Annotated in this window: 46 protein-coding genes, 1 tRNA gene and 1 pseudogene (2 of these 48 running past the window's edge); 26 read left to right on the top strand and 22 right to left on the bottom strand. The window is 65.6% G+C overall.

Going from position 1 to position 57,671, the window contains the following annotated elements; all coding sequences use genetic code 11:
* A protein-coding gene (gene cysE, locus ACQR03_RS01785) for a serine O-acetyltransferase (RefSeq protein WP_315714689.1) crosses the window boundary here: on the bottom strand, positions 1–811 show its 5' portion. It extends 20 nt beyond the left edge of the window; only the first 811 of its 831 coding nucleotides appear in the window; its start codon is at positions 809–811; the stop codon falls past the left edge of the window.
* 448 nt (positions 812–1,259) lie between these two features.
* On the opposite strand from cysE, the gene ACQR03_RS01780 reads away from it, so the two are divergent.
* Positions 1,260–2,624 (top strand): hypothetical protein, encoded by a 1,365-nt coding sequence (locus ACQR03_RS01780; RefSeq protein WP_409977901.1) that lies wholly within the window; start codon positions 1,260–1,262, stop codon positions 2,622–2,624.
* A 121-nt stretch (positions 2,625–2,745) separates the two neighbouring features.
* Here ACQR03_RS01780 and ACQR03_RS01775 read toward each other — a convergent pair whose 3' ends face one another.
* The gene (locus ACQR03_RS01775; protein WP_315714691.1) at positions 2,746–3,495 is read right to left on the bottom strand and encodes an alpha/beta fold hydrolase; all 750 of its coding nucleotides are present in this window, start codon (positions 3,493–3,495) and stop codon (positions 2,746–2,748) included.
* A 147-nt stretch (positions 3,496–3,642) separates the two neighbouring features.
* Complete coding sequence (locus ACQR03_RS01770) at positions 3,643–4,794, bottom strand: hypothetical protein (RefSeq protein ID WP_434841513.1); 1,152 nt, start codon at positions 4,792–4,794, stop codon at positions 3,643–3,645.
* Between the two features lie 292 nt (positions 4,795–5,086).
* On the opposite strand from ACQR03_RS01770, the gene ACQR03_RS01765 reads away from it, so the two are divergent.
* Both ACQR03_RS01765 and ACQR03_RS01760 read left to right on the top strand, forming a co-directional pair.
* The gene (locus ACQR03_RS01765; protein ID WP_315714692.1) at positions 5,087–5,329 is read left to right on the top strand and encodes a zinc-finger domain-containing protein; all 243 of its coding nucleotides are present in this window, start codon (positions 5,087–5,089) and stop codon (positions 5,327–5,329) included.
* Positions 5,330–5,339: 10 nt separating this feature from the next.
* Positions 5,340–6,539 (top strand): FAD-dependent monooxygenase, encoded by a 1,200-nt coding sequence (locus ACQR03_RS01760; RefSeq protein ID WP_315714693.1) that lies wholly within the window; start codon positions 5,340–5,342, stop codon positions 6,537–6,539.
* Between the two features lie 16 nt (positions 6,540–6,555).
* On the opposite strand, the gene ACQR03_RS01755 is transcribed toward ACQR03_RS01760, so the two are convergent.
* The 4 genes from ACQR03_RS01755 to ACQR03_RS01740 form a co-directional block, all read right to left on the bottom strand.
* Positions 6,556–6,930 carry a hypothetical protein gene (locus tag ACQR03_RS01755; protein ID WP_409999229.1) on the bottom strand — a complete coding sequence of 125 codons (375 nt, stop codon included), beginning with the start codon at positions 6,928–6,930 and terminating at the stop codon, positions 6,556–6,558.
* A 651-nt stretch (positions 6,931–7,581) separates the two neighbouring features.
* A complete protein-coding gene (locus ACQR03_RS01750; RefSeq protein ID WP_316164483.1) occupies positions 7,582–8,148 on the bottom strand; it encodes a hypothetical protein in 567 nt (188 codons plus the stop codon).
* 40 nt (positions 8,149–8,188) lie between these two features.
* Positions 8,189–8,662 (bottom strand): hypothetical protein, encoded by a 474-nt coding sequence (locus ACQR03_RS01745; RefSeq protein WP_315729345.1) that lies wholly within the window; start codon positions 8,660–8,662, stop codon positions 8,189–8,191.
* A gap of 442 nt (positions 8,663–9,104) precedes the next feature.
* Positions 9,105–10,148: a SphA family protein gene (locus ACQR03_RS01740; RefSeq protein WP_315714978.1), complete on the bottom strand. Its 1,044-nt coding sequence runs from the start codon at positions 10,146–10,148 to the stop codon at positions 9,105–9,107.
* 912 nt (positions 10,149–11,060) lie between these two features.
* On the opposite strand from ACQR03_RS01740, the gene ACQR03_RS01735 reads away from it, so the two are divergent.
* From ACQR03_RS01735 to ACQR03_RS01715, 5 genes are all read left to right on the top strand, one after another.
* Complete coding sequence (locus ACQR03_RS01735) at positions 11,061–13,547, top strand: arylsulfatase (protein ID WP_315826229.1); 2,487 nt, start codon at positions 11,061–11,063, stop codon at positions 13,545–13,547.
* Positions 13,548–13,726: 179 nt separating this feature from the next.
* Positions 13,727–15,208: a DUF1254 domain-containing protein gene (locus ACQR03_RS01730; protein WP_434841514.1), complete on the top strand. Its 1,482-nt coding sequence runs from the start codon at positions 13,727–13,729 to the stop codon at positions 15,206–15,208.
* A 26-nt stretch (positions 15,209–15,234) separates the two neighbouring features.
* Positions 15,235–15,687 carry a DUF2721 domain-containing protein gene (locus ACQR03_RS01725; RefSeq protein ID WP_315826231.1) on the top strand — a complete coding sequence of 151 codons (453 nt, stop codon included), beginning with the start codon at positions 15,235–15,237 and terminating at the stop codon, positions 15,685–15,687.
* A 138-nt stretch (positions 15,688–15,825) separates the two neighbouring features.
* Complete coding sequence (locus tag ACQR03_RS01720; RefSeq protein WP_434841515.1) at positions 15,826–16,539, top strand: hypothetical protein; 714 nt, start codon at positions 15,826–15,828, stop codon at positions 16,537–16,539.
* 199 nt (positions 16,540–16,738) lie between these two features.
* Positions 16,739–16,825, top strand: a tRNA-Leu gene (locus ACQR03_RS01715).
* Between the two features lie 34 nt (positions 16,826–16,859).
* On the opposite strand, the gene ACQR03_RS01710 is transcribed toward ACQR03_RS01715, so the two are convergent.
* The 4 genes from ACQR03_RS01710 to ACQR03_RS01695 form a co-directional block, all read right to left on the bottom strand.
* Entirely contained in the window at positions 16,860–17,585 is a 726-nt protein-coding gene (locus tag ACQR03_RS01710; RefSeq protein WP_316164479.1) for a Crp/Fnr family transcriptional regulator, read from the bottom strand.
* Positions 17,586–17,846: 261 nt separating this feature from the next.
* A complete protein-coding gene (locus ACQR03_RS01705) occupies positions 17,847–18,506 on the bottom strand; it encodes a glutathione S-transferase family protein (RefSeq protein ID WP_316172943.1) in 660 nt (219 codons plus the stop codon).
* A 31-nt stretch (positions 18,507–18,537) separates the two neighbouring features.
* Positions 18,538–19,023 (bottom strand): SRPBCC family protein, encoded by a 486-nt coding sequence (locus ACQR03_RS01700; RefSeq protein WP_434841516.1) that lies wholly within the window; start codon positions 19,021–19,023, stop codon positions 18,538–18,540.
* Entirely contained in the window at positions 19,016–19,345 is a 330-nt protein-coding gene (locus ACQR03_RS01695) for an ArsR/SmtB family transcription factor (RefSeq protein ID WP_315714704.1), read from the bottom strand. The genes ACQR03_RS01700 and ACQR03_RS01695 overlap by 8 nt, the downstream gene beginning before the upstream one ends.
* Before the next feature lie 214 nt (positions 19,346–19,559).
* On the opposite strand from ACQR03_RS01695, the pseudogene ACQR03_RS01690 reads away from it, so the two are divergent.
* Positions 19,560–20,963: pseudogene (locus tag ACQR03_RS01690) on the top strand (methyl-accepting chemotaxis protein).
* Between the two features lie 328 nt (positions 20,964–21,291).
* Here the strand turns inward: ACQR03_RS01690 and ACQR03_RS01685 are convergent.
* Positions 21,292–22,905: an ABC transporter substrate-binding protein gene (locus ACQR03_RS01685; protein WP_315826241.1), complete on the bottom strand. Its 1,614-nt coding sequence runs from the start codon at positions 22,903–22,905 to the stop codon at positions 21,292–21,294.
* A gap of 264 nt (positions 22,906–23,169) precedes the next feature.
* On the opposite strand from ACQR03_RS01685, the gene ACQR03_RS01680 reads away from it, so the two are divergent.
* Entirely contained in the window at positions 23,170–23,310 is a 141-nt protein-coding gene (locus tag ACQR03_RS01680; protein WP_315714707.1) for a hypothetical protein, read from the top strand.
* Positions 23,311–23,408: 98 nt separating this feature from the next.
* Here the strand turns inward: ACQR03_RS01680 and ACQR03_RS01675 are convergent, their stop codons facing one another.
* The gene (locus ACQR03_RS01675; RefSeq protein ID WP_315749432.1) at positions 23,409–25,022 is read right to left on the bottom strand and encodes an ABC transporter substrate-binding protein; all 1,614 of its coding nucleotides are present in this window, start codon (positions 25,020–25,022) and stop codon (positions 23,409–23,411) included.
* Positions 25,023–25,291: 269 nt separating this feature from the next.
* Between ACQR03_RS01675 and ACQR03_RS01670 the strand changes: the two genes are divergently transcribed.
* The 8 genes from ACQR03_RS01670 to ACQR03_RS01635 all read left to right on the top strand — a co-directional run bounded on the left by ACQR03_RS01670 (position 25,292) and on the right by ACQR03_RS01635 (position 36,220).
* The gene (locus ACQR03_RS01670; protein WP_434841517.1) at positions 25,292–26,422 is read left to right on the top strand and encodes a M20/M25/M40 family metallo-hydrolase; all 1,131 of its coding nucleotides are present in this window, start codon (positions 25,292–25,294) and stop codon (positions 26,420–26,422) included.
* 407 nt (positions 26,423–26,829) lie between these two features.
* Positions 26,830–27,771 (top strand): ABC transporter permease, encoded by a 942-nt coding sequence (locus ACQR03_RS01665; protein ID WP_315749429.1) that lies wholly within the window; start codon positions 26,830–26,832, stop codon positions 27,769–27,771.
* An 11-nt stretch (positions 27,772–27,782) separates the two neighbouring features.
* Positions 27,783–28,673: an ABC transporter permease gene (locus tag ACQR03_RS01660; protein ID WP_315714711.1), complete on the top strand. Its 891-nt coding sequence runs from the start codon at positions 27,783–27,785 to the stop codon at positions 28,671–28,673.
* 133 nt (positions 28,674–28,806) lie between these two features.
* Positions 28,807–30,453, top strand: a complete 1,647-nt coding sequence (locus ACQR03_RS01655; protein ID WP_315749428.1) for an ABC transporter ATP-binding protein — start codon at positions 28,807–28,809, stop codon at positions 30,451–30,453.
* A gap of 295 nt (positions 30,454–30,748) precedes the next feature.
* On the top strand, positions 30,749–32,248 hold the full coding sequence (locus tag ACQR03_RS01650) for a M81 family metallopeptidase (RefSeq protein ID WP_315749427.1): 1,500 nt from the start codon (positions 30,749–30,751) through the stop codon (positions 32,246–32,248).
* A 20-nt stretch (positions 32,249–32,268) separates the two neighbouring features.
* Positions 32,269–33,432: a M20 aminoacylase family protein gene (locus ACQR03_RS01645; RefSeq protein ID WP_315749426.1), complete on the top strand. Its 1,164-nt coding sequence runs from the start codon at positions 32,269–32,271 to the stop codon at positions 33,430–33,432.
* Positions 33,433–33,497: 65 nt separating this feature from the next.
* The gene (locus ACQR03_RS01640; RefSeq protein ID WP_315749425.1) at positions 33,498–34,919 is read left to right on the top strand and encodes an amidase; all 1,422 of its coding nucleotides are present in this window, start codon (positions 33,498–33,500) and stop codon (positions 34,917–34,919) included.
* 410 nt (positions 34,920–35,329) lie between these two features.
* On the top strand, positions 35,330–36,220 hold the full coding sequence (locus ACQR03_RS01635) for a crotonase/enoyl-CoA hydratase family protein (RefSeq protein WP_315714716.1): 891 nt from the start codon (positions 35,330–35,332) through the stop codon (positions 36,218–36,220).
* 195 nt (positions 36,221–36,415) lie between these two features.
* Here ACQR03_RS01635 and ACQR03_RS01630 read toward each other — a convergent pair whose 3' ends face one another.
* The 4 genes from ACQR03_RS01630 to ACQR03_RS01615 form a co-directional block, all read right to left on the bottom strand.
* Positions 36,416–38,455 carry a methyl-accepting chemotaxis protein gene (locus ACQR03_RS01630; protein WP_315749424.1) on the bottom strand — a complete coding sequence of 680 codons (2,040 nt, stop codon included), beginning with the start codon at positions 38,453–38,455 and terminating at the stop codon, positions 36,416–36,418.
* 92 nt (positions 38,456–38,547) lie between these two features.
* Positions 38,548–39,525: an NADPH:quinone oxidoreductase family protein gene (locus tag ACQR03_RS01625; protein ID WP_315749423.1), complete on the bottom strand. Its 978-nt coding sequence runs from the start codon at positions 39,523–39,525 to the stop codon at positions 38,548–38,550.
* Entirely contained in the window at positions 39,525–40,130 is a 606-nt protein-coding gene (locus ACQR03_RS01620) for a 2-hydroxychromene-2-carboxylate isomerase (protein WP_315749422.1), read from the bottom strand. Before ACQR03_RS01620 ends, ACQR03_RS01625 begins: the two co-directional genes overlap by 1 nt.
* A 223-nt stretch (positions 40,131–40,353) precedes the next feature.
* Complete coding sequence (locus ACQR03_RS01615) at positions 40,354–41,058, bottom strand: glutathione binding-like protein (protein WP_315749420.1); 705 nt, start codon at positions 41,056–41,058, stop codon at positions 40,354–40,356.
* Between the two features lie 137 nt (positions 41,059–41,195).
* Here ACQR03_RS01615 and ACQR03_RS01610 point away from each other — a divergent pair, with 137 nt between their 5' ends.
* Positions 41,196–42,218, top strand: a complete 1,023-nt coding sequence (locus tag ACQR03_RS01610; RefSeq protein ID WP_315714721.1) for a methionine synthase — start codon at positions 41,196–41,198, stop codon at positions 42,216–42,218.
* 502 nt (positions 42,219–42,720) lie between these two features.
* Complete coding sequence (locus ACQR03_RS01605; protein ID WP_316202215.1) at positions 42,721–45,927, top strand: autotransporter domain-containing protein; 3,207 nt, start codon at positions 42,721–42,723, stop codon at positions 45,925–45,927.
* Between the two features lie 51 nt (positions 45,928–45,978).
* On the opposite strand, the gene ACQR03_RS01600 is transcribed toward ACQR03_RS01605, so the two are convergent.
* From ACQR03_RS01600 to ACQR03_RS01590, 3 genes are all read right to left on the bottom strand, one after another.
* A complete protein-coding gene (locus ACQR03_RS01600) occupies positions 45,979–46,596 on the bottom strand; it encodes a hypothetical protein (RefSeq protein WP_316185307.1) in 618 nt (205 codons plus the stop codon).
* A 104-nt stretch (positions 46,597–46,700) separates the two neighbouring features.
* Positions 46,701–47,222 carry a xanthine phosphoribosyltransferase gene (gene gpt, locus ACQR03_RS01595; protein WP_315714724.1) on the bottom strand — a complete coding sequence of 174 codons (522 nt, stop codon included), beginning with the start codon at positions 47,220–47,222 and terminating at the stop codon, positions 46,701–46,703.
* A gap of 38 nt (positions 47,223–47,260) precedes the next feature.
* A complete protein-coding gene (locus ACQR03_RS01590) occupies positions 47,261–47,998 on the bottom strand; it encodes a competence/damage-inducible protein A (RefSeq protein WP_315759531.1) in 738 nt (245 codons plus the stop codon).
* Between the two features lie 229 nt (positions 47,999–48,227).
* On the opposite strand from ACQR03_RS01590, the gene ACQR03_RS01585 reads away from it, so the two are divergent.
* From ACQR03_RS01585 to ACQR03_RS01565, 5 genes are all read left to right on the top strand, one after another.
* The gene (locus ACQR03_RS01585; RefSeq protein ID WP_315749414.1) at positions 48,228–49,646 is read left to right on the top strand and encodes a circularly permuted type 2 ATP-grasp protein; all 1,419 of its coding nucleotides are present in this window, start codon (positions 48,228–48,230) and stop codon (positions 49,644–49,646) included.
* Positions 49,647–49,735: 89 nt separating this feature from the next.
* Positions 49,736–50,680 (top strand): alpha-E domain-containing protein, encoded by a 945-nt coding sequence (locus tag ACQR03_RS01580; RefSeq protein ID WP_315714727.1) that lies wholly within the window; start codon positions 49,736–49,738, stop codon positions 50,678–50,680.
* A 171-nt stretch (positions 50,681–50,851) separates the two neighbouring features.
* Positions 50,852–51,700, top strand: coding sequence for a transglutaminase family protein (locus ACQR03_RS01575; protein ID WP_315826251.1), 849 nt, complete (start codon positions 50,852–50,854; stop codon positions 51,698–51,700).
* A gap of 234 nt (positions 51,701–51,934) precedes the next feature.
* Positions 51,935–52,693: a peptidase gene (locus tag ACQR03_RS01570; protein WP_315714729.1), complete on the top strand. Its 759-nt coding sequence runs from the start codon at positions 51,935–51,937 to the stop codon at positions 52,691–52,693.
* Between the two features lie 34 nt (positions 52,694–52,727).
* Positions 52,728–53,483 carry an SDR family oxidoreductase gene (locus tag ACQR03_RS01565; RefSeq protein WP_315714730.1) on the top strand — a complete coding sequence of 252 codons (756 nt, stop codon included), beginning with the start codon at positions 52,728–52,730 and terminating at the stop codon, positions 53,481–53,483.
* A gap of 210 nt (positions 53,484–53,693) precedes the next feature.
* Here ACQR03_RS01565 and ACQR03_RS01560 read toward each other — a convergent pair whose 3' ends face one another.
* The gene (locus tag ACQR03_RS01560) at positions 53,694–54,920 is read right to left on the bottom strand and encodes an MFS transporter (RefSeq protein ID WP_434841518.1); all 1,227 of its coding nucleotides are present in this window, start codon (positions 54,918–54,920) and stop codon (positions 53,694–53,696) included.
* A 117-nt stretch (positions 54,921–55,037) separates the two neighbouring features.
* Here ACQR03_RS01560 and ACQR03_RS01555 point away from each other — a divergent pair, with 117 nt between their 5' ends.
* On the top strand, positions 55,038–56,288 hold the full coding sequence (locus tag ACQR03_RS01555) for a NupC/NupG family nucleoside CNT transporter (protein ID WP_316202217.1): 1,251 nt from the start codon (positions 55,038–55,040) through the stop codon (positions 56,286–56,288).
* Here the strand turns inward: ACQR03_RS01555 and ACQR03_RS01550 are convergent.
* On the bottom strand, positions 56,226–57,671 hold the 3' portion of the coding sequence (locus ACQR03_RS01550; protein WP_434841519.1) for an acyltransferase family protein. It continues 576 nt past the right edge of the window; only the last 1,446 of its 2,022 coding nucleotides appear in the window; the start codon falls outside the window, past its right edge; it ends in the stop codon at positions 56,226–56,228. The two genes, ACQR03_RS01555 and ACQR03_RS01550, sit on opposite strands and share 63 nt — an antisense overlap.

Here is a 57,671-nt window from a genome sequence, read left to right as displayed (position 1 = left end):
TCATCTGATCCATGGTGCGCGACGGCTCCGCACAACCGGCCTCGCCGACGATCTTCGCCGGCACGCCTGCGACGGTGACGTTGTTCGGCACCGGCTTCACGACGACTGAGCCGGCGGCAATGCGCGCGCAATGACCGACTTCGATGTTGCCGAGCACCTTGGCGCCGGCACCGATCAGCACGCCGTGACGAATCTTGGGATGCCGATCCTCGTTCTCCTTGCCTGTGCCGCCGAGCGTCACGCCGTGCAGAATCGAGACGTTGTCCTCGATGATGGCCGTTTCGCCGCAGACGAAGCCGGTGGCGTGATCGAGGAAGATGCCGCGGCCGATGCGCGCCGCCGGATTGATGTCGGTCTGGAACACCGCCGAAGACCGGCTCTGCAGATAGAACGCGAAATCCTTGCGGCTCTTGCGGTACAGCCAATGCGCCAGCCGGTGCGTCTGCAGCGCGTGAAAGCCCTTGAAGTAGAGCAACGGATCGATGAAGCGCGTGGTGGCGGGATCGCGATCGTAGACGGCGACGAGATCGGCGCGAAACGCATGGCCGAGGTCCGGCTCGTCGCGCAGCGCGTCGTCGAAGGTCTGGCGGATCAGGTCGCCCGACAGCGCGGAATGATCGAGACGATCGGCAACCCGGTGCACGACCGAATCCTCGAGACGGCCGTGGTGCAGAACGGTTGAATAGATGAAGGTCGCAAGCTCGGGCTCGCGACGCACGATCTCTTCTGCCTCGTGGCGGATCCGATCCCATATCGGATCAAGCGTCGCCAGCTTGCTGCCCTGCTGCGGATTGGTCTGATGCATAGCCATGGCTGCTTCTCGCAGTTTCAGTGGGCGGGCCTTATAGCACGGCGCATGGAACGATGTCCTCAGCGGGCTGCGCGAGGCCGGGGATCCATTCCAGCCAGCCTGCCTCCCAGAGAACACGGGATTGAGACATTTCCGTTACGCCCCGCCGGTGACGTCCCGGTTGCGCCGCCATGCCATTCGGCACCGCGTCGGCTCAAGGTGGGCAGCAGGAACCCGAAATCAAGACGATCACCGGGGAAGCAATCGGTTCCCGCCCCTGGCGCACCCTGCGGGCGGATGGGGCGGATACCGGTGGCTGCGGCAAAAAGGAACCACCCGGAGGATCGAAGGCCGGCGGCCCCCCGTTCGATCACGGGATCGGCTTTACCATCCATCGCTCTGCGTCTACTAGTGAATATCGCCCTGACCATACTTCGGCCACGGTGCTCCTGATCGGGGGGACACGGGTATCAGTAACACTCAGATCCTGGACGAACGCGCGACCGAGGCCGGATTGGCCTGGCTCCCCGTCATCGTCATCCCGCTCTTCCTGGTCGCGCCGGCGCTGTGGAACGGCTACCCGCTGCTGCAGTGGGACACCGGGGGCTATCTCGCGCGCTGGTACGAAGGCTATCTGGTGCCGAGCCGCTCGACCGTGTTCGGGCTCTATCTGCATTGGGGCGAGGGCTCGAGCTTCTGGCTCAATCTCGGCCTGCAGGCGCTGGCGACGCTGTGGATCCTGCAGCTCACCTTGCGCCTGCTGGGACTGGCCCAACCGCTGCGACTGCTCTGGATCGGCCTGCTGCTGATCCTGACCACCGCCCTGCCCTGGCTCGCCAGCATGCTGCTGACCGACATCTTCGCTGGCCTGTCGGTGCTCGCGCTCTACATCATGGTCACTCAGGCGCGCCGGACCACCGTCCTGGAAAAGTGCGCGCTGTTCGGCTTCGTCGCCTTCGCCTCCGCCACCCACAGCGCTACGCTGGGCGTGCTGTTCGGCCTGTGCTGCGCCGGCTGGATCGCCTATCCCTGGCTGCGCCGGCAGATCGCGCTCTCCGGCCTGGTCCAGGCCAGCATGACGATCGTCGCGGGTGCGGCGATGCTGCTCGCGGCCAACTTTGCCCTGTCCGGCCAGCTCGCGTGGACGCCGGGCGGTACCGGCGTCGCCTTCGGCCGCATGCTCCAGGACGGCATCGTGGCGCAATATCTGAAGGACCATTGCGCCCGCGAGAAGCTGAAGCTCTGCCCCTATCGCAACGAGCTGCCGCCCACCGCCGACGACTTCCTGTGGGGCAACAGCATGTTCAACAAGCTCGGCCGCTTCGAGGGCATGAACGACGAGATGGGCTTCATCGTGAAGCGGTCGCTCGCGGCCTACCCGCTGTGGCAGGCCAGGGCCGCCGCGGTCGCCACCGCCGAGCAGCTGGTGCATGTGGCGACCGGCGAGGGCACCAACGGCTGGCTGCCGCACACCTATGGCATCATCGAGCGCTACGTCCCCTCGCAGGTCAAGAAGATGCGCGCCGCACACCAGCAGCACTGGGAGATCAGTTTCGCCGTCATCAACTGGCTGCACGTGCCGGTCGCGCTGGCCTCGATGCTGGCGGCGGCGGCGATCGCAGCGCACGCGATCTGGCGCCGGCGGCGCGACGACGTGGCCCTGCTCGCCATCACCGTGACCCTGGCGCTGCTCGGCAATGCCGTGATCTGCGGCGTCATCTCCGGCCCGCATGACCGCTACGGCGCCCGGATGGTGTGGATCGCCACCTTCACCGCGCTGATCGCGGCGGCGAGGTGGTTCAGCGGCGAGCGTGTGGACGGCTCCGCCGCATGACGCCCCCGTAGCCCGCATCAGCGACAGCCGGCGCCGCAAGGCGTCGGGATAGCGACATGCGGGGTCTCGCGCGCTGTGCCGGAGACCCCGGGGGGTCGCTGCGCTCGCCCGGGCTACGGCTTCAGCGCCGTGACAGAAAGTCGATCACCCCGGCCTTGTAGACCTTGTCGCCGACCGCGCGCATGTGATCGCGATTGGGGATATCGAGCACTTCGGCACCGGGGATGAGCGCGCCGAGCGCCGGACCGGAGCCCGACACTTCGTCGGCCGTGCCGACCGCGACCAGCACCGGCACGGCGATACGGCGGGCGTCGTCGCGCGAGATCAGGCCGCGCGAGCCGCGCATGCAGGCGGCCAGCGCCAGACGGTCCGAGCGGGTCTGGTCGGCGAAGGCGCGGAAGGTGCGGCCCACGGGATCGGTCACGTTATCGATCGAGGGCGCCTCGAGCGCGGCGGCGACGTTCTCGCCGGGACCGCCGCCTTCGATCATCGCCATGCCGATGCCGCCGAAGATCGCCGAACGCAGCCGCTCTGGCGCGGTCAGCGCGATATGCGCGGCGATGCGGCCGCCGAGCGAGTAGCCCATCACGTCGGCGCTGGCGAGGCCGAGATGATCCATCAGCGCCGTGACGTCGCTCGCCATCTCCGCGATCGAATACAGCGTGGGGTCGTACAGCTTGGCCGAATCGCCATGGCCGCGGTTGTCGAGCGCGATCACCCGGCGGCCATCCTTGCGCAATTCGGAGATCCAGGCCGGATAGACCCAGTTGACGTTCTTGCTCGAGGCAAAGCCATGGACGAGCACGATCGGATCGCCCTCCCCCTCGTCGATGAAGGCAATTTCAACGGCGCCGTTGTGAAAGCTCGGCATCGGTCGCGAATCCCGGAACGCTGGAGTGAAGCTGGTCGGACGAAGTCTAGATCATGATGCGATTCCACGGAATCGCATCATGATCTTATCCCTTTGTTTGAGCATGATCTTTTCGGAAAACCGGCTTCCACTTTTCCGGATCATGCTCTAGCCGCAGGACGCGGTTGCGGCCAGTTCGGGAGCGACGGCCGCGGCCTGCATCCGGCGCAGGCGGCGCCGCCGGCTCCGGTCGAGCCAGGCCTGGGTGGCCCGCTCGGTCATCGCCTTCAGCGATGCGACGAAGCTGAGCAGCGTCATCAGCGCGCCGAACAGCCAGAGCGCGAGATTGAATGCCCCCGCGGTCAGCAGCAGCGCGCCGCGGCCGAGCAGCTTCAGGATCGCCCGCGTCTGCCCGCCCTTGGCCTCCGCCAGGCGGGCCGCGCGGGCGATGTCCTTCGGTCCTTCGGCGAGCTTGAGCGAATCCAGTGCGCCGCGCGTGCCGGCCTTTTCGGTGATGCGGCCGACATCCTTGGCGAGCCGCACCAGCGCGCCGGCCTTCTCGGCGCGGAACGCCGCCCGGATCGCGGTCGCGGTCTGGCCCGGACGAAGCACCGAGCCCGAGGCCACCGCCTGCTGCAACAGCGGCGCATCGACCACCTCGCGCGCGGAGCGTCCCGCCCAGGCGGCGAGCCCCTCGCCGAGCCGGCCAACCTTTCGCGCATCCTTCACCAGCGTCAGCCCGGCCCGCACTGGCGCGGCGGTGCCGGCCGAGGCATAGGTTGCGGCGGTGACGGCAAGACCGGCCGTGGCCAGGCCCAGCACCAGGCGGTCGGTCTCCTCGCCCATCACCAGATGCTTGCCTTCGCGGACCGCGTCGCGGATGTCGCCGAACACGAAGAGATCGCCGGCTACCGTGCCGGACAGGCTCGCGACGTCGTCGACCTGGCCGGTGACGAGCCCGGTCGCGAACCGCTTGGCAACGCTGGCCGGCGCCTTCTCGGCGGCCACCGCATCGCTCACGCGCTGCACCAGCCCCTCGTCGAGCACCACCTGCTGATCCCGCGCGAGCGCGACGAAGCTCTCCGCGAGATCTGGATCGCCGGCGGCGAGCGCGTCCTCGATATTGCTGATGATCCGCGCCGGATCGTTCTGCAGAACGGACGCGATCTGAAGCTCCGACAGCCTCGCCGGATCGTCCTGCGCCACGACGATGGCTCCGGCCCCATAGGCGTGCGGCCATATCGCAGCGCCGACCGCGGCGCTCACGGCGAGCCCGGCCAGCGCCAGACCGAGTCCCAGCTTGATTCGCTTCGAGATCACGCCGCCTTCACGTTTTCGCGGGAACGATGCGGAGACACATAGTAATTCCCGTGCCTGACACAACGGCCCCGACGAAAGAAGGGCTTCTCGGCGGCCCTGAGTTTGTGTCGAATCCACAGGCCACAACATAACGGCGTGCGTTGCACCAAACGCGGGTTCCCAGCACTAGGAATTGGCCTTAAGGCTCAGTATGGTCGCGCCGTTTTCGACGCGCGCGGCCGTGCGACCTCAGTCCCGTCCTGCTCCGTCGTGCTGACCGCATACGCTCCCGTTGCCACGCGAGGTGATACCGATGGCCGATAACATCGTCCCGCATTTCAACAACGATGCCGGAGTCCCCGTCATCGAGATCGGCTCGCATGAGTTCATGTGCGTGGGCGCCAATCCGCCGTTCGATCATCCGCACGTGTTCCTCGATCTCGGCAACGACAAAGAGATCATCTGCCCGTACTGCTCGACGCTGTACCGCTATGCGCCGGACCTCGCCGCCGGCGAGGCGCGGCCGCCGGAATGCGTGCTGAAGGACGTCGCCTGATCGGCGTGTCGTGGCATCGCGTACCGTCTATGTGGCGGGGGCCGGAATTGGCGGCCTGACGGCTGCGCTCGCGCTCGCCACCAAGGGCTTCCGCGTCGTCGTGCTGGAGAAGGCCGAACGGCTCGAGGAGGTCGGCGCCGGCCTGCAGCTCTCGCCCAACGCCAGCCGTATCCTGCTCGATCTCGGCCTGGGGCCGCGGCTGACCGCGCGTGCCGTGGTGCCCGACGCCGTCAGCATCATGAGCGCGCGGGCCGGCGGCGAGATCGCCCGCCTGCCGCTCGGCGAGGCCGCGAGCCAGGCGGCTGGCGCGCCTTATTGGGTGATCCACCGCGCCGATCTGCAGGCGGCGCTGGCCGCGGAGGTGATGGCGCATCCGGACGTCGAACTGCGGCTCGGCTGCCAGTTCGAGGACGTCGCCGCCCACGCCAAGGGCCTGACCGTGGTGCATCGCCGCGGCAATGAGCGCCGCCAGGACGTGGCGCTGGCGCTGATCGGCGCCGACGGCGTGTGGTCGGCGGTCCGGCACCACCTGTTTCCGCAGGTCCGCGCCGAGTTCTCCGGCCTGATCGCCTGGCGTGGCACGCTCGACGCCCGGCAATTGCCACGCGAATTGACGGCAGCGCGGGTGCAGCTCTGGATGGGCCCCGAGGCCCATCTCGTCGCCTATCCGATTTCGGCCGGCCGCCAGGTCAACGTGGTCGCGGTGGTGCCGGGGACCTGGAACCGGCCGGGCTGGAGCACGGAAGGTGATCCGAGCGAGCTGAAGGCGGCGTTCGCGCCGCCGCGCTGGCCAGCGACGGCGCGGCTGCTGCTCAATGCGGTCGACGGCTGGCGCAAATGGGCGCTGTTCGGCGTCCCCGAAGGCATCGAATGGACCGAGGGCAGCGTCGCGCTGCTGGGCGACGCCGCGCACGCCATGCTGCCCTTTGCAGCGCAGGGCGCGGGAATGGCGATCGAGGACGCGGTGGTGCTCGCCAAGTGCCTGAGCGAGGCGCGCCCGGACGGTCCGGGCGCGATCCCGGCTGCGCTGAAACGCTACGCCAAGCTGCGCCGCCCGCGCGTCGGCCAGGTGCAGCGCACCGCACGCAATCAGGGCCGCCTCTATCACATGACCGGACCGCTGGCGCTGGCCCGCGACCTCAGCATCAAGGCGCTCGGCCCGCAGCGCCTGTCGGCGCGGCAGAGCTGGATCTACGACTGGCGGCCGTAGGCGAAGCGGCCCGGTCTCAGTAGACCGAGCCGTCCCGCGGCAGGGTCGACGGCGTGCCCGCACCGGAGGCCATCGGCCGCGCGGGACGCGCCGGCTTGACCGGCTTGCCGGATTTCGCAGCAGCCGGCTGCGGTGCCGGGGTCTCCTGGCACTTGTTGCGGCGCCAGGCCTCTTCGGCGAACTGGGTCTGGCCACGGATCGCGATATAGTCGTTGCGATAGGCGACCTCGGCCACCACCGCGCCGCCGGCTCCGGTCTCTGCCTTGGCCATCAGGCCCTGCAGCTCGGCTGCGCGCCCGGCCAGCGCCTTGCGCTCGGCCTCGAGCTGCTTGCAGTCATAGAGCTCATACTTGGCCGGATCCGCGAAGGCGGTCGACACGCTGTCGCTCATGCCGGCGCAGCCCGACAGCAACGATCCCAACCCCAGCAGTCCCGCGGCCAGCGCGACGCGAAGCCGATCGCTGGTCACGCAGCCTCGACCGTGCAGCGGCGTCGAGCCATTGGCTCGATCCTGGGCTCGATCATGGGCTGATCGGCCGCGGACATCGGCCCGAACGGCGGCAGCATTCGTCTCTGCGATGGTCCTCGGATTCGTCACGCTCACCTCGCCCAACGACCGGCCCGCAAGGGATGCGGATCCGAATCGGATTCTCGTGATGGGTCCGTGCCTTACAACGGCCGCTTCGTCCATGTCTTGCACCACGTGATCCCAGACTTGGCAAAGCGCTTCAACGCGAAGGCATCTCAAAGCAGCTGGTGACGGCCGGATTGAGGCTTTACCAAGGCGCTCGCGCTGGCTTGAGCAGGAGCTTCGTCAGGCACGCCATTGCCGGACGCTTACGGTTTTTCACCTTGATCCGGTCCCTTTCACGGTGCGGGCGGTCAATCGGTTTCGACACCATCCCCTCTTATCCCTTGCTGCGGGCGGCGGGGACCCGATCTCGCCGCGCCCAAGGGAGCGACGAGGAGGCCGCCCGAGCGAGAGAAACAAGCTTCGGGGCGGGACGGCGGCGCCGGCCACAGAGCGCCGCCGTTGGCGAGATCAGCGATCGGCATCACCGATGCGAATATAGATGCGCGATCCATTGCAGATCTGAGCGTACTGGTTGCCATCGGAACGGCTGACCAATTGGACGATCGGCGCGGGCTGGGCGAATGTGATGGTCCGCGCGCCCTCGCTGATCACCCCAGTCGCATCTGCAACGTCGGCGACTTGCGTCAGCCCGGCGATCGGGCCGGTCAGGATCGTGTGGCTGTACGTGCCCGGCACCGCCTTGAGCAACACCCTCTCATCGGAGGTGATCGTGTAGGTGAACTTGTATGAGGTAACGCCGGTCTCGCCTCCGCCGGTGTCCACCGAGAAGTCCTGGACATCCATCATCCCGGTGCCATCGGCGCGAAGCACCATGACGCCTTCGACGGTGAAGGAAAAGAGCTTCAGCGGGCCGACCTTTGGCGTGAAGTTCGAATTGAATCCGACAGCGGCCGGATTCCGGATGCACAACGATTTGCCAGCTAACGCATAGGTTCCGCGTAGACTTGCATGATCATTCGCAGACGCGGCCGTGCTTGCCGTCGCAGCGGCGGCCAAAATAAGAAGGCGGTGCATATGGTTTCCTCCCCGATCAGAACAATGGCTCGCCCTTACATCAGCGGTCGTCGTCGCTGAGGCGGGTCATGATGAGAGATCCATTGCAGATCCGGGCAAACTGGGTGCCATTGGAACGACTGACCGTCAGGACGGTCGGCGCGGGCGGAGCGAGGACGATGGCCCGTGCTTCTTCGCCGATGAATCCGCTGGTGTCGGGAACATCGACGACTTGCGTCAACCCGGCGTTCGGTCCGGTCAGGGTCGTGGAGCTGTACGTACCTGGCACCGCCTTGACCGACAGCTTGCCACCGGGGTCAATCGAGTAGGTGATTTGGTACGAGATATCGCTGGTCGTCCCTTCGCCGGCGTCGACCGTGAAGGACCGGTTGTTCACCGTGCCGGTGCCGTCGGCGCGAAACACCATGACGCCGTCGACGGTGGTGGCGAAGAACACGACCGGACCCTTCGGCAAGAAGTTCGAGTCGAATCCGATCGACGCCGAGTTCTGGATACAGTCCGATGCGCCCGTCATCGCATAGGTCCCGTGAAGCCGACTGGGGTGATCATGAGCAAACGCCGCCGCGCTTGCAGTGATACCGACGAGGACCAGAATAGAAGAGCGATGCAAAATAGCCTCCCTGATCGAATGATCGCCCTTGCGTGGGCTGGAGGTACCATATGCCGCAAAGATGACGATTAGTCGTTGTTAGTCACAAAGCTGCAAAATAGCGCTACACCCGCACGAGTTGAATGCTCTGCGGCAATTTCTCATGCGAACAGCTCGACTCTAGCAGGCGCAATCTTCACATCAGTCCCAGCTCCTCGTGCATCCACAACCAACCGTGCCGGATCCGAGGTCGTGTCCCCGGTGGTGGTGTAGCTAGCGGTGGGGCAGCGCGCTCGCCGGGGAGAGCCGGGCAGGTCAGCTGGCGATTGCCGGGGCGGGAGCTGGGCCGCCACGGCTCATCAAAGCCTTATTTCGTTATCATCCGCCTCGGTGGCGCGGTCGGTGTTGGTGCTGCCGGCGAGATGACAAACGTCACCCAGGCGTTCCAGCCGTCAGGCCGGTTTTCCGCGGCAAATTCCTTGTAGGCCTTGAAGTTGAGGTAGCCTTGCATGTCACCGACCGGGAAGATAAACCCGACCTGCGGGCCGACACCCGCGACCTGCGAGCGGAAGCAGCCGACGCGATCGCCGGAGCCGCTATCGCAGCCAAGTTGCTTGTAGACGTAGCCCACCAGCCCGATCTGGACCTGCTTGCTCAGGAATTGCGAAGCGCCCCAGTCGAAGTGCATGTCGACGCCGCTTTGATACTGCGTGTCAGGATTTGTGAAATTGTAGGTGAAGCCTAGCACGCCGGAGAGCTCATGTCCGCTCTGTGGATTGAAATAGGTGTAGCCGCCGCCCGCATCGATCGTCCCATGCCCGATCCCGATATTGGCGAGGCGCGTGGACTGGTAAGCGCCGACAGGGATGTCACCCATCACGTAGGTCATGTAGTTGTTGACGCCCGCGTTCCAGCGCAGTGCGAATTGGGGGATCAAATCGCCGAAGCCAGTGATGGAATCGCTGACGGAATCAAAGCGCGAGAACGGAATTGAGCCGCCCGGTGTTGAAAGCGAGCCCGTCACCAATCCATTGAGCGAGGTTGTATTTGCGCCGTAGATTCCGATCAGGCTTGCAGACGCCTGACCACCGAGAACCGGTGTCGCGAAGACGTAGGTCGCGTTCAGCAGGCCAAGATCGACGTTCGCATTGACGTTTGCGTTCAAGGTAGCTGTCAGATTCGCAGGAATACGGCCGATCTGGATCTCACGAGCGCGCGCCACGTCCCTGCCGGCAGACACTGAGGTATGATAGTAAATTGACGCAGCCGACCAACCGGGCTGCTGAGGCGTGGCGGCAAGGCTACCGAATGTGCCCGGAATCCAAAAGCTGATGCCGCTCTCATCTGCCGAGACAATCGTCGGTACTGATGCAATGGTCGCAAATGCAATAGCGCCAAGCGCCCTCGTCATTCTCATGGCAATCTCCTGCCGAACCACGACCCTCGCTCATAGTGAGTGACGAGCATGATGCTGACAGTATGACAGGCCGTACTGCGCCGGGCGATAGCCGTCACGATGACAGGGAACAATTTGCAACCGGATGTTGCAAGTGAAGCACAGTGTCGCGCTGGTCCGCCGCTTAGCAAAGAATTGCTTGTTTGTTCCTAGGGAAATTCACGCGGCGCTCTGAGAGACAGGACAGCCTCGCGCGTGATCATGCGAGAAACCAAGACAAACCTTGTCGCCGCTTGGGAAAGTGCCTTTTGGTTTCTCGTCTTTCAGGAGGCAGTTGCCAGCTACATCCATAGGGCCACGCTGTCTCCGCGCAGCCATCTCCCAGGTCAAGACGATTGCCCTACTCGAGACGATCGCTCTTGATCGCAAGCCGATGCTTCGCAGAAAGCTTCTGCCAAGAAACCAACGAAACTGCTGCCACCAAGGTGATCGCGAGCGCGGCGCCGACGACGGGATGATTGAGCTTGTAAGCGAGCATAGCGTATCGCTGTCGATCCAGGAAGACCAGGAAAGCTTGCCTTTGACGGTTTGAGACTCAGAAAATGTTCCCCATTGATTTCGCTCAAGGTCCGTTATTCGACTTGTTCGGTGCAGCACGATGCCGAACGTGTGCGCGTGTCCTGCTCTTCAATATTTCTTCGATATTTGATGGTTCTTTGCAGATGCCTGACCGGCGTGAGACATCGGCAGGTCCATACAATAATACAATAGATGAGCGTGCCCCGCTGGTTAGCACAGCCAGGCGATCGCATCTGCTCCTAGGCGCCTTCGCGCGTGGGTTGATCTGCGTCAACGTCGCTCCTTGCGCCGTCCTAGAGGATCACAAGTATCTGCGCGGTTGCGCGCACCTCTTGGGGAGGGCCTGCGATGAATTTTCGTGCGATTGCTTCCATATTGTTTTTGACGTCGGCGATATCCGCCCCCGCGTTTGCACAGCAAGCGCAACCGACTACGCCGCCGCTCGGCTCCCCGGCCGCGACCATCACCATTCCGGGTGACCAGCTTCCACCGCCACCGCCGAAATTCGGCGGCACGATCACGGAGGATGCGAAGACCTCGAAGCCGTGGTGGCCTCCGACGGTCGTGCCGCGTAAAGGTGCGCCGAACGTTCTGCTGATCATGACCGACGATTCCGGTTATGGCGTGCCGAGCACATTCGGCGGGGTGATCCCAACGCCAACGCTCGATCGCATCGCCAAGAATGGCCTGCGCTACACCCAATTCCACTCGACGGCGCTCTGCTCGCCGACGCGAGCGGCTCTGATCACCGGTCGCAACCATCACTCGGTCGGCTTCGGCCAGATCAGCGAACTGGCGACTGGATATCCGGGCTATGACTCGGTCATCGGTCCGGAGAACGCGACTATCGGCCGGATTCTGAGCGACAACGGATATGCCACATCGTGGTTCGGCAAGAACCACAACACGCCGTCCTTCCAATACAGCGCGGCCGGTCCGTTCGACCAATGGCCGAGCGGGATGGGCTTCCAGTACTTCTACGGCTTCATGGGTGGCGAGACCGACCAGTGGACGCCGTACCTGTTCCGCGACCACACCCCCGTTTACCCGTGGGTCGGGAAGAAGGGCTACAACCTGATCACCGACATGGCGGACGACGCGATCCGTTACATGAAGGAACTTGACGCCGCGGCGCCCGAGAAACCGTTCTTCGTCTACTACGTACCTGGCGCAACCCATGACCCGCACCAGCCAACCAAGGAATGGATCGACAAGATCAGCAAGATGCACCTGTTCGACCAGGGCTGGGAGAAGTTGCGAGACCAGATCTTCGCCAACCAGAAGCGATTGGGCGTGATTCCCGCAAACACGCAGCTCACGCCGTGGCCGGACGTCTTGCCGAAGTGGGATTCGCTCTCGGAGGTGAAGAAAAAGATCGTCATTCGCGAGGCCGACGTGTTCGCGGCCTATACCGCCTATGTCGACGATGAGATCGGCCGGGTGATCCAGGCGGTCGAAGACATGGGCAAGCTCGACAACACGTTGATCATCTACATCAACGGCGACAACGGCACGAGTTCGGAAGGCTCGATGATGGGTACGCCAAACTGGCTGACGGTCGCCAATGGCGTGCTCGATTTGCCGGAGGTCGAGTATCTTCGTTATTACGAATCCTGGGGTTCGGACCAGACCTATCCGCACATGGCCGTGCCGTGGGCGTGGGCGTTCGACACGCCCTTCAAGTGGACCAAGCAGATCGCGTCGCATTTCGGTGGGACGCGGCAGGGTATGGCTATCTCGTGGCCCGGCCACATCAACGATGTCGGAGGCATTCGCCCCCAGTTTCATCACGTGATCGACATCGTGCCCACAATCCTTGAGGCAGCCGGCATCAAGGCGCCCGACATGGTCGACGGCATCAAGCAGAAGCCCATTGAAGGCGTTAGCATGGCGTACACGTTCGACAAGGCAAATGCCAACGCACCGTCGAAGCGCACGACCCAGTACTTCGAGATGTTCGCCAACCGCGGCATTTACCACGAAGGCTGGTACGCCGCGACCACACCACCCGAGCCGCCGTGGCTTGTCGGCACGAAGGCGCTGCCGCCGGTCGAGCAGTACAAGTGGGAGCTCTACAACCTTGCCGAGGACTTCTCGCAGGCGGACGACCTTGCGGCGAAGAATCCCGAGAAGCTCAAGGAACTGCAGGCGGTGTTTGCGGCGGAGGCGAGCAGGTACCAGGTGTTTCCGCTGGATAACTCGGTGCTCCCGCGACTTCTCACGCCGCGGCCGAGTGGGACGGCAGGGCGAACGGAGTTCACCTATGTCGGTGAGAACGCTGACATTCCGATTGCCAATGCTCCCAGCCTCCTGAACAGGGACTACACGATCACAGCCGAGATCACCGTGCCCAGTGGCGGTGCCGAAGGGATGATCGCTACAATGGGCGGGAGGTTCGGTGGCTACGGCCTTTACCTGCTCAAGGGCAAACCGGTCTTCGTCTACAATCTTCTCAATCTCAAACGTTACCGCTGGGAGGGCGGCGTTGGAGCCGATGACTGGCTGGGCCAGGCGCTCAGTCCGGGTAAGCACAAGATCGTCTTCGATTTCAAATACGATGGACCCGGACTCGGCAAAGGCGGCAGCGGTGTCCTTTCGGTTGACGGCCGAGTGCTGTCGCAACAAAAAATGGAACACACGATTCCATTCATGATGGCGATCGATGAATCCATGGACGTTGGGCTCGATACCCGCACCGCGGTCGATGATAGCTATACGCTGCCATTCCGATTCACCGGCAAGATTGACAAACTGACCTACAACATCAAGCCGGAACAGTTGGCTGAGGAAGATCTCAAAGCCATGCAGAAGGCCGCGACCAAAGCAAACGACTAGCCTGGTCATTCCCAGCAAAGCAGTGGGGAGCAAAAAGCTCCCCACTCTCAGAACCCGATATGTTCCGGGCGTCATCTGCGGCGGTCTCCCTCTTCCACGGCTTGCGACCGAAAGACGGGACGTTTCGAGCTTAGGTCAAACATGGGTCGAGCGGCGCGCTAATGAAAAGGAGATCGCTCATGAATTCATCTGCTGGACAGGAAGGCATTTCGCTTCATCGCCGCTGCCTGCTCACGAGCGCACTCGGTGCCGGGCTGGGCACAGCCTTGTCATCCACAAGAAGCGAGGCGGCCGGCCCGCTGCTGCGCGCACTCGGCGACCTGAAGGGCGATGTCGAGGAAGAACTGGCGTATGTTCTTGCGTTGGAATGCTATGTCTACGGCTTTCCGCTTGTCATGATGGACGCAACCCGAGCGGTGATGACGGCCACGTCGAAGTCCGAACAGTATAAAGCGCCTGTCAACCAGTTCGGCAGGATGCGGACTTATGTCGATCCGGATTTCAAAGACTGCGTCCGCATCAGCGTCAACTCCCTCTGGGCGTTTTCATTCATCGACCTGGACAAGGAGCCGTTCGTCTATTCTCAGCCCGACACTCAGGGGCGATACATCATCATGCAGGCGCTCAACATGTGGACCGACGATTTCGCCTCGGCGGGCAGTCGGACGACCGGAACTGGCGCCGGAAACTTCCTGATCGCCGGCCCCAAATGGAACGGTGTTGCGCCCAATGGCATCAAGCAAACGTTCCGTTCGACGACCCGCTACGCATCTGTTCTGGTCCAGATCGCATGCGACAGCCCCAAGGAGTTCGTTGCAATCAACAAGCTGCAGGATGAATTGCAACTGACGCCGCTCAGCGCCTGGGGCAAGTCCTACACGCCACCCTCCGATGTGCCGATCGACACCAGTGTCGATACAACGGCGACGCCGTACGATCAGGTGCGGCTCATGACCGGCGAGATGTTCTTCAAGCGCCTCGCCGCTGCGTTGAAGGACAACCCGCCTTACCCTGACGACGCCAAGACTATCGACAAGCTCAAGCGCATCGGGATCGAGGTCGGCAAGGACTTTGAACCGTCCAAGCTCGATCCGGCCGTTCTGCGGGGGATCAACCGGGCGCCGGCCGAGGTCTGGTACAAGCTGGAAACAGGCCCCTACACTGCGCCGACCGTCAACGGCTGGCAGGGCGCGCTGAATATCGGTCGCTTCGGTACCGACTACACCACGCGGGCATTCATCGCCTGGTTTGGATTGGGGGCGCTGACATCGGACGATGCGGTCTATCCAACCGCCTTTGTCGATGGCGACGGCAACGTGCTGGACGGCGCGGCGAAGTATGTTCTCCATCTGGAGAAGGACGAGATATTCCCATCCGAAGCTGGGGTCTGGTCGGTCTCGCCCTATCGCGAGAATTTCTATGTTCGGAACGCGATCAACCGCTACGGCATAACTTCGGCGATGCCGATCAAATACAATCCAGACGGCTCGCTCGATATCTACATCCAGGCGCAATCACCAGGCGCCGACAAGGAGACGAATTGGCTTCCGTGTCCGCCGAGCCTGCCCTTCAATCTCAGCGTCAGGGTCTATCAGCCCAAGACTGCCCTTAAGGATGGCACGTTCAAGATCCCGCCCATCCGGCGCGTTCGCGACACCTGAAGAACTTGCAAGGACTGCGCGAGGAGATGGACAGTGTAATCCAGTTAGTGCCGGTAACGCCTTCAATCGACCAGCTGGCACGGATCATCGGCAACGTGGCGGCCCCGGCTTTCCTGCTGGGAGCCGTCGCGTCCTTCATCTCGGTTCTTATTTCCCGCATCAACCGTGTGGTCGACCGGGCCCAGTTCCTTCACGGCATCACCGATGATGATGCTTCAAAGGCTTACCTCAAGACGGATATTCCCCGGCTGCGGCACCGGGCTTCGCTCCTGAACAGGTCGCTGTTCTGCTCCATCCTTTCTGCGATCCTCACCGCCCTCATCATCATCGTTGCCTTCATCAGCGCCCTGTTCGATGTTGCCCACGAATATGGCGTGGCGCTGCTGTTCATGGCTGCGCTGCTGACGTTCTGCGCTTCTCTCATCGACCTCGCCCGCGAAACCCGAATTGCACTTCACGACAACGACCTGCGCGTGTAAGTCTTCCAGGGCAGTCGAGGGGTGATCGGATGTGACGAAGAGGTCTCGGAAGAGGCGCGGGCGTCAGAAGGCCACCGCGACGGCCCGGCCTGAACAAGCCCTTCGACTCCTGCTCAACGCTCCGCGCCAACATTCCGCTTGCGGACTGCCGCGCTGTTGGCAATCGGGTCGGGTGCGCTGTTTCCTCTGCTTGCAAGCGGGCTGTCCTGGTTCAAGACGCCGGATACCTCGTCTCAGCCGACCAGCGTAGCAGAGCTGAGCTTTGTCGGCAGCCAAGCGTGCAGCGGCTGCCATCAGGCGGAGACAGGGCTATGGCAAAGCTCGCAACATCGCCACGCTATGGATCACGCGAACGACACGTCGGTCCGCGGCGACTTCAACGATACAGCGTTCGAATATGCCGGAACGCGCTCGCGCTTCTTCCGCAAAGACCGGAAATTCTTGGTCGAGAAGGCCCACAAGGCCGATCCCAACGCAAACCGCGAGTGGGAGCCAGAGGAGTGGCAATTCGCGCGCGAGAACGCTCCGCTCGAGATCAAGATTTGCCTGTTCCTCGCACGTTACAAGACGCGCAAGAACGACAAATTCGTGAACCTACCGGTGCTGCCCGAGTTGCAGGCCTTCATGGGCGAGCTGAAGGTGCAGCGGGCGAACAGGCTGATCGCTGTCCGCGACGACGGGACGGTGTGGCCGTCCGAGAAGGAGATGCAGACCCGGGTGAGCCACTGGCTGCGCGACCGGGAGCGCGCCGGCCACATTGGCGCCGGCACCACGCTGCACGGTCCTGCGCGTGTCCTACGCTGCTTGGTGGAGGCGCAACGGCGCCAACACCCGCGAGGTGGCCGATCTTGATCGGCGACGAGTCTGAACGCATGGGCGCCCACTATACCCGGCACGTCGAGGCCGAGCAGAACATCATCCGGGCATTCAGCAGGATCAAATACGGTCAGGACAAGGCGTGAACGGGTTTTGTAACCGAAATGGAAAACGCAAGGGTTCGATTGGAAAACATTTGCCGGCCTGGAACGAAAAAGCTATGGAAATCAATAGGGCGGACGTGGCGGAACGGGTAGACGCAAGGGACTTAAAATCCCTCGATGGCAACGTCGTGTGGGTTCGAGTCCCACCGTCCGCACCAGCTATGCTCACCTTCCTTGACCGCCCTGCCCGGCTCAGTTCAACGCCGCCAGCCGCTCGAGCTCGGCGAGATCGGTAACCTCCAGCCTGCCCTCCGAGATCGTCAGGATCTTGCGATCGCGAAACAGCGCGAGCACGCGGCTGACATGGACCGAGGTCAGGCCGACGGCGTCGGCGATGTGCTGCTGCTTCAAGGGAAACGGATAGCGGTGGTGCTGGACCACACCGTCCACCGCGACGCGCCGCATCAGGCTGAGCAGCAGATGCGCGATCCGACGCTCGGCCGGACGCTGGCCGAGCACGGTGATGAGCTCGTAGGAGGCCCGGCCGTTGTCGCCGAGAGAGCGGAACACCTCCATCATGACCAGCTCGTCGGCGCGGCACTGCTTGCGGACCTCCTCGCCATCGAGCCGGCTGACCTGGACCTGGGTCAATGCCTTGGCCGAGAAGCTCATGCCTTTGGCGAAGATCGCCGCCGGCGAGAAGATGTCGCCCGGCAGCAGGAAGCGCAGGATCTGGCGGCCGCCATCCGACAACTGGATGTAACGGAATGCCCAGCCGCTGCAGAGTACGAGCACATCGTCGCGCGCCTCGCTCTGGCATTTGATCTGCTGGCCGGCCCGGACGGTGAAGAACTGCTGATGGAGCCGCGGCAGCGCCGACTGCGCCCGGCAGGCCTTGAAAAGCGCGGCACAGAATCCGGAATCGACGTGGGTGCAGGAGACGCAGCAGCCGGGGAGATCGGGTTCTGATCGCAGCATCAAGGGGTGCGCGCTTGTGTCCAATCCGTCCCGCCGACCCGGCTTCGTCATTCGGTCATCGGGACGCTGTGGCGGTCGATCGGGTGCGGCGGATGCCGAGGCCCTTCGACCTACGTCGCAGCTAAAATGGAACCGGCCCGCAGCGATATAACCTGGATTAATCAGACGGCTGAAAGTCGCGCATCCATCCCGGCGGCCGTCGCGGCGCGATCGCTCGCTTGGGCTTTGGATCTCACCCGAAGCATGATTGACGCCACGTGCCTACGCCGCTCGCGCTCGCGCCGTCAGCTCCGCCATGGTGGTGGACTTGAAGCTCGGCCGCGCCTCCAGCCGTTCGATCCAGGCGACAAGGTTGGGATGGCCGGCGGTCAGCTCCGCCCATTCCGGCGTCAACGACAGGAAGCTCGCCTGCGGCGCGGCCTGCAGATCGGCCAGCGACAGATGATCGCCGACCATGAACGGCTGCTCGCCGAGCAGCCGCGACAACTCCGCGATGACGGTTCTCGCCTGCGGCATCGCGCGCGCGATCGCGGCTTCGTCGGTAGTCGTGCCGAAGAATTGCGGGCCGACGATGCGCTGGAAGATGATGACGTTGCAGACGCCCTGGAACAGGTACCAGTCGCTGATGTTCATCACCTGGTCCATGCGCGCGGCCTGCCTGATATCCGCGGGCGTCAGGGCCGGCTCGGGCAGCACGCGGTCGAGATAGCGCAGGATCGCCTGGGTCTCGTACAACACGAAGCCGTCATGCGCGAGCACCGGCACGCGCCCGAAGGGATGACGCGCCAGATGCGCCGCGCCCTTGGAGTCGCCCGGCGCCAGCGCCGCGAGCCGATACGGCGCGCCTTTCTCCTCCAGCGCGATCAGCACGCTGCGCCCGAACGGGCTCCCCGGCACGGAATGGACGACGAACTCGGACATCACGATCTCCCCCACGCAGATGATGAACTGCTCATGATGACGCCGGCGGCCGCTCGGCCTCGGCTACGAAGCGCTGCAGCAGCCCCGGCCAGCCGCCGTCGACATCCCGCCGCATCGACGCGCCGGCCTCGCGGCCCATGGTTTCGAACTTGTGGTGCAGCAGCTCGACGCGGGTCACGTCCGGGCCCTCGGCAACGAATTGCACATCGACCTCCGAGCGCATCGCCGCGTCCGGCTTCCACTGCGCATCGATCTGCCACAGCATGACGAAGCGATGCGGCGGCTCCCATAGCGTGATGGTCGCGACCGTGGTCGCCGTGCCGTCCTCGGCGATCTCGAGCCAGCGGCCGCCGAGCTTCGGCTCCAGCATCACCTTCTCGATCGGCTTGCAGCCGACCCCATGCGTATGCGGCCACCAGCGCGTCAGGCCGCGCGTGAACACGTCGAACGCATGATCGATCGGCGCCCGGACATGGACGAGCTTCCGCACCGGCGCGATCACGGCCCCCTCACTCATCGATCCCCCCTTTCGTCTGCCGATGCGTGCGCTCCGCCTCGATCTTGAAGGCGAGCAGCGCGTCGTCCCAGAAGCTGTCGAGCCAGTCGCGCAGCTCGGCCAACCCCTCACGGCGCAACGCGTAGATGCGGCGCACGCCTTCGCTGCGCTCCTCGACCAGCCCGGCATCCTTCAGCACCTTCAGATGCTGCGAGACCGCCGGCCGCGACACCGGCATCCCGGCCGCGATCGCATGGACCGGCCGCGGTCCACCGCGCAGCCGTTCGAACACCTCCCGCCGCGTCGGGTCCGCCAGCACATTCAGTGTCGTTCCGTAAGTCATGGCTTACTGTAAGCCACTACTTACATAAACGTCAAGGCGGCAGGCCGGAGAACGCGAGAGCCCCGATCCCTGCAGATCTCGCCACCGCCGGTTGCAAGGAGAAACCCGCCATTAACCATAACCGAACCAGGGTGGAACCAACGGTTGCCGGCGTCCGGGCGGGTTGTGCGACGTCGCTCAGGCTGGCCGGGGCTCGCCATCAATGAGAGGCACGATGCTGGGATTCCGCCGAAAGAACGAACCATCGGACGCCCCGCTTGCGTCCGACACCTCCGCACACGACGCCTTCCAGGACGCGCTGGCCCAGTGCCTCGGTGACTGGGCGGACGGCAAGCTCAATCGCGATATCGGAGGCGTCGATGCTGCCGCGCTGCGCGCCCAGCTCAAGCCGCAACTGATCGAGGCCATCCATCGTCTCGGCACCGCGCTCGCGGCCCGCGCGTCCCAGGATCTCGATTCCGTCGTCGACATCTGCATCAACAGCAACGAAGCCTCGATCAGCGCGGCGCGCCTGATCGGCGCCTCCAACAATTAGTCCGAACGCTGTCAGAGTCTCGCTGCCGCATCGGTGGAGATGCAGGCCTCCGTGCACACCATCCGGTCGACGTCGACCGAAGCCGCTGCCGAGGCTGCCGCGACGCGCCAGGCCGTCGAGAACAGCGTGACCGCGGTACAACGGACGTTGCAGACGATGAACGGCATCGCCAGCTCCGTGCGCGACACCTCGGCGAAGATCGCCGATCTCAGCGCCGCCTCCGCCGAGATCGGATCCATCGTCGGCACCATCGACGCGATCGCCAACCAGACCAACCTGCTGGCACTCAATGCCACCATCGAGGCGGCGCGCGCCGGCGAATTCGGCAGGGGCTTCGCGGTGGTCGCCGCCGAGGTCAAGAACCTGTCGCAGCAGACCACCAAGGCGACGGAGGACATCAAGGGTCGTATCGAGCGGCTGCAAGCCGAGATGAGCGGCATCGTCGAGGCCATGGCCGGCGGCGCCAAGGCGGTCGAGGTCGGCATGTCCGAGATGAACGATCTGGCGCAGGCGATCGATCAGGCCGGCACCCGGACCGCGGTGGTCAGCACCAAGATGGATGAGATCTCCGGCATTCTCGCCGAGCAGTCCGCCGCAACCGACGAGGTCGCGCAGGGCATCACCATCATCGCCGATCTCGCGACCGCCAATGCCAACGAGGTGATGTCGCTCGCGGACACCATGGGCAAGACGGACGCAAAGGTCGGCAAGATGCTGGGCGAGATCGCCAAGCTCTCGCTCGACAACCAGGTGGTGAGATTGGCCAAGGCCGATCACGTGATCTGGAAGAAGCGGCTGGTGGACATGTCGGTCGGCCGGCTGCAACTTCGCGCCGACGAGCTCTCCGATCATCACACGTGCCGGCTCGGCAAATGGTACTATGGCGAAGGCGGCCAGCGTCTGGCCGGCGATCCGGCATTTCGCAACCTCGAACGCCCTCACGAGGCGGTGCACCGCCACGGCAAGGAAGCCGCGCGCCTGTTCAGCTCAGGGCGCATCGATGAAGCGCTCAACGAGATCGGCAGGGTCGAGGTCGCTTCCAGCGAGGTGTTGGCGGCGCTGGACGAGATCAGGGCCTCATAGCTACGAGGCTGCTGCCGACGTCACGTCACTCCATCCTCGCGTCATTCCGGGGCGTGCGCAGCACGAGCCCGGAATCCATAGCCACAGGACAGGGTGTGGTGTGAGATGGCAGTGGCGCTTGTCTTCGCCACATGACGGCGCGTGGATATGGATTCCGGGCTCATCGCTGCGCGATGCCCCGGAATGACGGCGAGAGAGCCGGCCCCGTCGGCAGTCGTGTAGCCCGGATGAGCGATAGCGACATCCGGGTCTCCTCCACAGCGCGTTTGAACCCGGATGTCGCTATCGCTCATCCGGGCTGCGGCTACGGGCCGCGGCCGACATCTCGTCACTCGCTCTTGTCGACGTTCCAGAACACCGGCACGGCCTGCCCTTCCAGGACGCCGGTGATCGATTTGCGCCAGGCGCTCGGCATGAACCATTGGCCGAGCGGCACGTAGATCACCTGGTCGTAGACCTCCTGCTGAATCTGGGCGGCGATCCGCTTCTGGTCCTCCGGCTTCGTGGCCTTGGCGAAGGCGTCGCGCAGCTCCTCCATCTTGGGATCGTCGGGCCAGCCGAACGGGCTCTTCTGGCCGCGTGCGCCGACGAAGGTGCTGCCGATCGGATTGCCGGAGTCGGCGATCACCGAGTTGGTGAAGAACATGTTCCAGCCGCCCTCCTTGGGCGGCTTCTGGCTGGCACGCCGCGTCACCACGGTCTGCCAGTCCGTCGTCTGCAGATCGACCTTGAAGCCGGCCTCGCGCAACAGCTGCGCGGCGACCACCGGCTGCGCCTTCAGGGTGATCGCATCGCCCGGCGCGAGGATCACGACGGGCGTACCGTCATAGCCGGCCTCGGCCAGCAGCTTCTTGGCCTGCTCCATGCCGTTGCCCTTCACCAGCGTCTCCGAGCCGATGTCGGATTCGAGCGGCGTGCCGCAGCCGAACACGGCGCCGCAGATCGTGTAGTACTTGGCGTTACCGACGAGCGCGTCGAGCACATCCTTCTGGTTCAGCGCCAGGAACGCCGCACGGCGGATCTTCACATTGTCGAACGGCGGAAACAGGAAGTTCATGCGTCCCAAGGTCTGGTAGCCGAACTTGTTCAGCACGTTCATCGAAAGATCGGGATTGGCTGATAGCACCGGCTCGAGATCGAGCGGCGGGAATTCCATGAAGTCGATGTCGCCGGCCTGCAGCGCGTTGACGGCCGTCTGCGCATCGGGCATCGAGACCCACTCGACGCGGTCGACCTTCACCACCTTGCCGCCGGCCGTCCAGCTCGGCGGCTCCTTGCGCGGCACGTAGTCGGTGTTCTTCTCATACACCGCCTTCACGCCCGGCTGGAATTCCGCCTTGACGAACTTGAACGGTCCGGAGCCGATCTGCTCCGAGATCTGCTGGTTCGCGGGCGTCTCGGCCAAACGCTTCGGCATCATGAACGGTACGTAGGAGGACGGCTTGCCGATCGACTCCAGCACCAGGCCGTACGGCTCCTTCAGCTTCAAGGTGATGGTCTTGGCATCGGTGGCCTCGAGCGAGGCCGTGGCCTCCATCAGCTTCTGGCCCATGCTGTCGTTGCGGCTCCAGCGCTTCAACGAGGCGACGCAATCTTCGGCGGTGACCGGCGCGCCGTCGTGCCACTTCAGGCCGTCGCGCAAGGTGAAGGTGTAGGTCAGCTTGTCGTCCGAGACCGTCCACTCTGCCATCTGCGGCTGGACCTGAAACTTGGCGTCGGTCCCGAGCAGGGTGTCGTATACCATGTAGCCGTGGTCGCGCGTGATGTAGGCCGGCGTGAACACGGGATCGATGACGCGCAGATCCGAATGCATCACCGCCGTGATCGTCTTCTTGCCGGCGGCGAGGGCCTGGGTCGTCACGCCCGCCATCGACACGGCCATGACCGAGGCGACGAACCATGAAACGAGCGCGGATGCGGTCCGGCGCGGAGTATGTGACATGCGATCTCTCTTGACGTGGGCTTCCATCCGAGGGCCCCGATACCGATCAAGGCCTGACGAGGCGTCCTGCGTCGCGTCTGCAAACGCTCAGCAAACAGTCTCGGCGAGGGAGACTTGCAGCAGTTCCATCGGAGGTCAATCGCCACGGACGCATGGGTCACCGCATCACGCGGCTGCACACATCGTGACTGCCGACGATGGCGTCCCGCCATCTGGAACTCGGCTGCGCCTCGTCCGTTATGCGCAGCAGCAAGGAGCCTGATGATGCCGAATGAAGTCACCAAGCCGCGGGACAGCCGACATCCGGCCATGCCGATCCGCACCGATAAGAACCCGTCCCAGGATCAGATCAGCCCACCCTTGATGGTCGAGGGTCTCGAAGCCGTGCGCGATCCGCACTGCTGAAGGGCGCTAACGCACGGGCGAATGCAGGAACAAAAAAGAGACGCGGCGAAGTCTCCACTTCGCCGCGTCTTTGTTTGCGTCACGAGTGCGTCCGCCGCCTACTCGCTCTTGTCGACATTCCAGAACACCGGCGTCGCCGGGCCGTCGAGCACGCCGGTCAGCGATTTGCGCCAGCCACTCGGCAGCAGATATTGTCCGAGCGGGATGTAGATCACCTTCTCGTAGTTCTGCTTCTGGATTTCGGTGGCGATCTTCTTCTGCTCGTCGAGCGAGGACGACCGCGCGTAGGCGTCGCGCAGCTTCTCGATGTCGGCATCCTCGGCCCAGCCGAACCAGCCGCCCTTGGTGCCGCGGCCGCCGACCGAGACGTTCGCCACGGGATTGGCGACGTCGGCGCCGACCCAGTTGGTGAAGAACATGTTCCAGCCGCCCTCCTTCACGGGCTTCTGGCTGGCGCGCCGCGTCACCACCGTCTGCCAGTCGGTGGCCTGCAGGTCGACCTTGAAGCCGGCCTCGCGCAACAGCTGCGCCGCCACCACGGGCTGCGCCTTCAAGGTGGTGACGTCGCCCGGCGCCATGATCGCGATCGGCGTGCCGTCATAGCCGGACTCGGCGAGCGCCTTCTTGGCCTCGGCCATGCCGTTGCCCTTGATCAGCGTCTCGGCACCGACGTCGGTCTCGAGCGGCGTGCCGCACACGAACACGGCGCCGCAGACCTTCTGGTACTTCTCGTTGCCGACCAGCGCGTCGAGCACGTCCTTCTGGTTCAGGGCGAGGAAGGCCGCGCGGCGCACCTTCACGTTGTCGAACGGCGGGTTGAGGAAGTTCATGCGGCCGAGCGTCTGGTAGCCGAACTTGTTCAGCACGTCGATCTTGAGCTCGGAGTTCGACTCCAGCACCGGCAGCATGTCGTAGGGAAGGTTCTCCATGAAGTCGATGTCGCCGGACTGCAGCGCGTTCACAGCGGTCTGCGCGTCAGGCATCGTGATCCACTCGACGCGGTCGACCTTCACCACCTTGCCGCCGGACGTCCAGCTCGCCGGCTCCTTGCGCGGCACGTAGTCGGTGTTCTTCTCGTACACCGCCTTCACGCCCGGCTGGAATTCCGCCTTGACGAATTTGAACGGGCCCGAGCCGATCTGCTCGGGAATCTGCTGGCCCTGCGGCGTCTCGGCGAGACGCTTCGGCATCATGAACGGCACCAGCGAGGACGGCTTGGCGATCGACTCCAGGACGAGTCCGTAGGGCTCCTTCAACTTGAGCACGATGGTCTTGGCATCCGGCGCCTCCAGGCTCGCCGTGAAGTCCATCAGCTTCTGGCCCATGCCGTCATTGCGGCCCCAGCGCTTCAGCGAGGCGACGCAGTCCTCGGCGGTCACGGGCGTGCCGTCATGCCATTTCAGGCCGTCGCGCAGGGTGAAGGTGTAGGTCAGCTTGTCGTCGGAGACCTTCCAGTCCGCCATCTGCGGCTGGACCTTGAAATTCGAATCGGTCGCCAGCAGCGTGTCATAAACCATGTAGCCATGGTCGCGGGTGATGTAGGCCGTCGTGAATCCGGGATCGATGACGCGCAGATCCGAATGCATCACCGCCGTGATCGTCTTCTTGCCGGCTGCGATGGCCTGGGTGCTCAGCGCCGTCGAGAGCGAAAGCATGGAAACGGCGAGGCTCGTCGCGAGCGTCAGACGTTTCCAGCGCGGGCTGTGGAACATTACGAGGTCTCCTGAGTGGATGGCTTGACCTGAAACTCATCAGATCCAGACCATTCGTTGGGCGTGCAGATCAATCCTTGTGCGAACTAACATGCTGTAAGTCGCGAGCTTTCGACAGTTGCAGACGTCGCCTTTCGCGTCAATCCGCATTCAGCGCATGCGGCCCTGGGCTGAGAATGCCGTTAACGTCTGCGTAGCTTTCGCTTTACAAGACGTGCGCAACTCCGTCTCGTGTCATGAGATCGCGACAAAGCCTTGAGAGAGCACAAATGAATCCAGCCCATCTTCCCTTCGATACCGACATCATGCTGCAGGGCTTGCGCGGCTGGGTCGAATGCGAAAGTCCGACCTGGGACGCCGCCGCGGTGGAGCGCATGCTGGATCTCGCCGCGCGCGACATGGCCATCATGGGTGCGACGATCGAGCGCATCGCCGGACGCCAGGGCTTCGCCGGCTGCGTGCGCGCCCGCTTCCCGCACCCGCGGCAGGGTGAGCCGGGCATCCTGATCGCCGGCCACATGGATACCGTTCACCCCGTCGGCACGCTGGCCAGGCTGCCTTGGCGCCGCGAGGGCAACAAATGCTACGGGCCCGGCATCTGCGACATGAAAGGCGGCAACTATCTCACGCTGGAAGCGATCCGCCAGCTGATCAAGGCTTCCATCGCGACGCCGCTGCCGATCACCATCCTGTTCACGCCGGACGAGGAGGTCGGCACGCCCTCGACCCGAGACATCATCGAAGCCGAGGCGCAGCGCAACAAATACGTGCTGGTGCCCGAGCCGGGCCGTCAGGACAATGGCGTGGTGACCGGCCGCTATGCCATCGCCCGCTTCAATCTCGAGGCGATCGGACGTCCGAGCCATGCCGGCGCGCGGCTCGGCGCGGGCCGTTCCGCGATCCGGGAAATGGCGCGACAGATCCTCGCCATCGACGGCATGACGACGGAGGACTGCACCTTCTCGGTCGGCATCGTGCATGCCGGCCAGTGGGTCAACTGCGTCGCCACCACCGCCACCGGCGAAGCCCTCAGCATGGCGAAGCGGCAGGCCGATCTCGACCACGGCGTGGAGCGGATGCTGGCGCTGTCCGGCACCACCGACGACGTGACATTCAAGGTGACGCGCGGCGTGACGCGGCCGGTGTGGGAGCCGGATTCCGGAACCATGGCGCTGTACGAGAAGGCGCGCGGCATCGCCGAACAGCTCGGCCTGTCGCTGCCGCACGGCTCGGCAGGCGGCGGCTCGGATGGCAACTTTACCGGCGCGCTCGGCATTCCGACCCTCGACGGCCTCGGGGTGCGCGGCACCGACATGCACACCCTGAACGAGCACATCGAGATCGACAGCCTTGCCGAGCGTGGCCGCCTGATGGCGGGACTGCTCGCGACCCTGGCGTAGGATTGCCTCCGGGCAAGATCTCGTAGCCCGCATGAGCGCAGCGACATGCGGGGTCATCGCCGCAGCGCGAGACCCCGGGGTCGCTTCGCTCTCCCGGCTACGCACCGCCTGCTGCGCAGCAGCACGGTTTCATTTTCCGGGACCAGGACGGTGAGTAGACAACGGCTCCACGGCGCGCGCATGATGGCATGCGGCTTGCAAAGTTTCGCGCAGGGTTCGCCGCAAAGTGCTGCGACATTGTTCGCAAATGCGACGGTTCGCGCGGATCACGAACACCGTGTCATCGCGCGTGCACGAGCGGACGAGCGAACACCGGAGACCTTGAAAGCGATGGATATCGGTGACATGCACACTCTCTCACGACGTTGCGCGCGTCGCCCCAGCACCATGAAGGTGGTTCTCTCAAGATGATCGGTTATCTGCTTCGCCGCATCCTCGCATCCATCCCCGTGATGGGCGTGGTGGCGCTGTTCGTCTTTCTCCTGCTGCGGCTGACGCCGGGCGATCCCGCCGCGATTCTCGCCGGCGACAACGCGACTCCGGAGCAGCTCGAGCGCATCCGCACCACGCTCGGACTGAACGAGCCGCTCTACATCCAGTTCATCACCTGGATCAATCAGCTGCTGCATGGCGATCTCGGCGTGTCGCTGATCTCCAAGGTGCCGGTGCTGCAGATGATCGGCCAGCGCATCGAGCCGTCGATCTCGGTCGCGGTCTCGACCATCATCCTGTCGATTCTCGTCGCTGTCCCGCTCGGCGTCATCGCGGCCTGGAAGCACGGCACCTGGATCGATCGTTTCGTGATGGCGCTCTCGGTGATCGGCTTCTCGGTGCCGGTGTTCGTCATCGGCTACATCCTGATCCAGCTGTTCGCGATCAACCTGCGCTGGGTCCCCGTCCAGGGCTTCAAGAGTCTCAGCGCCGGCTTCGGCCCGTTCTTCGAGCGCATCATCCTGCCGACCTGCGCATTGTCCTTCATCTACGTCGCGCTGATCGCGCGCATGACGCGCGCCGCGATGCTCGACGTGCTCGGCGAGGACTTCGTGCGCACCGCGCGCGCCAAGGGCGTCAGCGAGATCGCGGTGCTGCTGCGCCACGCGTTGCGCAATGCGGCCGTGCCCGTCATCACGGTGATCGGCTCCGGCTTCGCGCTGTTGATCTCCGGCGTCGTGGTTACCGAGAGCGTGTTCAACCTGCCCGGCATCGGCCGCCTCACCGTCGACGCCGTGCTGGCGCGCGACTATCCGGTCATCCAGGGCATGATCCTTCTGACCTCCTTCATCTATCTCGCGGTCAATCTCCTGATCGACCTCGCCTACACCCTGCTCGATCCACGCATCCGCTACTGAGGCCCTTTCCGATGGCGATCGTCACCACCCCTGAGCCGTCGATCCCGGTCACCACGCGACTGGGGCCCCGGTTCGGCTTTCTCACCTCGACCCCGATCATCGCCGTGGCGACCGTCTGCCTGTCGCTCATCGTGCTGATATCGATCCTCGCACCGCTGCTGGCGCCGCACGATCCCGTGCTGCTCGCGCCGGCGCAGCGGCTCAAGCCGTCGAGCGCGCAACACCTGCTCGGCACCGACGCCTATGGCCGCGACCTGCTGTCGCGCACGATCTATGGCGGCCGCATCTCGCTTCTGGTCGGCGTCGGCGCCGCGATCATCTCGATCGCGATCGGACTCGTGATCGGCCTCGTCTCCGGCTTCTTCCGCTGGGTCGACGCCATCCTGATGCGCGTGATGGACGGCCTGATGGCGATCCCGAGCATCCTGCTCGCCATCGCCGTCGTCTCGCTGTCGGGCGCCAGCGTCGGCACCGTGATGATCGCGATCACCATCGTCGAGATCCCGCGCGTCGCGCGCCTGGTCCGCTCGGTCGTGCTGACGGCACGCGAGGAGCCCTACGTCGAAGCTGCGATTTCGCTGGGGACGTCGATGCCCAAGATCATGTGGCGGCATCTGATGCCGAACACGATCGCGCCGCTGATCGTCCAGGGCACCTACATCTGCGCCGCCGCGATCCTCACCGAGGCGATCCTGTCGTTCCTCGGCGCCGGCATCAGCCCGGAGACGCCGACCTGGGGCAACATCATGGCCGAGGGCCGTTCCTACTTCCAGATCAAGCCGTCGTTGATCTTCTGGCCGGGCCTGCTGCTGTCGATCGCCATCCTCTCGATCAACCTGATCGGCGATGCCGCGCGCGACGCGCTCGACCCGCGCATGAAGCAGCGCGAGGCCGGCAAGTGACGGCCTTTCGTAGCCCGGATGATCATCTCACTTTTCGTCATTGCGAGCGAAGCGAAGCAATCCAGGGCCACGCCCGGAACTCTGGATTGCTTCGTCGCTTCGCTCCTCGCAATGACGCTGGAGAAATGAACACATGACCGACACCATCCTCGACATCGACAATCTCGTCGTCACAGTCGGCAAGACGAAGAACCCGAACGGCCCGCGCATCATCGACGGCGTATCGATCAAGGTCGAAAAGGGCGAGACGCTCTGCGTCGTCGGCGAAAGCGGCTCCGGCAAATCGGTGACCTCGCTGACCACGATGGGCCTGCTGCCGAAGAACGCGCTGCATGCCGTCGGCGGCAGCGTCAAGCTGGTCGGCGAAGAGCTGCTCACGGCGAGCGATCGCCGGCTGCGCGAGCTGCGCGCCACCCGGATGGCGATGATCTTCCAGGAGCCGATGACCGCGCTCAATCCGGTCGTGCCGGTGGGCCGCCAGATCGACGAGGTCCTGCGCGCGCATACGTCCCTCGATGCGCGGACGCGGCGCAAGCGCATCCTCGACATGATGGAGCAGGTCCACCTGCCCGACGTCGAGCGCATTTTCGGCTCCTATCCCCATCGCCTGTCCGGCGGCCAGCGCCAGCGCATCATGATCGCGATGGCGCTGGTGCTCGAGCCGAAACTCCTGATCGCCGACGAGCCGACGACCGCACTCGACGTCACCACGCAGAAGCAGATCCTCTCGCTGATCCGCGAGTTGCAGCGCGATCACGGCACCGCCGTGCTGTTCATCACCCACGACATGGGCGTCGTCGCCGAGATCGCCGACCGCGTCTCGGTGATGCGCCAGGGCCGCCTGGTCGAGACCGGCGCGCTCGACAAGATCCTGCGCAGCCCCGAGATGGACTACACGCGCAACCTGCTCGCCTCCGTCCCCAGCCTGATCCCACGCCCGCCGCGGCCCGAGAGCACCGAGCCGGTGGTGCTGGAGACCAACGAGCTCGGCAAGGTCTATCGCGAGCGCTCGTTCCTCGGCAAGGCGCGCGAAGTCGTCGCTGCGCAGAACGTCACGCTCACCCTGCGCAAGGGCCGCACGCTCGGCATCGTCGGCGAAAGCGGCTCCGGCAAATCGACCGTGGCCCGCTGCATCGTGCGGCTGATCGATCCGACCTCCGGCGGCGTCCGCCTCGCCGGCCACGAGATCTCGATCCTGACCCGCCGGCTGCTGCAGCCGCACCGCAAGCGCATCCAGATCGTGTTCCAGGATCCCTACCGCTCGCTCAACCCGCGGCTGACCGTCGGCGAGAGCATCGCCGAGGGACCGGTCAACTACGGCACCTCGCATGACAAGGCGATGGCGCGGGCGCGCGAGCTGCTCGAGCTGGTCGGCCTGCCCGCGGACGCGATCTCGCGCTACCCGCACCAGTTCTCCGGCGGCCAGCGCCAGCGCATCGCGATTGCGCGCGCGCTCGCGCTCGATCCCGACGTGCTGGTGGCGGATGAAGCGGTCTCCGCGCTCGACGTCTCGGTGCAGGCGCAGGTCCTGGAACTGCTCGACGAGATCCAGCAACGGCTCGGCATCGCCATCCTGTTCATCACGCATGACCTGCGCGTCGCCGCGCAGATCTGCGACGACGTCGTCGTGATGCAGAAGGGCCGCATCGTCGAGCAGGGCCCGGCCGGCGAGATCCTGACGCATCCGAAGGAGGCCTATACCAAGTCCCTGCTCGAGGCCGCGCCGGGACGGAACTGGGATTTCGCGAACTTCCGGCCGGTGGCGGAGGCGGTGGCGTAGCAGCGCCACGCACCGCTGTCATTCCGGGGCGTGCGCAGCACGAACCCGGAATCCATACCCACAGGCGGGTGTGGTGATATCGGCTGGTCGACAGCCTGCTTCCCAACGACCGCCTGTGGGTATGGATTCCGGGCTCATCGCCGCGCGATGCCCCGGAATGACGCGCGGAGAGAGTCCGTGCAGGCCGGCGCGCCGTCATCGTGGCCCGCATGCAAAACGGCATCGCTCCTTCGCTTGCCTGCGCCGCGAGGGCCGGTCTAACGTCATGACACGTTCAACGGCCTGAGGCGAAGTAATGACGCGCGTCGCGATCGGCGGCTTCCTGCACGAGACCAATACATTCGCACCGACGAAAGCCGACTACGACGCGTTCATGCACGGCGGCGGCCGCGCTTCGATCGCCGATGCGGCCTCCGTGCTCACGACGATGCGCGGCATCAATGCCGGCCAGGCCGGCTTCATGGCAGTCGCGGAAGCCAACGGTTGGGACGTCGTGCCCACCATCGCCTGCGCGGCGAGTCCCTCCGCGCATGTCACCAGGGATGCGTTCGAGCGCATCACGGGCGTGATGGTCGACCGCATCAAGGCCGCCGGCCCGCTCGACGGCGTCTATCTCGACCTGCATGGTGCGATGGTGACGGAGCATCTCGACGACGGCGAAGGCGAGATCCTGGCGCGCGTGCGCGAGGTGATCGGCCCGAACGTGCCGCTGGTCGCGAGCCTCGACCTGCATGCCAACGTCACCCCCGAGATGATGGCACATGCCGATGCGCTGATCGCCTACCGGAAATATCCGCACACCGACATGGCCGACACCGGCCGCGCCAGCGCCGAGCACCTCGCGCTGCTGCTGCGCGCAAAGACGCCGCTGGCGAAAGCCTTCCGGCAGTTGCCGTTCCTGATCCCGATCAGCTGGCAGTGCACCAATGACCAGCCGACCAAGGGCATCTACGAGAAGCTTGCGGCGCTGCAGAGCGAGGCGGTGCCGACGCTGTCGTTCGCGCCCGGCTTTCCCGCCGCCGATTTCGCGCATTGCGGCCCAAGCGTGTTCGCCTATGGCCGGACGCAGGCCGACGCGGACGCCGCGGCGGATGCGATCGCGGCGATCGTCGCGGGCCACGAGGATGATTTCGACGGCCGCATCTACACGCCCGATGACGGCGTGCGCCATGCGATGACGCTGGCGAAGACAGCAACGCGTCCGATCGTGATCGCCGACACCCAGGACAATCCCGGCGCGGGCGGCGATTCCGATACGACCGGCATGCTGCGCGCGCTGGTGCGCAATCGCGCCAGCCGCGCCGCGATCGGCATGATCTACGATCCGCAAGCGGCGATCGCCGCGCATGCGGCCGGCGAAGGGGCCACCGTGACGCTGTCGCTCGGCGGCAAGAGCGGCATTCCCGGCGATGCGCCGTTCGAGGAGAGCTTCATCGTCGAGAAGATCTCCGACGGCCGCTTCGTCGCACCCGGCCCGTTCTACGGCGGCCGCAAGATGGAAATGGGACCGTCAGCGTGTTTGCGCATTGGCGACGTCCGCGTCGTCGTGGCCTCGCACAAGTCCCAGCTTGCCGACCAGGAGATGTACCGCTTCGTCGGCATCGAGCCGACCGCGCAGGCGATCCTGGTCAACAAGAGCTCGGTGCATTTCCGCGCCGATTTCGAACCGATCGCCGAACATCTCCTGATCTGCGCCGCGCCCGGCGCGATGCCCGCCGATCCCTCCACCCTGCCCTGGACCAGCTTGCGTCCGGGCATCCGCCTCAAGCCGAACGGCCCGGCGTTCGAAGCTTAACCCGACAACGGAAACGCCCCATGCCCACCATCGATCGCATCCAGGCTTACGCCGACGAGCTCACCGCCATCCGCCGCGACCTGCACGCGCATCCGGAGATCGGCTTCGAGGAGACGCGCACCTCCGGCATCGTGGCCGAGAAGCTTGCGCAATGGGGCATCGAGGTGCATCGCGGCCTCGGCGGCACCGGGGTGATCGGCGTGCTGAAGGGCAAGAACGACAGCGGCAGGAAGATCGGCCTGCGCGCCGACATGGATGCGCTGCCGATGGAGGAGAACACGAACCTGCCGTGGCGCTCGACCATCCCCGGCCGTTTCCACGGCTGCGGCCATGACGGCCACACCACGATGCTGCTCGGCACCGCGCGCTATCTCGCCGAGACCCGCAACTTCGACGGCACCGTGCACTTCATCTTCCAGCCGGCGGAGGAAGGCCTCGGCGGCGCACGCGCGATGATCAAGGACGGCCTGTTCCAGAAGTTTCCCTGCGACGAGCTCTACGGCCTGCACAACGCGCCGGACTTGGAGCACGGCGAGATCGCGATCCTGCCCGGTCCGGCAATGGCCGGCGCCGACTTCTTCGACATCCGGATTTCCGGCTACGGCGCTCATGGCGCCATGCCCGAGCGTTCCAAGGATGCGGTGGTGATCGCGACCAGCGTGGCGCAGGCGATCCAGACCATCGTCAGCCGCAATGTCGAGCCGCTGCAGGCCGCGGTCGTCTCGATCACGCAGATCCACGCCGGCTCGGCCTACAACGTCATTCCCGGCGATGCGTGGCTGTGCGGCACCGTGCGCGCGTTCTCGGATCCCGTGCGCGCGTTGGTCCGCGAGCGCATGCGCGCGATCTGCGCCGGCATGGCGGCCGCCTTCAATTGCGAGATCGATGTCGACATCCGCGACACGTTCAGCGTGCTGGTGAACCAGGAGGAGCAGTCCAAGGTCGTCGAGCAGGTCGCGCGCACCGTGGTCGATCCATCCAAGGTGCTGACGCGCTCGACGCCGAAGATGGGCAGCGAGGATTTCGCCGACATGCTGCAGACGATTCCCGGCGCCTATTTCTGGGTCGGCCATGACGGCTCGGTGCCGGTGCACAATCCCGGCTACGTGCTCGACGACAAGATCCTGCCGATCGGCGCCAGCATGTTCGCCCGCATCATCGAGACGCGGCTGCCGGCGGCCTAGCGCGACTGACATACGTCAATGAGCGGGCGGCAGATCGAGATGAACTTCGGCGTGGGAGTACCAGCATGCACAAGCCCGTCTCGGATGACGTCACCTCGCTTCACGATCTCTCCGCCGTCGACCTGATCGCCGGCTATCGCGCGCGCCAGTTCTCGCCGTCCGAGGTGATGGACGAGGTCCTGGCGCACGTGGCGGCGTGGGAGCCGCACATCAAGGCGCTGTATCTGCTCGACGCCGACGCCGCGCGGGCCGCGGCCGAGGCGTCGACCGCGCGCTGGGCCAATGACGAGCCGGCCGGCGTGCTCGACGGCGTACCGGCGACGGTGAAGGACAATCTCGCCACCAAGGGTCAGCCGATGCCGCTCGGCGCAGCCAGCGTCACGCGCACGCCGCTCGCCGCCGATGCGCCGCCGGTGGCGCGGCTGCGCGAGGCCGGCGCGATCATCTTCGCCAAGACCACGATGCCCGATTACGGCATGCTGTCGTCCGGCCTGTCGAGCTTCCATCCGCTGACGCGCAATCCATGGGATCTCCGCATGAACCCCGGCGGTTCGAGCGCCGGTGCGGGTGCCGCAGCCGCCGCGGGCTACGGTCCGCTGCATGTCGGCACCGACATCGGCGGCTCGATCCGGCTGCCCGCGTCGTGGTGCGGCCTCGTCGGATTGAAGCCGAGCTTCGGCCGCGTGCCGATCGACCCGCCTTATGTCGGCCGCGTCGCCGGTCCGATGACGCGCATCGTCGACGATGCCGCGCTGATGATGAGCGTGCTGTCCAAGCCCGACCGCCGCGACGGCACCAGCCTGCCGCCGTCGGACCTGCACTGGAAGGTCACGGAGAAGCCGGTGCGCAAGCTGCGCATCGGCCTGATGCTCGATCTCGGCGGCGTCGGCCAGCCACTGGAGGAGCCTGTGCGCGCGACGACCCTGGCTGCGGCGAAAGCGTTCGAGGACGCCGGCGCCGTGATCAGCGAGGTCAAGGGCTTCCTGACGCGCGAGATGCTCGACGGTCTCGACAATTTCTGGCGTGCACGGCTGTGGGACGATCTGGCGCGGCTGGCGCCCGAGGTGCGCGCGAAGACCCTGCCCTACATCCTGCGCTGGGCCGAACGCGGCGCCGCGCTCTCCGGCGTCGAAGTCGTCAGAGGCTTCAACGTCACGATGGCGCTACGCGCCGCCGCGGCAAGACTGTTCTGCGACTACGACTACATCATCTCGCCAGTCTCGCCCGGCGTGAAATTCCCCGCCGAGCTCGCCTCGCCGGTCAACGATCCCGAGAGGCCGTTCGAGCACATCACCTACACCGTGCCCTGGAACATGTCGGAGAACCCGGCAATCTCCGTCAATGCCGGCTACGACCCCGACGGCTTCCCGATCGGCCTGCAGATCGTCGGCCGCCGCTTCGATGATGTCGGCGTACTCGGGATGGCCAAGACGTTCGAGGGATTACGCGGCGAGCAGCGGCCATGGCCGATACCGCCGGCCTCCTGATTCGCGTCACCCCACTCCTTCCTCCGTCATTGCGAGCGAAGCGAAGCAATCCAGAGTCCCGCCCACGACTCTGGATTGCTTCGCTTGCGCTCGCAATGACGGGGAAAGAGCGTGGGCCACATCGCTGCCGGATCGCGTGCTGGGAGACCAATGAAAAGCGCGGCTCTTTGCCCGCCATGCGGAATGTCGGCACGATTTGACGCGGCCTCTCGCTGAACTATTGTACTCCCTATCGTCGATCCCAGTCGTCGTCATTCCGGGGCGTGCGAAGCACGAGCCCGGAATCCATACTCACGATGGTGGTTATGGATTCCGGGCCTGCGCCCAAGAGGGCGCATCCCGGAATGACGGCGGAGATTGTGGCACGAGCAAACAACTAATAAGCGCCACGACAACATCAGGAAGCGCCAATGGCCTATCAGACCATCCTCTACGACGTCGCCGACAAGATCCTCACCATCACGCTGAACCGGCCGGAGAAGCTCAACGCCTTCACCGGCACCATGATGGAGGAGCTGATCGACGCCTTCGATCGCGCCGACAAGGACGACGGCGTCAGGGCGATCATCGTCACCGGATCGGGCCGCGCGTTCTGCGCGGGTGCTGACCTCTCCTCCGGGGCCGACACGTTCGATCGCGATGCCAAGCGCGGACCGGTGAAGCGCCACGCCGATGGCCGCGTCGACTATTCCGATCCGCAGGTGCGCGATGGCGGTGGCCAGGTCACCTTGCGCATCTTCAAGTCGTTGAAGCCGGTCATCGCCGCGGTCAACGGCCCCGCCGTCGGCATCGGCGTCACCATGCAGCTCGCGATGGACATCCGCATCGCCTCTGACGCGGCGCGGTTCGGCTTCGTGTTCTCCCAGCGCGGCATCGTGCCGGAGGCGGCGTCGAGCTGGTTCCTGCCGCGCATCGTCGGCATCTCGCAAGCGCTGGAATGGTGCTACACCGGCCGCGTGTTTCCGGCGCAGGAGGCGCTCGCCGGCCGCCTCGTCAGCAAGGTCGTGCCGCCGGATGATCTGCTGCCCACCGCCCGTGCGCTGGCCCGCGAGATCGCCGACAAGACCGCGCCGGTGTCGATCGCGCTGATCCGCCAGATGATGTGGCGCATGATGGGCGCCGACGATCCGATGGAGGCGCACAAGGTCGACAGCCGCGGCATCTACGCGCGCGGCCGCTCCGACGACGTCAAGGAAGGCGTGGTGTCGTTCCTGGAGAAGCGCCCTGCGCAATTCAAGAACACGGTGACGGCCGATATGCCCGACTATTTCCCGTGGTGGGATGAGCGGGAGTATAAGTAGCGCCACGGCCCCAGGACACCATTTGGCAAAGAACGGCGTCCAGAGCGCCACGCGATAGATGGCGCGGTATGGGTCCTGGCTCAAGGCCGGGACGACGCCGCGTGGGCGGCAACTGCAACGACTCCATCAGCAGCACCAGGATCGCAATCAACCCCGGCAGCCAATCACCGCGCCAATCACATCGCGTGCGATCGCTCACGCCGCCTTGATGCCGCGAATGAAGTCGTCGACATGGCGGCGCATGCTCTCGGACTGACGCAGCAGCTCCGCCGACGCCCCGAGCACCTGGCTGGCGGTGGCGCCGGATTCGTTTGCGGCGGCCGTGACCTGCTGGATGTTCTGCGAAATTTCGTCGGTCCCCTTGGCTGCGTGCTGGACGTTCCGCGCCATCTCGCGCGTCGCCGCGCCCTGCTCCTCGACGGCATTCGCGATCGACGACGCGATCTCGTTCAGCTCGCCGATGGTCGTGGTGATGCCGCGGATGGCCCGGACGGCCTCGCTCGACACCTCCTGCATTCCGGAGATCTGCGCGCGGATCTCGCCGGTCGCCTTGGCGGTCTGCTCGGCGAGCAGCTTCACCTCGCCGGCGACGACGGCAAAGCCGCGGCCGGCTTCACCCGCCCGCGCGGCCTCGATGGTCGCATTGAGCGCGAGAAGATTGGTCTGGCCGGCAATGTCGCTGATCAGCCGCACGATGTCGCCGATCCGCTCGGCCATGCTGGAAAGGCCCTGCACGGTCTCGTTGGTCCTCTGCCCCTCCGCGGCCGCCTTCTGCGCCATGTCGGCCGACTGCGTCACCTGACCGCCGATGCCCGCGACCGAGCTCGACAGCTGGTCCGTCGCAGCGGCCATCGTCTGCATGTTGCTCGACGCGGCCTCGGTCGCCTGCGCAACGCTGCTCGCTTCACTGCAGGTCCGGCTCGCCGTCCGATTCATCACGGCGGCCGTCGATTCGAGCTGTGCCGAGGCTGAGATCACGCTGTCGATCACGGCCGCGATGTCACCGCTGAAACGGTCGGTCAGTTCGCCGACGCGCTTGGCTTTTTCGGCGCGCTGGCTCATCGCCTCCGCATCCCTGGCAGCGAGCTCGGCGCCATGGATCATGTTCTCCTTGAAGACCTGCACTGCCCTCGCCATCAGGCCGACCTCGTCGCGCCGATCGACCGCGTCGATTGCAGTGCTCACATCGCCCTTCGCCAGCCGCGTCATCGTATCGGCAAGGGCGTTGATCGGCCTGGTGATGCTGCGCGCCAGCGCAACGACGATCGCGAGGCTCAGCGCCAAGGCGACCAGCAGCAGCGCGCCGACGGCGGCGAGGCTGGCCGTGGCCGCGGCCTGCTTGCCGGCCATCAGCTCGGACAGCTCGACGGCCAGAGCGTCTTCGACCTGCTTCAGCAGATCGATCCGCAGCGTGGCCGCATCGAACCAGGCCTTGCTCGCAAGCCCTTTGAAATCACCGCTGACGCCGCCCTGCTCCACCACCTTGCGCATGGCAACGACGCCGTCGATCGCCGATCCCGTCATCGCCGCATCGAACGCCGCACGTCCTTTCGCCGAGGCGGCGGCGCGAAATCCCGCGAAATAGCTATCCTGCGCCGCAGCCAGCCCTATGGCGCGCGCGTAGGCGGCCTGCTCGAAGCGACCGGCGGCAAGGCCTCCCGCCACGACCGCGCGCTCCAGGCCGGCGCGCTCCTTGCCTTCGGTCAGATTGCCATAGGCAATGATCGCCTTGGAGATATCGTCGTCGTCGCTGAGCCTCGATATGCCGCTGATCAGGCTGATCAGCCGGCTGACGATCTCGGTGAGCGAGCTGACCGCTGCCGCCGGCGTGACGGCTTGGGCATCGATGTCGCCGCGGCGGCGATCGAGCTGCGTCAACGCCTGTTCGCCCGCCTGCGCCGCCTCGGCCAGTGCGGCGCTCCGGCGCAGCCCGTCCAGCGCGGCAACCGCGTGCGCGCGCTCGCCATCGGTCAGCTTGCGCTGCTGATCCAGCTCGGCACGCATCTGCGTGCCCTTGCTGCTCAGAAATGCCGACGACATGCCGCGCTCACGCTGCAGCTCATGAACGAAGCGGCTGAGCCTGGCGACGGCGTCCGCCGCCGGCTGCATGCGCGTCATCTCGACACGCACCGCCCATTTCGTGGAAATCTCGTAGGCCGCCAACGCGGCCAGTGTGACGATGGGCAGCAATGCAGACAGGGCTATGCGGTGAAGTATCTTCGACGTCTTCAACATGATCGGCCTCGACCTGTCCGATCACTCTATGAATCCAGTGGTAAAAAAATACACAGCCCCATCCGCCGAATTTTTGGGCAGACGCCTGCCAACTAATCCATCACCAGCGCGACGCGTCCGATGGCCCTGCGCTCGATCAGAAGCCGCATCGCCGATGCGTAATTGTCGAACGGCACGCGGTGGGAGACGTTGGGCCGCAGCTTGCCTTGCTCCGCGAACGCGAGCAGTGCAGCCATCCGTCGCTCGCCCAGCTCGGGATCCTTCCGCACCGCCTCGCCGGCGCGAACGCCGAGCACGCTTGCGCCCTTCATGAGGATCAGATTGGTGCGTGCGAGCCCGATGCCGCCGGTGAAGCCGACCACCAGCAGCCGCGCGCCCCAGGCGATGCAGCGCACGCTGTTCTCGAACACCTCGCCGCCGACGGGATCGAACACGACGTCGACGCCGCGGCCATCGGTGATGTGTTTGACGGCGTCGCGGAACGGCCCGCGTGAATACAGAATGAGATGATCGGCGCCACGCGCGCGTGCCACCGCGAGTTTCTCCTCCGACGACGCCGCCGCGATCACCGCTGCGCCGAGCAGCTTGCCGATCTCGACGGCGGCGAGGCCAACGCCACCGCCGGCGCCGTGCACCAGCAGCGTCTCGCCGGGCTTGAGCTGGCCGCGATCGACCAGGGCGTGATGGGCGGTGCCGTGGCCGGCGAGATAGGTCGCGCCTTCCGCGTAGTCGAAAGTCGACGGCAGCGGCGTGAGCTGGCTGGCCGCAACCACCGCCTCCTCCGCATAGGCGCCGAAGCGCATGCGGACGATCACCTTGTCGCCGACGGCGCGGCCGGTCACGGCGGCCCCGGTTTCGACGACGTCACCGGCGGCCTCGACGCCGGGCGTGAACGGCAGCTCAGGCTTGAGCTGATACTCGCCGGCCGCCATCAGTATGTCCGGAAAGTTGATGCCGGCAGCGCGGATCTTCACCCGCACCTCGCCGTCACCGAGTGAGCGCGGCGGTAGGGCCTCCAGCCGCAGCGTCTCCGGCGGACCGAGCTCGCGGCAGACGATCGCACGCGGCATCAGGCGCGCCCCTTCGCCCGCGCCAGCGCCTCGCGGATCAGCGGCAGGCGATCATTGCCGAAATACATGTCGGTCACGTCGAGGAAGATCGTCGGCGAGCCGAAGCCGCCGCGCTTGACGACCTCCTCGGTGTTGATGCGCAGCTGGTCCTTGATGCCCTGCTGCGCGATCCCATCGAAGAACGCCTTCGGATCTATGCCGACGCGCCGGCACACCTCGGTCAGCACCGCATCCTGCGAGATGTCCTGGTCCTCGCCCCAATAGATCTCGAACACGGCCCGCGCGAACGGCACCATGTCCTGGCCCAGCCAGATGCAGCCGCGCATCGCCTTGACGCTGTTCACCGGAAACACCAATGGCGGCATCTTGATCTTGAGCCCGGCCGAGCGGGACCAGTCGTCGAGGTCCTTCAGCGTGTAGGCCGCCTTGGCCGGCACCGGCTTCTCGCGCTGCGCATAGACGCTGGGATTGACGGTGTTGAAGATGCCGCCGACCAGGATCGGCCGCCAGACGATGTCGACGCCGAATTCTTGCGCGAGCGGTTGGATGTTGTGGAAGGCGAGATAGGTCCAGGGGCTGGAGCAGTCGAAGAAGAATTCGATCATGTGTGTTTCCTCAAGGTCTTGATAAGTTCGCCTTTGCGCGCGCAAAAATCCGGAGTGTGGTCGTGGCCCTGGATTGCTTCGCTTCGCTCGCAATGACGGAGAGAGTTGGTGCAAACCACTCTTTCCGTCATTGCGAGGAGCGTAGCGACGAAGCAATCCAGGGGCTGCAACATACGGTCTGGATGGCTTATCCCCATGCTCCTCGCGATGCCGCGGAGCTCGCTCACGACCGCCCCGTCATCTCCTTCGCGCGCGCGCCGAACATCACATGACGCGACTGCTCGTTGAACGGCTCCTTGACGAACTTGCCGATCGCCAGCCCCGCCTGCAGCTTGGGCCGCGCGCGCAGGTCCGCGTACCAGCGCTGGATGTCGGGATAGTCGTCGAGCGTGAATCCCTGGGCCTTATGCGTCATCATCCAGGGAAAGCAGGCGATGTCCGCGATCGAATAGTCGTCGCCGGCGACATAGGCGCCGGTCTTGCCGAGCTGCACGTCGAGCACGTGGAACAGCCGTGCGACCTCGTCGCGGTAGCGCTGGATCGCGTAAGGGATCTTCTCAGCCGCATAGAGCGCGAAATGGCCGTGCTGCCCCATCATCGGTCCCAGTCCGGCCATCTGCCACATCACCCATTGGATGACACGCGAGCGCGCCCGCGTCTCCTGCGGCAGGAAACGGCCGGTCTTGTCGGCGAGATAGATCAGGATGGCACCGGTCTCGAACACCGGGAACGGCGCGCCGCCGTCGGCCGGCGCGTGATCGACGATCGCGGGAATCCGGTTGTTCGGGCTGATCGCCAGGAACTCTGGCTTGAACTGGTCGCCGGCGCGGATGTCGACGGGAATGACGGTATAGGGCAGCCCGAGTTCCTCGAGCATGATCGAGATCTTCCAGCCGTTCGGCGTCGGCGCATAATGGAGATCGATCATCCTTCCACGATTCCTTCCCCGGACCATTATGCCGCGCTGCGGAACACGCGAGGCGGCTTCGTTCTTCTGTACCTGAAGGGTAAGCCATGGCAGACAGGCGCTCAAGCCTGACCGCCTTTATGCTGGAGAGTTCGACCATGCTGTTTCCATCGACCATCGCAGGCTCGCTGCCGAAGCCGGAATGGCTGGCCGAGCCCAACGTGCTGTGGGCTCCGTGGAAGTCGAAGGGCGAGGAGCTGGCGCGTGCCAAGCGCGATGCGACGATCCTGGCGCTGAAGCTGCAGGAGGATTCCGGCATCGACATCCTCACCGAGGGCGAGCAGTCGCGCCAGCATTTCGTGCACGGTTTCCTGGAACGTGTCGAGGGCATCGACTTCGCCCACAAGGTCGAGATGGGCATCCGCAAGGACCGCTACAAGGCGATGGTACCGCAGGTGGTGGCGCCGCTGTCGCTGAAGGGCCGCGTCCATGGCGACGAGGCGCGGATCGCGCGCACGCACACCACGCGCGCGCTGAAGTTCACGCTGCCCGGACCGATGACCATCATCGACACCATCGCCGACAATTACTACGGCGACCGTGTGAAGATGGCGTTCGCCTTCGCCGAGCTGCTGAACCAGGAGGCCAAGGCGCTGCACGACGACGGCATCGACATGATCCAGTTCGACGAGCCCGCCTTCAACGTCTACATGGACGAGGTGCGCGACTGGGGCATCAAGGCGTTGGAGCGCGCCGCCGAAGGGCTGACCTGCCCGACTGCCGTGCACATCTGCTACGGCTACGGCATCAAGGCCAACACCGACTGGAAGGAGACGCTGGGCGGCGAGTGGCGGCAGTATGAGGAGACCTTCCCGGTCATCGACGCCAGCACCATCCAGCAGGTCGCCGTCGAATGCCGCAATTCGAAGGTGCCGATCGAGCTGCTCGGCCTGCTCAAGAACAAGATCGTGCAGGCCGGCGTCATCGACGTCGCCAGCGACGCGATCGAGACCGCCGAGGACGTCTGCAAGACCCTCGAGGACGTCATGAAGGTGGTGCCGAAGGAGAACATCATCGCCACCACCAATTGCGGCATGGCGCCGATGCGGCGCGAGATCGCCGAGGCCAAGCTGATGGCGCTCGGCACCGGCGCAAAGCTGGCACGGCAAAGGTTTGCCTGACTCAGATGTCAGGTCAGACCCGAGGCAAGGGCGTCGACGGCTCGCCGCCCCCCGAGGCATCGCGCTCGGGGCCCTGGCTCAATCGCGATCGCGCCGGGAGGCGACACGCACACGGGCCTGGAATCAAAGTAAGAGCGCATCCGAGGTGAGCACGGCCTCACCACGCGCGATTCGCCGCAACAGCACGGCCGCGCCTTTGCTGCCCCTGCACGACCGCCGCGATGGCCACGTCAGCCTTTCATATGCACTGCTCTGTGTTTTGCGGCAGATCGCAGCGATCATCGATCACGGTCGCCGGATGCGGAAAATCTATCCTTGGTAGCAAAATACCAGACGCACAACATTCCCGACGCTGTGTGTCTTTGCTGCGCTTGACAGTATGTGTCCTAACATTTCATTTCTTGGCCACAAGTGTGGCGTGAATTTTTTGCTGCTTAATCCAGTTCGTATCTGACCTCCGCTTTCATTATTGGGGAATGCAATGGCTTGCCTTGCGAGAACGATGTTTGCTGCGCCGAAGTCGCGGCGCTGGCTGACCCTCTCGGTTCTTCTTGCGGGCACCATGTTGAGCACCCAGGCCCTGGCGATCGATGTCGCCAACCAGACCGACTGGAATACGGCGGTGGCAGCGGTCGCGGCCGCCGGCGCCAACTCGACCGTCACCATCAACATCACCAGCGGCTTCACGCTGTCGAGCTCGCTTGCGCAACTGCAGGCCGCCAACAGCAACGTCACGGTGAACATCACCGGCAACGGCCAGACGATCAACGGCGCCTCCTCGTTTCAGGGCATCGTCGTCAACGGTGCCAACGCGCCGACCGTGAACATCTCCAGCCTGGCGATCACCAACACGGCCGCGATCGGCGGCAACGGCCAGAACGGCCAGAACGGCTATTATAGCGGCGGTCTGGCCTATGGCTCCGGCGGCGGCGGCGGTGGCGGTCTCGGTGCCGGCGGCGGCCTGCTGGTCGGCAGCGGCGCCAACGTCACGATCGCCGCGGTGACCTTCACCAGCAACAGCGCCACCGGTGGCGCCGGCGGCAATGGCGGCAGCGCACAGAATGCGGCGGCCGACCCGGTGAATGGCGGCAACGGCGGCGCGGGCGGTGCCGCGAACAACGGCGGTGCCAGCGGCGGCGGCGGCGCGGGCGGCACCGGCGGACATACCGGCACGCAAGGCACGGCCGGCACCGCGGGCGCCGCGCTCGGCGACGGCGGCGGTGGCGGCGGCGGCTCAGGCACCACCAACAGCAACACCTACACCAACAACAATCCGGGCGGCACCGGCAACGCCAATGGCGGCAACGGCGGCACCGGCGGCGACGGCGCGACGAATGCCAGCGGCGCGGGCGGGCCTGGGCCCGGCTCCGACGGCGGCGCCGGCGGCAATGGCGGCGCAGCCAATGGCGGCGCCATCTATGTCGCCACCGGCGGCACGCTGACGATTCTCGACTCGCCGATTTCGGGCAACACCGTCACCGGTGGCGCCGCCGGCACCCCCGGCATCGGCATCGGGCCAAGCGCCATCAACGGGTTTTCGGCAGCGGCCGGTGCAGCGCAGGGCGCCGGCATCTTCCTGAGCGGCGTGACGGCCAATATCAGCGTGTCCGGCGGCACCGTGACCTACGGCGACTCCATCGGCGGCACCGGACTGACGACCGGCGGCGTCAACACGGCGATCAACAAGACCGGCATCGGCACGTTGGTGCTGTCGGCGACCAATACGTTCACCGGCAACGTCAACATCAGCGCCGGCACGCTCTCGGTCGGCGCCACCGCCAATCTCGGCAACGTCGCCAACGACGTGATCATTTCCAATGGCGGCACTTTGGCGGTCACCGGCACGACGACGTTCGCCAACGGCCGCGACTTCAAGATTGCCGGGCTGTCGACGATCGACGTAGCCGGCGCGACCACGACCACGTTGCAAGGCATCGTCGGCGACGGCGCCTCCGCCGGCACCCTGGTGAAGGCGGGCGGCGGCATCCTGCTGCTCTCGGGCACCAACACCTACACCGGCGCGACCAATGTCGACGCCGGTACGCTGCGCGCGGGCTCGGCCGGCGCGTTCGGCGCCAGCACGGTGTTCAGCGTGCTGTCCGGCGCCACGCTGGATCTCAACGGCTTCAACAAGACGTTCGGCACGCTGAGCGGAGATGGCACCGTCACCGGCGCCAACGCGACGATCTCAGGTTCGTTCGCGCCGGGCAACGGCACCCCGGCGTCCTCCATGGCTATCGTCGGCAACCTCGCGTTCCAGTCGGGCGCGCAATACCTGGTGCAGGTGAATCCGAGCACGGCGTCGTTCGCCACCGTCACCGGCACTGCGACGCTCGGGGGCGCCGCCGTCACCGCGACCTTCGCAAACGGCAGCTACATCTCCAAGCAATACACCATTCTCACCGCCACCGGCGGCGTCAGCGGCACCTTCGGCGGCGTCACCAACACCAACCTGCCGGCGGGCTTCAGCGCGACGTTGAGCTACGACGCCAACAACGCCTTCCTCAATCTGACGATGGGCTCGTCGGGGAACATCAACCAGCAGAACGTCAGCAACGCGCTCAGCAACTACTTCAACACGAACGGCAGCATTCCCGTCGTCTTCACCGGCTTGACGCCAGCGGGACTGACGCAGATCTCGGGCGAGACCGCGACCGGCTCGCAGCAGACGACGTTCAATGCGATGACGCAATTCATGGGCGTCATGACCGATCCGTTCGTCGGCGGCCGCGGCGACCAGGGCTCTGCGCCCAGCGGCGCGATCGGCTACGCGGAGGAGACGCTCGCTTTTGCTTCCAAGCGCAATCCGAACGACGCGCTGGCCGCGATCTACACCAAGGCGCCGGCCGCGCCCGTGGTCAGGCCGGGCTGGAGCGTGTGGGCAGCCGGCTTCGGCGGCTCGCAGACCACTGATGGCAACACCGCGCTCGGGTCCAACAATACCACCAGCAACATCTACGGCACGGCCGTCGGCGCCGACTACCGCTTCTCGCCGTCCACGATCGCCGGGTTCTCGATGGCCGGCGGCGGCACCACGTTCAGCGTCGCCAATGGCGGCAGCGGCCGGTCCGACCTGTTCCAGGCCGGCGCCTTCGTCCGGCACACGGTCGGCCCGGCCTATATCTCCGCGGCATTGGCCTATGGCTGGCAGAACATCACCACCAACCGCACCGTGACCGTGGCCGGCGTCGACCAGCTGCGGGCCAATTTCGACGCCAACACCTTTGCCGGCCGGGTCGAGGGCGGCTATCGCTTCGTGTCGCCCTGGATGGGGTTCGGGATCACGCCCTACGCCGCGGCGCAGTTCACGACGTTCAGCCTGCCGGGCTATGCGGAGAATGCGGTCTCCGGCGCCAATACCTTCGCGCTGCGCTTTGGATCGCAGAACGTCACCGATACGCGGTCGGAGCTGGGCCTGCGCACCGATAAGGCCTATGCGCTGGCTGATGGCGTTTTCACGCTGCGCAGCCGCTTCGCCTGGGCCTATGACTTCAACCCCAGCCGGTCGGCCGGGGCCACGTTCCAGACCCTTCCGGGCGCATCCTTCGTCGTCAACGGCGCGCGGCAGGCGCAGAATTCAGCGCTGACCACGGTCTCCGCTGAAATGAAGTGGCGGAATGGCTGGTCGGCCGCCGCGAGCTTCGAGGGCGAGTTCTCGGATGTGACCCGCAGCTACGCCGGCAAGGGCATCGTGCGCTACACGTGGTGACGCGCGGAGCTCCGCGCGGCACATCCGCGCGGCGCCCCGATCACCCGACGGTCAGGTCATCGCGCTCGGATGCAGCACCGGCGCATAGCCCGCCTGGATCGCGCGCAGCGTCGAGGGCGGGGTCAGCAGCAACGCGTCGGTGATCCCTGCGCGTGGCGCGTCATAGCCCGCCGCCGACCAGGGCAGCGCCCTGCCTTTTCGGATCAGAAAGCTCTCCTCGCCTGCCTGCACCATGGCCCCGTCAGGCAAGGCGGCGAGCGGCGTCGGCAGCGGATGCAGGCGCTTGCGACCGCGATCGAGGCGCTCGCGATGGAGCACGCGATCAATCTCGGAGATGCGCAGAGCCCCGACGCCGTTGCCCTCTTGCCATGCGGCGCGAAACCTCTTGGCGTCGTCGCGCCGGCAATAGAAGCAGGGGCGATGGCCGGCGGCGAGCGCGGTCGCCTCGTCAAGGAAGAACAGCTCGGTCCAGCTTTGCGTTGCCATGACCTTTCGGCGCTTGCCGCGAAACTCGCACAGGCAGACCAGCCAGGCGGGGCTCGACCAGCGCTTCCGCAACAGCGTCTTCGTCGCGGGGTCGTGGATGATGCCGCGATTTCCGGTGAAGAGGCCGCGATGCGGCGCGGCGACGATATCGCCCATCGGCGTGACGCGGTTCTGCAGCGGCATGGCGAGCCTTCGGCTGGCGAATAGCGAATGGGGAGTAGCGAATAGCGAACGCCTCGCCCACCCGAATTCCCTATTCGCTACTCCCTATTCGCCACTCTCCGGGCTTACGCCGCCCCGTCGCGCAGTGGCGGCGCGAACGACAGCGCGGTGTCCCAGGGGAAGAAGATCCAGGTGTCCTGCGACACCTCGGTGATGAAGGTGTCGACCAGCGGTCGGCCCTTCGGCTTGGCATAGACGGTGGCGAAATGGGCGTCGGGGAGGATCTCGCGGACCATGCGTCCGGTCTTGCCGGTGTCGACGAGATCATCGACGATCAGGAGCCCCTTGCCGGTGCCGCCGCCGAGTTGCGCCGTGTCGGCCGAGATGCCCTTCAGGACCTGCAGCTCGCCCTGCTTGGTGTGGTCATAGCTCGCGATGCAGATCGTATCGATGACGCGCACGCCAAGCTCGCGCGCCACGATCGCCGCCGGCACCAGTCCGCCGCGGGTGATGGCCACGACGGCATGAAACGGCCCGATCTCGTTCAGCCGCCAGGTCAGCGCCCGGCAATCGCGATGAAACTGGTCCCAGGACACCGGGAAGGCCCGGCCCGCGCGCTCCTCTGCACTCAAAGTCTTGTCTGGCATCTCATCTCGTCCGCGAGTTCTCGACAGCTGCACCTGCTTTAGCGCGTCACGTTGAGCCCGGCGAGCATCTCCTTCACGGCTGCCATCGCGGCCGACAGCTTATCCTGGTCGCGCGAGCGCACGACGAGATGCGTGTTCGGCTTCTGATCCTCGTCGATGAAGGGATAGCTGCCGATGATGGTGTCCGGATGCGCCTTGGCGATCTCGCGCAGGGGGCCGCCGATATCGCCCTCGCGGGCATTGGCGCGCACGGTCTCCGACAGCATGCGCACGCCCGATTTCAGCTTCGGCGCGACGATGTCCATCATCGCCTGCATGATCGACGGCACGCCGGCCATGACGATGACGTTGCCGAGCTTGAAGCCGGGCGCCAGGATGGTGGCGCTCTGGATCAGCTCGGCGCCGTCGGGGATGCGCGCCATGCGCAGCCGCGCCTCGTTGAGCTCCTGCTCGCTCCAGCGCTCGCGGAAGCGCGCCACCACCTCGGGATGGTGGTCGATGCCGACGCCGAACGCCTTGGCGATCGCATCCGCGGTGATGTCGTCATGGGTCGGACCGATGCCGCCGGTGGTGAACACATAGGTGTAGCGATGCCGCAGCGCATCGAGCGCCGCGATGATGTCCGGCTCGTCGTCGGAGACCACCCGGACCTCCTTGAGGTCGATGCCGAGATTGGTGAGGTATTCGGCGATGAAGCCGATGTTCTTGTCCTTGGTGCGGCCGGACAGGATCTCGTCGCCGATGACCAGCAACCCCGCGGTGACGATCTCGCTCATGGTTTCTCCTCGCATCTGTCGTCTCTTTTGGCCCGCCACGGCGCCAATGTCATCCGGAACGTCGCAGTCTATGCCGCGGATTTGAGCACCACGCAGCCGGTTTTTCGGGCACGGCCTTCGCACCCCCCCACGAAATGCCGCAGGAGAATGCATATCGCGCTGGCCCGCCCCTTGCTACCATCCCGAGGAGTCATGCAGTGTATGGCGAGGCTGGGACACACGGGCATCTATGGCAGTTGCGTTCGACGAAATGAACGGGCCGGGCGGCGAGGTCCGTCAGGCGTATCAGGAGCTGTCGCGGTGGCTGAAGGAAACGCCGCCGGAGGCGCTCGAGTATCGCCGCCACGAGGCAGAGCTGTTGTTCCGGCGAATCGGCATCACCTTCGCGGTCTATGGCGAGGCGGAGGCGCAGGAGCGGCTGATCCCGTTCGACGTCATCCCGCGCATCCTCTCGGGCAAGGAATGGACCCTGCTGGAGAAGGGACTGAAGCAGCGCGTCAAGGCGCTGAACATGTTCCTGCGCGACATCTATCATGGCCGGGACATCCTCCGCGCCAACGTCATCCCGGATGACTTGATCTTCCAGAACCCGGTGTTCCGCCCGGAGATGAACGGCCAGGACGTGCCGCACGACGTCTACGTCCATATCGCCGGCATCGACATCGTCCGCGTCGACGCCAACGACTTCATCGTGCTCGAGGACAACGCGCGCACGCCGTCGGGCGTGTCCTACATGCTGGAAAACCGCGAGATCATGATGCGGCTGTTTCCGGACCTGTTCGCGCGCCACCGCGTCGCGCCGGTCGAGCGCTATCCGGACGAATTGCTGTCGGCGTTGCGCTCGGTGGCGCCGCTCAGCGCCTCGGCCGAGCCGACGGTAGCGCTGATGACGCCGGGCATCTACAACTCCGCCTATTACGAGCACTCGTTCCTGGCCGACAAGCTCGGCATCGAGCTGGTCGAGGGCCGCGACCTCATCGTCAAGAACGACGAGGTGTTCATGCGCACCACCGAGGGGCTGAAGCGGGTCGACGTGATCTACCGCCGCGTCGACGACGACTTCCTCGACCCCCTCACCTTCCGCCCGGATTCGGCGCTCGGCGTGCCCGGCCTGATGTCGGCCTATGTTGCCGGCAACGTGACGCTCGCCAACGCGGTCGGCACCGGCATCGCCGACGACAAGGCGATCTACTCCTACATGCCCGATGTCGTGAAGTTCTATCTCGGCGAGGAGCCGATCCTGAAGAACGTGCAGACCTGGCGCTGCCGTGAGCCGCAGGATCTGTCCTACGTGCTCGACCATCTCGGCGAGCTCGTCGTCAAGGAGGTGCACGGCTCCGGCGGCTACGGCATGCTGATCGGCCCGGCCGCCACCAAGGCGACCATCGAGGCGTTCCGCGACAAGCTGAAGCGCGAGCCGGAGGGCTTCATCGCGCAGCCGACGCTGGCGCTGTCGACCTGCCCGACCTGCGTCACGTCAGGGCTGGCACCGCGCCATGTCGATTTGCGCCCGTTCGTGCTGACCGGCCGCGACCGCACCACCATCGTGCCCGGCGGCCTCACCCGCGTGGCGCTGAAGGAAGGCTCGCTGGTGGTGAATTCCAGCCAGGGCGGCGGCACCAAGGACACATGGGTGCTGGATGAGTAAGCCTCGCCGCCCTCGCTTCACGCGCTTCGTTCCCGTGCATGCCTTCCCCCTCGCCGGGGCGGGTTCACATCGCACCTCATAGATTGCCCATGCTGTCGCGCACCGCCGAAAATCTGTACTGGCTGGCCCGCTACGTCGAGCGCGCCGAGTACCTCGCCCGCACCATCGACGCCACCCTGCGCGTCACGGCGCTTCCCGCGGCCTATATCGGCAAGACCAATGAGTGGGAATCGGCGCTGATGACCGCCGGCGTCAACGTCAGCTTCTACGAGCATTACTCCGAGGCCAACGAGCAGAACGTCGTCGAATATCTCTCGTTCAACCAGTCGAACCCGTCCTCGATCAAGAACTGCATCGAGGCCGCCCGCCTCAACGCCCGCTCGGTGCGGACGGCGCTGACGTCGGAGATGTGGGACACCCTCAACGGCTCCTGGATCGAGCTCCAGGAGGTCTGGAGCAAGGGCACCAAGACGCGCGAGGAGCTGGCGCGCTTCCTGCGCTTCGTGCAGGAAACCTCGCTGCGCTTCGACGGCTCGGCCTACCGGACCATGCTGCGCAACGACGCCTACTGGTTCTCGCGGCTCGGGCTGCATCTGGAGCGCGCCGACAACACCGCCCGCATCCTCGACGTCAAATATCACGTGTTACTGCCCGAGGAGGAGCATGTCGGCGGCCCGCTGGACTATTATCAGTGGACCTCGATCCTGCGTTCGGTCTCGGCGCTCACGGCCTATCACTGGGTCTATCGCGAGACGCTGAAGCCCTGGCTGATCGCGGACCTGCTGATCCTCAACGACACGCTGCCGCGCTCGCTGGCAAGCTGCTACGGCAACCTCGTCCGCAATCTCGACCAGATCGGCGTCGCCTATGGCCGCCAGGGGGCCGCGCAGCGCCATGCCCGCGGCGTCCGCAACCGGCTCGACCACTCCAACATGGACGACATTTTCCAGCGCGGCGTGCACGAGTTCATCCAGGAGTTCATCGCCGACAATTCACGGCTCGGAGAGATCATCACCAAGCAGTATCTGATCTGAGCGCCTGGAGCGCGGCGAATACGGCGATGGGCGGCCGTCGGACTGTGACTGCGAGACCACGTCCGGCACCCGGCCCCTACCCTCCGCCCGAGGGATCCTCCTTCCCCCTTTCAGGGAGAGGTGAAACGAGCTACCGCGGACAGTACATCTGACGAAGACTGGTCGACCGCCATGCGCCTGCGTATCTCCCATTCCACCACCTACCGCTACGAGCCGGCGGCGACCGGCGCGATCCAGATCATCCGCATGACGCCCGGCAGCAATGACGGCCAATATGTGGCGGAGTGGCAGATCGACGTGTCGACCGATTCCCGCCTCGACATGCACGAGGACGCATTCGGCAACATCACCCACGTGATCACGCATGGCGCGCTCGAGGACCTCACGATCACCGCCGAAGGACTGGTCGAGACCCACGACACCGGCGGCGTGCTGAAGGGAGCGGACGAACGCTTCCCGCCCAGCTTCTTCCTCCGGCAGACGCCGCTCACGGCCGCAAATGCGGCCATGGCCGCCGTCGTGCGCGATCTGCGCGCGGAGTCGGAGAGCGACGTACTCGGCCTCCTGCACACGCTGATGATGCAGGTCTACGAGCACATGACCTTCGACGAGGATCCGACCCACAGCGGCACCTCGGCAGCGGAAGCCTTCGTGCTGAAGCGCGGCGTCTGCCAGGACTATGCGCATATCTTCATCGCCTGCGCGCGCGCCGCCGGCATTCCCGCGCGTTTCGTATCCGGCCACTTCCTGCGTTCCGATGGTGCAGTGCACCAGGAGGCCGGCCATGCCTGGGCGGAAGCCTATGTACCGGATCTCGGCTGGGTCGGTTTCGATGCCGCCAACTGCATCTGCACCACCGACGCTCATGTCCGGGTCGCGATCGGGCTCGATTATCTCGGTGCGGCGCCGGTGCGCGGCACACGCTATGGCGGCGGCACCGAGACGCTCACCGTGAAAGTGAAGGTCGAGCAGGTCGGCCGCGGCGGTCCGTCGCAATCCCAGTCGCAGCGGCAGTCCTGAATTCTGGAACGCGCGCTCCAGCCATGGTGTCGTTCCGGGGCGCGCGAAGCGCGTGCCCGGAATCCATCGGGCGGCAGAATGCACGGAGGGATGGATTCCGGGCTCGTCGCTTCGCTCCGCCCCGGAATGACGACCTTTTGTGGAGCGACCGCTCATTCCGGCTTCGACATTGGCGGGGGTGGACGGGAGGCCGATTTTCGCTAGTAATTCGCGCAATGGCTCGAGGGGACTGAGATGACCTATTGCTGCGGAATTCTGGTGCGTGACGGCCTCGTCATGATCGCGGACACCCGAACCAATGCCGGTCTCGACAACGTCTCGACCTTCCGCAAGCTGCACATCTTCTCCAATCCGGGCGAGCGCATCGTGGCGGTCGCCAGCGCCGGCAATCTCGCCATCAGCCAGTCCGTCCTATCGACCTTGACTGAAGGGATGGAAGACCCCGACACCGGCGAGGTGGAGACGCTGATGAACGCGCCGACCATGTTCCAGGCGGCGCAGCGTATCGGCAAGGCGATCCGCATGGTGCACGCCACCGAAGGGCCGGCCCTGAAGGCCGAGGACATCTCGTTCGACGTCTCGTTCCTGTTCGGCGGCCAGATCAAGGGCTCGCGGATGCGGCTGTTCATGGTCTACACCGCCGGCAACTTCATCGAATGCACCACCGACACGCCCTATCTGCAGATCGGCGAGCACAAATACGGCAAGCCGGTGCTCGACCGCGCCATGCATTACGACGTCGAGCTCTACGAGGCGCTGAAGACGGGCCTGATCTCGATGGACTCGACGATGCGCTCCAATCTCGGCGTCGGCCTGCCGATCGACGTGCTGGTCGTGCGCGCGGAGGCCTGCGAGGCCGACCTCAATCATCGCATCGAGGCCGGCGAGCCCTATTTCCACGATCTCCGCTCGCGCTGGTCGGCGGCCCTGCGCGCTGCGCATAACAACATTCCAAGGCCGCCCTATAAGACTCAGAGCGAGTCAAAACACTGAAACTGCAAAACACTTGAACTGAAGGTGAGGAAACATGGCTGAAGCGGCAAAGAAGATCGCGCTGGTGACAGGCGCAGGCACGGGGGTCGGCCGCGCCGCATCGCTCGCGTTGATGAACTCCGGCTTCACCGTGGTGCTGGCCGGTCGCCGCAAGGAGATGCTGGAGGAGACCGCCAAGCTCGGCCCAGCCGGCATGAGCCTCCCCGTCTCCGCCGATATGATGGACCCCGCCTCGATCGCGGCGCTGTTCGACACCGTGAAGTCGACCTACGGCCGGCTCGACGTGCTGTTCAACAATGCCGGCATGGGCGCGCCACCGGTGCCATTCGAGGACCTCACCCTGCAGCAATGGCAGTCGGTGGTGGCGACCAACCTCACTGCGCCGTTCCTGTGCACGCAGCACGCCTTCCGCATCATGAAGGATCAATCGCCGCGCGGCGGCCGCATCATCAACAACGGCTCGATCTCGGCGCACGCGCCGCGGCCGTTCTCCTCGCCCTACACCTCGACGAAGCACGCGATCACGGGTCTGACGAAAGCGTCGAACCTCGACGGCCGCGCCTATGACATCGCGGTCGGCCAGATCGACATCGGCAACGCCGAGACGCCGATGACCGAGCGCATGGTCGGCGGCGTGCTGCAGCCCGACGGCCGCATGATGCCGGAGCCGCGCATGGACGTGAAGGCGGTCGGCGACGCCGTCGCCTACATGGCCAGCCTGCCGCTCGACGCCAACGTCCTGTTCATCACGGTGATGGCGACAAAGATGCCGTTCGTCGGACGGGGGTGATCACTTCTTTCAGATCCCGCTCCCTGCTCTCTCCACTCGTCATTCCGGGGCATCGCGCAGCGCGAGCCCGGAATCCATAGCCACACGCGGTGGTGTGGCGCGAGATGGATGTGGCATTTATCTTCGTCACACGACGTCTCATGGTGGTGGATTCCGGGCTCATCGCTGCGCGATGCCCCGGAATGACGGAGAGAGCGCGGCCGGCTCGCCCTACTCCAACCGCTCCACCTTCCGCAGCTCGGGAAACAGCGTCATCCACGCCAGCGCGATCGCGATGGTGCCGACGCCGCCGAGGATGGCGGCGGGCATGGCCCCTAGCAGCGCGGCGGTGACGCCGCTCTCGAACTGGCCGAGCTGGTTGGAGGCGTTGATGAACAGGAAGTTCACCGCGCCGACGCGACCGCGCATCTCGTTGGGCGTGGCGAGCTGAACGAGAGAAAAGCGGATCACGACGCTGACGGTGTCGGCGGCGCCGAGAACGGCGAGCGCAGCGACCGAGATCCACATCACATGCGAGACGGCGAACACGACCGTCGCCGCACCGAACACGATGACCGCCTGGAACATGCGCAGGCCGACGCGCCGCCGAATGGTGTAGCGCGCCAGCACCGCCGTCATCGCCAGCGCGCCGACCGCGGGCGCGGCGCGCAGCACGCCGAGCCCGAACGGCCCGGTGTCGAGAATATCGCGCGCGTAGATCGGCAGCAGCGCAGTGACGCCGCCGAGCAACACCGCGAACAGATCGAGCGAGATGGTGCCGAGGATCGCCGGATTGGCGCGGATGAAGCGGACGCCGGCGAACAGATCGTCCTTGCTGCCCTCGAGCCGCTCGGCCGGCACGTCATCAGGCACCTGCATCAGGCCGGTCAGGGCCATGCCTCCGATCCAGAACAGCATCATGATGCCGTAGGGCACACCGGGCGCGACCGCATAGGCGAAGCCGCCGATCGCAGGCCCCGCGATGGTCGCGAGCTGCGCTGCACCGCTGGACAGCGCGCTGGCCCGCTGCAAGGTCCCGGACGGCGCGATCAGCGGCAGCAGCGCCGCCGTGGCCGGGCTTTCGAAGGCGCCGGCAATGCCGAGCACGAAGACGGCCGCGAACAGCTGGAATTCGCCGAGCTGACCGGCGTAAGCGCCCCAGCACAGATAGAGCGCCGTCAGCGCCTCGACGAGCTGACAGAGCTGCACGACGCGCTTGCGCTGGAATCGGTCGGCGGCGCTGCCGGCGACGAACACCAGCAGTGCCGTTGGCAGGAACTGGATCAGCCCGACCATGCCGAGATCGAAGGCGCGCCCGGTCAGGTCGTAGATCTGCCAGCCGATCGCCACCGCCGCGATCTGGCTCGCAAAGCGCGACAGGCTGCGGGACGACAGGAAGAACAGGAACGCGCTTTGCTTCAAGAGATCGCGCGCGCCGATCGGGAAGGTGGACGACATGATGGCGCCTGCGTGACGCAGCCCTCACTGCTTGTCAATCGCGGGCCCCGCATGGCCGCGCGGCATTGCACGCGGCAGTTCCCTGCGCCCATAATGAAACGGGGTTCGGGGGATCTGATGCTTCAGCTGCAATCGGCGTTCGGGATAATCGCACTGCTCGCGATCGCATGGGCGCTCGGTGAAAACCGGCGCGCGGTGTCGTTGAAGCAGGCCGGGCTCGGGCTGGTGGTGACGCTCGTGACGGCCATCGTCCTGCTCAAGGTGCCCGCCGTCGCCCGCGCGTTCGGCGCCATCAACGACGTCGTGGGCGCCATCTCGTCGGCCTCCCGGGCCGGCACCTCCTTCGTCTTCGGCTATGTCGGCGGCGGCGCCCTGCCCTTCGAGCTGAAGGCGCCCGGTGCCGATTTCGTGCTCGCCTTCCAGGCGCTGCCGATCGTGCTGGTCATGAGCGTGCTCACGACGCTGTTGTTCTACTGGCGCGTGCTGCCGCCCTTGGTGCGCGGCATGGCCTGGCTGCTGGAGCGCACCCTCGGCGTCGGCGGCGCGGTCGGCCTGTCGACCGCCGCTAATGTCTTCCTCGGCATGGTCGAAGCGCCGCTGTTCATCCGGCCGTATCTGGCGCAGATGACGCGAAGCGAATTGTTTCTCGTCATGACCGGCGGCATGGCCGGCATCGCCGGCACCGTGCTGGTGCTCTACGCCACGCTGCTGGCGCCACTGATCCCGGATGCCGCCGCGCATTTCGTCATCGCCTCGGTGCTCGGCGCGCCGGCGTCGATCTTGGTCAGCCTGATCATGGTGCCGGAGACGTCGAAGCAGCTCACCGGCGGCGCGCTCGGCGATCCTGGGACTCAGGCCACCTCGACCATGGACGCGATCGTCAAGGGTACCAGCGCCGGGCTCGAACTCTTGATGAACATCGTGGCGCTGCTGCTGGTGCTGGTCGCGCTGGTGCATCTCGCCAACGCGATCCTGTCGCTCTTGCCCGCCATCGGCGGCGCCGACATCTCGCTGCAGCGGCTGCTCGGCCTCGTGATGGCGCCGGTGTGCTGGCTGATGGGCCTGCCGTGGTCGGAGGCCGTCACCGCCGGCGGCCTGATGGGCACCAAGACGGTGCTGAACGAGCTGATCGCCTATGTCGAGCTGGCCAAGCTCGATGCAGGCGCGCTCGATCCGCGCGCGCGGCTGATCATGCTGTACGCGATGTGCGGCTTCGCCAACTTCGCCAGCCTCGGCATCATGATCGGCGGCCTCGGCACCATGGCGCCGACCCGGCGCGACGAGATCAACGCGCTCGGCCTGAAATCAATCGTCTCCGGCACCCTCACCACCTGCCTGATGGGTGCGATCGTCGGCCTGCTGACGTGAGCTGAGCTCGGTCGTCATCGGCAGCAGTTGCGGCACGATCCTCGCCATCACGAGCTGGGAGCCCTCCGCCGTGAGATGCGCATGATCGAACGACAGCGGGACGTCGCCGACCGTGAGCGGACAGCGGCTGTTCTCGCAGACCGCCGACAGGATCGAGATGTAGGACAGGCCTTCGCCACTCGGCAGCGCCGCCTGCATGGCCGCATCCAGCGCGAAGATGTCCGAGCGGACGAAAGCCACGGGATCCGGAGTCGCGCCGCGCAAGGTGGCGCGCGCCAGCATCGACGGCAGCCGCGCCCGGAATTGCACGGAGGGGCCGAGCAGCACCACCGGAATGCCGGCATCATTGAGCCGAGACAGGGTCGACCTGAGGTCGCGCACCATTCCGGCAAAGCGCGGCGATCGGGCATCTTCGAGCCAATCTGCTGACATCACCACCAGATCGGGCCGGTGTGCCGCGAAGTAGTCGCGCATCTGGGCCGCCAGCGCGCGGCAGGCGGCCACGCCCTGCGTCTCCGCGCTGAAGGTCGGCATGCAGGTGGGCTGGCTCGCCTGCATGATGTTGACGGTGTCCGGATCGAGCTCGGCCTTGAGGCCGTGGTAGTAGTGCGCCGCAAAGCTGTCGCCCCACAGCAGCAAATTGGTCTTGCCTGGCACTGGACGGAGACAATCCTCGGGCACGCGCCCGTCCGGCGTCGTGAAGCAGGTGCCGTAGCGATAGACCGGCTTCATGTCGTAGGCGTTGTAGGCGTCCAGCCGCTGCGCCGCGCGGTCGGCGTCCGACACGGCGCCGGCGCGCAGCAGGCCGACGCCGCTGCCGGCCAGCAGCAGCAGGCTCGCCACCGCCGCGAGACCGAACGCGGCGCGCGGAGTCGCCGCGAGCCGGCGGTTGCGGAACGGTTGCTCGATGAAGCGCCACGACAGCGTGGCGACCGCGACCGTCAGGACGAACAGGGCCGCCCGCTCCCAGCCGTCGAGCGCGAGGCCGGGCTTGGCGAAGCGCGCGAAGGCGAACAACGGCCAGTGCCACAGATACAGCGAATAGGAAATGCGGCCGAAGAACGCCGCCACGCCGAGCGGCGATAGCGGGCTACGCGGCACGTTGGCCACGCGGGCGCCGCTCCACAGGAACAGCGCGGCGCCGAGGCATGGCGCCAGCGCGTCGACGCCGGGGAAACCCGGTCCGGGGCGCAGCGCCAGAATCGGCACCGCCATCAGCAGCAGCGACAGCGCGCGGGCGCCGCGCCGGGCGAGACCAGGCCGCGGTGCGGGAAGGCCGGATATCGCGACCAGGCTGCCGAGCAGGAATTCCCAGGCGCGCGGCGGGCTGAGGAAGAATGCGCTCGCGGACGCGCCGCCTCGCATCAGCAGCAAACCGAGCGC

Origin of the sequence: Bradyrhizobium sp. HKCCYLS3070 (assembly GCF_051167575.1) — a bacterium.
GTDB lineage: Bacteria > Pseudomonadota > Alphaproteobacteria > Rhizobiales > Xanthobacteraceae > Bradyrhizobium.
Note: the sequence above shows the minus strand (reverse complement) of the source record. Positions and strands in the feature narration are given on the sequence as shown.

What these genes read in the sequence shown, in the direction of transcription:
- ACQR03_RS01775 (WP_315714691.1), bottom strand. Translation starts at nt 3,495, where the DNA reads ATGCCGAGCTTTCACAACGGCGCCGTTGAAATTGCCTTCATCGACGAG.
- ACQR03_RS01765 (WP_315714692.1), top strand. Translation starts at nt 5,087, where the DNA reads ATGGCCGATAACATCGTCCCGCATTTCAACAACGATGCCGGAGTCCCC.
- ACQR03_RS01755 (WP_409999229.1), bottom strand. Translation starts at nt 6,930, where the DNA reads ATGAGCGACAGCGTGTCGACCGCCTTCGCGGATCCGGCCAAGTATGAG.
- ACQR03_RS01750 (WP_316164483.1), bottom strand. Translation starts at nt 8,148, where the DNA reads ATGCACCGCCTTCTTATTTTGGCCGCCGCTGCGACGGCAAGCACGGCC.
- ACQR03_RS01745 (WP_315729345.1), bottom strand. Translation starts at nt 8,662, where the DNA reads ATGACGGGCGCATCGGACTGTATCCAGAACTCGGCGTCGATCGGATTC.
- ACQR03_RS01740 (WP_315714978.1), bottom strand. Translation starts at nt 10,148, where the DNA reads ATGACGAGGGCGCTTGGCGCTATTGCATTTGCGACCATTGCATCAGTA.
- ACQR03_RS01735 (WP_315826229.1), top strand. Translation starts at nt 11,061, where the DNA reads ATGAATTTTCGTGCGATTGCTTCCATATTGTTTTTGACGTCGGCGATA.
- ACQR03_RS01730 (WP_434841514.1), top strand. Translation starts at nt 13,727, where the DNA reads ATGAATTCATCTGCTGGACAGGAAGGCATTTCGCTTCATCGCCGCTGC.
- ACQR03_RS01725 (WP_315826231.1), top strand. Translation starts at nt 15,235, where the DNA reads ATGGACAGTGTAATCCAGTTAGTGCCGGTAACGCCTTCAATCGACCAG.
- ACQR03_RS01710 (WP_316164479.1), bottom strand. Translation starts at nt 17,585, where the DNA reads ATGCTGCGATCAGAACCCGATCTCCCCGGCTGCTGCGTCTCCTGCACC.
- ACQR03_RS01705 (WP_316172943.1), bottom strand. Translation starts at nt 18,506, where the DNA reads ATGTCCGAGTTCGTCGTCCATTCCGTGCCGGGGAGCCCGTTCGGGCGC.
- ACQR03_RS01700 (WP_434841516.1), bottom strand. Translation starts at nt 19,023, where the DNA reads ATGAGTGAGGGGGCCGTGATCGCGCCGGTGCGGAAGCTCGTCCATGTC.
- ACQR03_RS01695 (WP_315714704.1), bottom strand. Translation starts at nt 19,345, where the DNA reads ATGACTTACGGAACGACACTGAATGTGCTGGCGGACCCGACGCGGCGG.
- ACQR03_RS01685 (WP_315826241.1), bottom strand. Translation starts at nt 22,905, where the DNA reads ATGTCACATACTCCGCGCCGGACCGCATCCGCGCTCGTTTCATGGTTC.
- ACQR03_RS01680 (WP_315714707.1), top strand. Translation starts at nt 23,170, where the DNA reads ATGCCGAATGAAGTCACCAAGCCGCGGGACAGCCGACATCCGGCCATG.
- ACQR03_RS01675 (WP_315749432.1), bottom strand. Translation starts at nt 25,022, where the DNA reads ATGTTCCACAGCCCGCGCTGGAAACGTCTGACGCTCGCGACGAGCCTC.
- ACQR03_RS01670 (WP_434841517.1), top strand. Translation starts at nt 25,292, where the DNA reads ATGAATCCAGCCCATCTTCCCTTCGATACCGACATCATGCTGCAGGGC.
- ACQR03_RS01665 (WP_315749429.1), top strand. Translation starts at nt 26,830, where the DNA reads ATGATCGGTTATCTGCTTCGCCGCATCCTCGCATCCATCCCCGTGATG.
- ACQR03_RS01660 (WP_315714711.1), top strand. Translation starts at nt 27,783, where the DNA reads ATGGCGATCGTCACCACCCCTGAGCCGTCGATCCCGGTCACCACGCGA.
- ACQR03_RS01655 (WP_315749428.1), top strand. Translation starts at nt 28,807, where the DNA reads ATGACCGACACCATCCTCGACATCGACAATCTCGTCGTCACAGTCGGC.
- ACQR03_RS01650 (WP_315749427.1), top strand. Translation starts at nt 30,749, where the DNA reads ATGACGCGCGTCGCGATCGGCGGCTTCCTGCACGAGACCAATACATTC.
- ACQR03_RS01645 (WP_315749426.1), top strand. Translation starts at nt 32,269, where the DNA reads ATGCCCACCATCGATCGCATCCAGGCTTACGCCGACGAGCTCACCGCC.
- ACQR03_RS01640 (WP_315749425.1), top strand. Translation starts at nt 33,498, where the DNA reads ATGCACAAGCCCGTCTCGGATGACGTCACCTCGCTTCACGATCTCTCC.
- ACQR03_RS01635 (WP_315714716.1), top strand. Translation starts at nt 35,330, where the DNA reads ATGGCCTATCAGACCATCCTCTACGACGTCGCCGACAAGATCCTCACC.
- ACQR03_RS01630 (WP_315749424.1), bottom strand. Translation starts at nt 38,455, where the DNA reads ATGTTGAAGACGTCGAAGATACTTCACCGCATAGCCCTGTCTGCATTG.
- ACQR03_RS01625 (WP_315749423.1), bottom strand. Translation starts at nt 39,525, where the DNA reads ATGCCGCGTGCGATCGTCTGCCGCGAGCTCGGTCCGCCGGAGACGCTG.
- ACQR03_RS01620 (WP_315749422.1), bottom strand. Translation starts at nt 40,130, where the DNA reads ATGATCGAATTCTTCTTCGACTGCTCCAGCCCCTGGACCTATCTCGCC.
- ACQR03_RS01615 (WP_315749420.1), bottom strand. Translation starts at nt 41,058, where the DNA reads ATGATCGATCTCCATTATGCGCCGACGCCGAACGGCTGGAAGATCTCG.
- ACQR03_RS01610 (WP_315714721.1), top strand. Translation starts at nt 41,196, where the DNA reads ATGCTGTTTCCATCGACCATCGCAGGCTCGCTGCCGAAGCCGGAATGG.
- ACQR03_RS01605 (WP_316202215.1), top strand. Translation starts at nt 42,721, where the DNA reads ATGTTTGCTGCGCCGAAGTCGCGGCGCTGGCTGACCCTCTCGGTTCTT.
- ACQR03_RS01600 (WP_316185307.1), bottom strand. Translation starts at nt 46,596, where the DNA reads ATGCCGCTGCAGAACCGCGTCACGCCGATGGGCGATATCGTCGCCGCG.
- gpt (WP_315714724.1), bottom strand. Translation starts at nt 47,222, where the DNA reads ATGCCAGACAAGACTTTGAGTGCAGAGGAGCGCGCGGGCCGGGCCTTC.
- ACQR03_RS01590 (WP_315759531.1), bottom strand. Translation starts at nt 47,998, where the DNA reads ATGAGCGAGATCGTCACCGCGGGGTTGCTGGTCATCGGCGACGAGATC.
- ACQR03_RS01585 (WP_315749414.1), top strand. Translation starts at nt 48,228, where the DNA reads ATGGCAGTTGCGTTCGACGAAATGAACGGGCCGGGCGGCGAGGTCCGT.
- ACQR03_RS01580 (WP_315714727.1), top strand. Translation starts at nt 49,736, where the DNA reads ATGCTGTCGCGCACCGCCGAAAATCTGTACTGGCTGGCCCGCTACGTC.
- ACQR03_RS01575 (WP_315826251.1), top strand. Translation starts at nt 50,852, where the DNA reads ATGCGCCTGCGTATCTCCCATTCCACCACCTACCGCTACGAGCCGGCG.
- ACQR03_RS01570 (WP_315714729.1), top strand. Translation starts at nt 51,935, where the DNA reads ATGACCTATTGCTGCGGAATTCTGGTGCGTGACGGCCTCGTCATGATC.
- ACQR03_RS01565 (WP_315714730.1), top strand. Translation starts at nt 52,728, where the DNA reads ATGGCTGAAGCGGCAAAGAAGATCGCGCTGGTGACAGGCGCAGGCACG.
- ACQR03_RS01560 (WP_434841518.1), bottom strand. Translation starts at nt 54,920, where the DNA reads ATGTCGTCCACCTTCCCGATCGGCGCGCGCGATCTCTTGAAGCAAAGC.
- ACQR03_RS01555 (WP_316202217.1), top strand. Translation starts at nt 55,038, where the DNA reads ATGCTTCAGCTGCAATCGGCGTTCGGGATAATCGCACTGCTCGCGATC.